Origin of the sequence: Dokdonia ponticola (assembly GCF_042653865.1) — a bacterium.
In the GTDB taxonomy this organism is placed as follows: Bacteria; Bacteroidota; Bacteroidia; order Flavobacteriales; family Flavobacteriaceae; genus Dokdonia; species Dokdonia ponticola.
Genome location: NZ_JBHSFV010000006.1, coordinates 230,687 through 288,357, shown reverse-complemented (window position 1 = coordinate 288,357; position 57,671 = coordinate 230,687). Strand labels below are relative to the sequence as shown.

The following is a 57,671-nucleotide window of genomic DNA, read 5'->3' as shown; positions in this document are numbered from 1 at the left end:
GCGATGGAAGCTCTTGAACAGTTTAAAGCAGTTGAGAACTGATGAATAAAAAAAATGAAAAACCATTAAAAAATACTAAGCCTCCAATGAAGGTGAACCCCTATTGGATATATATATTATTTCTATTTTTAATGCTCGCCCCTTACCTATCTGGATCTCTTTTTAAAACACAAGAAATAAGTTGGCTCACTTTAGAAACAACCATGCTGACGGCACAGGATGTTGAGAAAATTGTAATTATAAACAAAGAAATTGCCGAGATATACATAAAAGAAGATCGACTTTCTGATCCAAAATATCAGTCGGTTAATAAACCTGAACGTAGTATTTTGTCAAAACCTCATTATTCCTTAAAGATTGGATCTGTAGAGAGTTTTGAACGTAAAATGGAAAAAGCACAAGAAGGCTTTGACAAAGAAAAGCAGGTAGAAATATTTTATACAACTCGCACGAGTCTTTTCAATATACTTTCTTGGCTGTTTCCAATCTTCTTACTTCTACTCTTTTGGATGTTTATATTCCGAAGACAAGGTCAAGGGAGATTTAGTTCTGGTTCGATAATGAATTTCGGAAAATCTACAGCAAAATTAGCAAGTAAAGATGTACGGAGTAAAGTCACCTTTGATGATGTTGCAGGTCTTAAAGAAGCTAAAATTGAGATTATGGAGATTGTCGATTTTTTAAAACACCCAGAAACCTATACCAAACTAGGGGCAAAGATTCCCAAGGGTGTTATGCTTGTTGGTCCACCAGGTACGGGAAAGACACTCTTAGCTAAGGCCGTGGCAGGAGAAGCGCAAGTACCATTTTTCTCATTATCTGGCTCTGAATTTGTCGAAATGTTTGTTGGTGTAGGAGCGTCAAGAGTGAGAGACCTCTTTAAACAAGCAAAGGAAAAAGCGCCCAGTATTATTTTTATAGATGAAATAGATGCCATAGGTCGTGCACGTGGTAAAGTAAATGCACTACAAAGTAATGATGAACGTGAGAATACCTTAAATCAACTATTAACAGAACTAGATGGTTTTGGTACAAATACAGGAGTTATTGTACTTTCAGCCACAAATAGGGCAGATATATTGGACAAAGCATTGTTGCGTCCAGGTCGTTTTGATAGGCATATCTATCTAGAGCTTCCCACCAAACAAGAACGCGAAGCTATTTTCAAAGTTCACTTAAAACCAGTGATTAAAGGAAGTGATGTAGATATATCTCTTTTGGCATCTTTAACGCCTGGTTTCTCAGGTGCCGACATCGCAAATATGTGCAATGAAGCCGCTTTAATCGCTGCTCGAAAAGCGAGAAAACAAGTCGATCAAGAAGATTTTTTAGAGGCTAGGGATCGCATTGTGGGAGGACTAGAGCGAAAAGGCAAGCTTATTTCATCAAAAGAAAAAAAGATCGTAGCCTATCACGAAGCAGGACACGCTGTCGTGAGTTGGTTTCTTGAAAATGTAGAGTCATTGGTTAAAGTGTCTATCATACCAAGAGGTAAATCTCTAGGGGCTGCTTGGTATCTTCCGGAAGAACATCAGATTATCACCAAGCCGCAGTTTACAGATAGAATCTGTGCTGCGCTAGGAGGTCGTGCTGCCGAAGAGGTGGTATTTAATGAAATATCCTCTGGAGCCTTAGATGATCTTGAGAAAGTTACAAAGCAGGCGTATAGCATGGTAGCTTACTATGGGTTGGATAAGGAGATAGGTCCTTTGAGTTTTTACGATTCGACAGGTGAAAATGAACGCCTTCTTGGAAAACCGTATAGCGAATATCTGGGAAAACGCATTGATGAAGAGGTTATAAGACTCATCACTTCAGAATATGAACGGGCAAAAATATTACTAACAACCCATAGATCACAATTAGAAGAACTCGCACAATTACTTTTAAAACAAGAAGTCATTGATAAAAAAGATTTAGAGCAGATTTTAGGAAAACGAGATATTGTAAATAGTATCTAACTGTCAAAGGTATAAATACCTTGTATTTTTATAAATTATAATTTTTCAGGGTACGCTTTCGCGAAAGCGGAATACCAAAAAAATAATCAAGTAGTATACAAACGTATCAGGGCATAGAATGACTCTAAAAATATTCTTCTTAAAAGTGTGTTTTTAAATAGCCTTTTATTCAATCAATTAGAAGTCGTAAAGAATTCCTTTAAAATGCGTATTTGAAAATTCCTTACAACAGAGAGATTAGAATCTGCATTTAAGATAACCAATCCGTACCCTAAATGTGATAATTTGCAATCTTGAATGATGTCTTGTTTTGTACCACTAAACATGGGTTTAAAATGTTTACGCGTTTCAAGACCCGAAGAATTAGCTATTTTTATAGCTGTAACAACGGCTTCGTGTATCTGCTTAGGCGACATTCCTTTTTCTAGGAGATCGCTGGCCCAATAGCTCATACTTAAACTATAATAGAGCTCTAAAAATTCATCGATGGAAGGAGCTAAGCCGTAGGTCCTTTTTTGTAGTATAGTGATCATAATGATGCCTTTTTGAAGATTTATAACAATTTATTTTAAGTATCTGACAATTATTCGTTAATAGTGTTAGCACTTGATTCTATAACCCTGATCGTACTTGATATTTTACAAGACAGCTTTATGGTATTATATATAGTACCAAATTTCTCTATATTTTTTTTGAGTAAATTGACATTTAAACGAGAATCATCCGAATAAATAGTTAATTCATACACGATATCCGTCATTTTTGGTGGTGCATTTGTACGTGTGGCTTTCACCATAATATCAGCGCCAGCATATGTAAACTTCATTACATTGGAGAATCGTTCGATATTTTTGAGAATACAAGCAGCAAAAGATCCCAAGAATAATTCAGCTGGGTTTGGAAAAACAACCTCTGATTCTGAGGTAATCCCAAAACTAATATTCTTTTCTCCAATAGCTATAGAAGCTCCATTTTTTGATATCGAATTGGCTTTGATATTATACTCCATAAGTCGTGTTTTGTTCTTTTTCCTGTAGTTCCTTTAATTGCTTAAATAATGATTCTTCTTGCTTCGAAAGCTTTTTAGGTAATACGACGTTCAGTTTTACAAGTAAATCTCCAAAGGAAGATTGAGTACTGTATTTAGGCATTCCTTTGCCTTTAAGTCTCAATATTTTTCCTGTTTGACTCCCTTTAGGTACTGTGATTTTTAACTTTCCTGAAAGTGTTGGAACTTCTATTTTACCGCCCAAAATAGCTGTGTATATATCGATAGAGGCATTGTAAAGGAGATCATCATTACTTCTTTCAAATCTTGGATCTGGATGTACCTTTAAAACAATATATAAATCACCTCTGTTCCCTCCTCTCGCGCTTGGTTGTCCTTTCCCTTTTATCTTTAATTGTTGACCATCATAAGAGCCAGGCTTTATCGTAATTCTTAGGTTTTCATTATGAATCTTAAAAGTACGTTTACTTCCTTGATACGCTTCAAGTAGTGTAATAGGCATTTCTGCTTGAATATCACCACCAGAAAATGCAGCTCTCCCTTGTCTTCCTGCCTGTGCACCACCTCCAAAAAATGTCTCAAAGAAACTTGAAAAATCTGCATCACTAGCATCTCCATAAAACGTTGAAGAACCACCACGCCCATAGCGCTTTTGTTGCTTTTGCTGATTTACATAGTCTCTCCAATCATCTCCCGTATGTTGATATGCCTCCCAATTTGAACCTAAGGTATCGTACTTCTCTCGCTTTTCTTTATCACTCAATACCTCATTTGCCTCATTAATTTCTTTAAACTTTTCTTCAGCTTCTTTGTTGTCAGGGTTCTTGTCAGGATGGTAACGAGCTGCGAGTTTCCTATACGCTTTTTTAATATCCTTTAAGGATGCGTCCTTAGTAACACCTAATATTTTGTAATAATCTTTATAGTTCATTTATGTGATAGCTATTAATCAAGATCATATCTTTTGGAAAAACTGACTTTTAAACTTTTTCTAGCATCATGGAGAAGCTGTTGGACTTCTTCGATAGTAGTTTTCCTTATTTCTGCGATTTCAGAAAGTGTGAGATGCTGTTTTGTAAATAGCTCAAATACATTTTGCATAGGGAGAGGTAAATTGTGAAATACCATTTGTATATGCCTATCTACTTCCTCTTGATGTAAGGTTTTATCTATTTTTTGTACAAGCTCCTTTTCTGTATTTTCTATAAATACATCATCTAACTTATAGGTGTCTTTGTGGTACGAAATATCATTGAGTTCTTCTTTCATAATAAGATCGCCATCACTTTCAACAGTATATTTTTCTTGCATTTGATCCCATTCATTTTTAGAGTAATCATCTATATTTTGGAAGAATAAATTATCAAACTCTTCTTCTGTAATGACATCATCAATGAGCTCATTTGTCTTCTTGTATAACCATACGTAAAACTCATCCTCATTTGAAAAATCCTCAATATGGTCATAGACCTCAATAAATAACTGATCTATAAAATCATTTGCAGTGTGTTTATTCTTAGAAAAATGTCCTTTTTGAATCGCATTATGTACTTTTTTAATAATATACCGTCTTATTTCTGGAAGAATTTCTAAGAGCAATTGATTGAAGGCTATTCTATTTTTCTCCTTTTTAAGCTTTACAAGACTAGGTAATGCTTGCTTTATAGATATTTGAAGCTCTTTACGGCTTTTATAATAAGCGGTCTGGTTTGCCATAATTACGATCCTTTTATGTTTAATAATTGACATAAAGATGCAAATAGGAAACCTAAAATAAAATGACAAAGGTCATTAAATGCATTCATTTTGATTCAAAATAACTTTTTTAAAAATTTTATTAAAAACAGGCTAACTGATGTAGGTCATTTACAATAGGTGGTTATACTAATAATTTTATGCTATTAATCTTGTCCAATTAAATAAAAACGTAATTATGAAAACAGATGTAGAAATTAAAGATGATGTATTAGATGAACTAGCTTGGCAACCTAATATAGATGAAACTCAAATAGGAGTAATTGTAGAAGATGGAGTAGTCACTCTTAGTGGTGTAGTTAATAATTACTCTAAAAAACTGGCCGCAGAAAAGGCTGCAAAAAGTGTTGAAGGGGTAAAAGCTGTGGCTCTAGATATTGAGGTTAAGTATGGTACCGATTTTAAGAAAACCGACAAAGAGATTGCCAAGGCTATTGTAGATGCTTTTGAGTGGAACTCTTCGGTTCCTGAAGACGATATCACTGTAAAAGTTGAAAATGGCTGGGTCTATTTATCAGGCGAAGTACAATGGGAATACCAAAAGAATGCTGCAAAAAATGCTATCAAGGATTTGTTAGGGGTAAGAGGAGTAAGTAATACTATCTCATTAAAAAATAATATTCAGCCTAGAGAAGTGAAAGAAAATATCAAAAAAGCATTTCAAAGAATGGCAACTCTTGATGCAGATGGTATTACTCTTGAAACACATGGTCACACAGTCACCTTACGTGGTAAAGTACACTCCATTAAAGAAAAAGAAGATGCAGAAACCGCTGCATACAAAGCACCGGGAGTTTATCATGTAAAAAATGAACTCAAAGTAGAGCATTATTCAAAATATGCATAGGTATTATTTTTTGTATCATTTTTTAATAATAACCCTGATTTATATTTTTAAGTCAGGGTTACTATTTGATATAAAGACTCTTTTATTTAGAAAAGAAGTAAACTAAAAAGACCATGAAAGCTAACCTCTCCAAAATAAATATCACACATCGGAACAAAGTATTATTTCCAGAATCAGGAATCACAAAGAATGATTTAATTTTATATTATGACAGAATTGCAAATCATATACTTCCTTATTTAAAAAATCGCCCTCTAACAATGCAACGCTTTCCAGAAGGAATTCATAAAAAAGGCTTTTTTCAAAAACACATTCCTAATTATTTCCCTGATTGGATAACAACAACCCGTATCAAAAAAATTGGAGGTTGGGTAGAGCACGTAGTTTGTAATAGTAAAGAGACGCTATTATATCTTGTGGAGCAAGATGTTATCACATTTCATATTCCTCTAAGTACTGTTGACTATATTGAATTACCCGACAAGTTGGTTTTTGACCTAGACCCTCCTAAAGGAAATTTTAAATTGGCAATTAAAGCAGCTAGAACGTTACAAAATCTATTAGAAAACGAGCTAGATTTTAAAACTTTTGTAATGACATCTGGATCTAAAGGGTTACACGTTGTTGCCCCCTTATCACAAAAAGATAATTTTGATGAAGTTCATGATTTCGCTAAGAACATTGCCCAATATATTTGTGACAAATATCCTAATGACTTTACAACCGCTATTAGAAAAAATAAACGAGAAGGAAAATTATATATTGATTTTCTTAGAAATTCATATGCGCAGACAAGTGTTTCTCCTTTTTCTGTGAGAGCCATTGAAAATGCACCAGTGGCAACACCAATTTACTGGAGCGAACTGAATGATAAAAGTCTCAACCCACAATTACATACAATAAAAAATATCTTCAATAGATTGGAAATAACAGATAATCCCTGGAAAGGGTTTGATATAAATGCTATAAGCATTAATGATACTAAAGAGAAGCTAGTAGCGCTTATTGGTTAACCTTTGTTAATTATACAAAAAAGAAGAGATCCCCAAAAGACTGAAATCCCCCCAATTTCAGCTCTTTTAGGAATCCTCTTCACCCAAATGAATAACTATACAGTATCCATTATGCCAAAACACACTTTTGTATTTACACGGTATTCTGTTATTTGGTTGTTGTTTACAGTCACTTGCATATCCTTTACATACACAGATTTAATATTCTTCACTGTTTTTGATGCTTCACTAACAACATTTTTTACAGCATCTTCAAAACTCACAGTAGAATTTCCTAATACCTCAATTACTTTTAATACTGACATAACATATCTGTTTTATGGTAAATAATACGGCTAAAGTAATTTGAAAGCAACTGACACTAAATGACCTAGGTCAATTTTTCAAAAATAAAATTTGGGGAATTTATTTTTTCTATGATGACGATGGTCATTTAATCTAGCACACGTAATATCTAATTTTAAAAACTATAACTCGAATAGAAAAAAGGTATGAAGTCACGTGTAAAGAGATTTAGTGAAGTTGGTATAGAGGATGTAGAAATGGTAGGAGGTAAAAATGCTTCTTTGGGAGAAATGTATAATCAATTGATACCAAAAGGGGTTAATGTACCTAATGGTTTTGCCACTACAGCTGCTGCTTTTTGGGAATATTTAAAAGAGAATAAAATTCAGGCATCTCTAAAAAGTCTTCTATCACAGCTAGATAGAACAAATTATTCCAATCTAGAGCATATAGGTGACCAAGCACGTGCTATGATCCTCTCTGGAAAATTATCAAATTCCTTCATAGAAGAAATCAGGATGGCATATAACGAACTCTGTACCGGTGGTATATGTGCCGTAGCGGTTCGCAGTAGTGCTACAGCCGAAGATCTTCCAGATGCTAGTTTTGCAGGACAGCACGACACGTTTTTAAATATTAGAGGGGAAAAGTCATTACTGGAGGCTATTCAAAAATGCTTTGCTTCTTTATTTACAAATCGTGCGATTAAGTACAGAGAGGATAAAGGATTCTTACATCACACCATAGCTATTTCTGTAGGGGTGCAACTCATGGTGCGTGCAGACAAAGGGTGTTCTGGAGTAGGCTTTACTATAGAGCCTGAGTCAGGCTTTAACAATGTGATTTTGTTATCTGGCGTGTGGGGATTAGGTGAAAATATCGTACAAGGCACGGTAAACCCAGATGAATTCTATGTTTTTAAACCATCACTTTCTCAAAATAAATATCCCATTATTCAGAAAAAAATGGGAGATAAGAAATTGACTATGATCTATTCTGATACTTTAGAGAATCCTAGTACTGTAAACATAAAAACGCTTTCGCGAAAGCAAAAAAAATATATTCTCTCTGATGAAGAAATCATCATCCTAGCAAAGTGGACGCAACGCATTGAGGATCATTATCAAAAACCGATGGATATAGAATGGGCAAAAGATGGGATATCCAATGCATTATTCATTACACAAGCAAGACCAGAAACGGTACACCAGAAAAGAAATAAGAATATATATACCGAGTATAAACTATTAGAAAAGGGAAAAGTACTATGCAAAGGAAATGCTATAGGAACGAAAATTTGTGTCGGAAAAGCGCGCCTTTTAAAATCGTCAAAAAATATTGACAAACTAGATCCAAATACCATCATTGTAACCGATACGATTACACCAGATTGGGATCCTTTATTAAAGCAAGTACGCGGAATTATCACAAACAAAGGAGGACGTACAAGTCACGCTGCCATTGTCTCTCGAGAGCTTGGTGTCCCAGCTATTGTAGGATGCGAAAACGCTACACAAACCATAAAAGATGGGGATATCATCACGATCTCTTGTGGGCAAGGAAAAAAGGGATATGTATATCTAGGGGAATCAAAGTTTGAAATGAAGGAATTTGATTTCTCAACAATTAAAATGCCTATGACCGAGGCAAAAATGATTCTAGCAGATCCAGAAAATGCTTTTCAATTGTCATTCTACCCCAATAATGGGGTTGGACTATTGCGTATGGAGTTTATCATCACCCATATCGTCAAAGTGCATCCTATGGCATTGATCCACTTCAAAAAAATAGACGATGTTACGGTTAAAAAAGAGATTGAAAAGATCACATTCGCATACCCAGAGAAAGAGGACTATTTTATTGATAAACTCTCTCAAGGTATTGCAACCATTGCCGCAGCATTTTATCCTAAAGAAGTCATTTTAAGATTAAGTGATTTCAAAACCAATGAGTATGCAAATCTTATGGGAGGAAAGGATTTTGAACCTAAAGAAGGAAACCCCATGTTGGGTTTTAGAGGAGCTTCAAGGTATTATCATCCATTATATAAAGAAGGATTTGCATTGGAATGTAAAGCCATAAAACGAGTACGTGAGATCATGGGATTTACAAATATAAAGGTCATGGTTCCTTTTTGTCGTACCGTTGAAGAAGGTAAAAAAGTCATCGCTATTATGGAAGATAATGGTTTGAAACGCGGAGAGAATGCTCTTGAAATATATGTCATGATAGAGATTCCTAGCAATGTCATATTGGCTCAAGAGTTTGCTCAGATATTTGATGGGTTTTCTATTGGATCTAATGATCTCACCCAATTTACATTAGGGGTAGATCGAGACTCAGAGTTAATGGGAACCCTATTTGATGAAAATGATGAGGCCGTTATGAAAATGATTGAAATGGCGATAAAATCAGCTCAAAAAACAAACACCAAAATTGGCTTATGTGGTCAAGCTCCTAGTGACTTTCCAGAATTTGCTGCTTTTTTAATTAAAACAGGGATCAACAGTATTTCCTTCAATCCCGATGCTCTAATACAGGGGATATCAAATATGTATAAAGCAGAAAAAACACAAGATCAAAACATAATTGTCTCATAAGTTAATTCTAAAAAATACACTTAATCTGGGTTTAACTGATCTACATCATTTCTAGTGATAGTGTGGATGCGTTTCTTTACTAAGAATTACTAATTTATTGTATTATGCACTCTAAAACTAGTCGAACAACAATCAACATTCAATTAGAAGATGTTCTGCTTAAAGGTAATTTAACAATTCCAGAAAATGCGAAAGGTCTTATTATATTTTCTCATGGAAGTGGGAGTAGTCGCTTCAGCCCAAGAAATACCTATGTAGCAAGAATTCTTCAGGAACAAGGTCTGGTGACTCTTCTTTTTGATTTACTTACAAAAGAAGAGGATGCTATATACAAGAATCGATTTGATATAAAACTATTGACTCAAAGACTTATTGCTGTAACTAAATGGGTAAAGAAGCAGAAGGAATTGACTGACTTTCCTATAGGATATTTTGGAGCTAGCACAGGTGCAGCATCTGCCTTAAAAGCTGCGGCTATTTTAAAAGAAGATATTGTAGCCGTAGTATCCCGTGGTGGTAGACCAGACCTAGCAATGGAAGCTCTTGAAAAAGTAATAAGTCCGACATTACTCATTGTTGGTGGAGATGATATTGTTGTCATTGAACTAAATAAACAAGCATACCAAAAACTTACATGTGTACGTAATTTGGAGATTATACCCAATGCCACCCATTTATTTGAAGAAAAAGGAACTTTAGAAGCTGTGGCAATTAGAGCTGCCCAATGGTTTACAGAAAAGATAAAAGCTAATACCAACAATTATGTTTAAGGATAGAACAGATGCTGGAAAACAATTGACCCAAAAGCTAATAGAATATAAGGGTAAAGAGGTTGTTGTCGTTGCTATTCCGAGAGGTGGACTCCCACTTGGAGCTATTATAGCTACAGCGCTCAATGCGCCTTTAGATGTGGCGCTTACAAAGAAAATAGGACATCCACTCAATAAAGAATATGCCATTGGGGCCGTGAGTTTAAGCCATAAATTTATTACTGAATCGGTCGATACGACAATGCGTTATATTGAAGAAGAGACCCGACGCATTCGTGAGCTATTACGCCAACGTCAAGATCAATACTATAAGAACTCTAAACCAAAAAATCTTAAAAATAAGATAGTCATTATTGTTGATGATGGAGTGGCTACAGGAAACACAATGCTTACTACTATAGCACTGATTAAAGATCAGGAACCTTCAAAAATAATAGTTGCAATTCCTGTAGCAGCAGCATCTGCTATCAAGAAACTGAATAATTCACCTCTTGTCGATGACGTGGTTTGTTTACATGTTCCAAAACATTTTCAATCCGTTGGGCAATTTTATAATGAGTTTAATCCTGTAGTGGATAAAAGAGCCATACAAATTCTAGAAGAAACAAATAAACAGTTAAAATAATCAAACACGATATGCTATGTCACTAAATTTTAATCAATACGCGGTAGAAGGAAATAAATTTATCAAAGAGTATGCTAAGGAGATAGGCCTCTCTGATAATCCAGAAAGAGCTGGTCGAATACTGAGTGCGATTTTGCACGGTTTACGAACCATCATCTCCGTTGAGGAATCATTACAGTTTATGGCTCAACTTCCTATGTTTTTAAAAGCTGTCTACGTAAATGGTTGGAGCATCAAAGTAAAGAAGAGTAAAGTAAAAGATGTAGAGGGTTTTATAGACCTCATCCGGTCATTGGATGGTAAAACATCATTGTACGACTTCGAATCTGACGAGATCGCCGAGGATTATATATACACAACATTCTTACTACTAAGGAAATATGTTTCTAGTGGTGAGATGGAAGACATCAGAGACGGGCTACCAAAACGATTAAAAGGGCTTATTTTCAATCACATATTTATTTAGAAATAAGTAACTATTGCTGATTTAGGTCATTGATAAAATTAACTTTTACAAATTCCTTTGTAGTAAAATAATTTAAAAAAAGACATTAAATCCCAGAGCAAGCTTTGGATACTAAAAATCAACCCAATGGCTGAGGTAGTAGATCATAGATCTAACTGAAACAGCGAGATTAGTTCAACTAACTATTTTGTAAAGGTATTTCTGATATTACAAAACTGTGTTTCACTAATAAACTTTAAAGTTAAAAACAATGAGAACAATTACATTCATAAGCGTAATGATGATTCTAATCTTAACATCTTGCGTGAGTCAAAAGAAGTATGCTGACCTTCAAGATAAGGTAGAAAATTGCGAAAACGAACTTAAAACTGTCAATAGCGAGCGTCTTGTCCTAGAGAATAGTTTTGCTAATGAAAAAAACAAAACGAAGGCTCTTGAAAATCAAATAGACTATTTTAAAAGTACTAACACTAATCTTTTGGAACGTCTTTCTGATCTTTCTGTAGTTAGTAAATCTGGCGCAGAGAGTATTAAGAAATCCCTAGAGGCTCTTAATGAACAGAATGCATATATTAAGGATTTAACAAGTTCTATACAAAGAAAGGACTCTCTTAATCTAGCGTTGGTAATGAATCTAAAAAGATCTTTAGACAATTTTGATGATGAAGATATTAGTATAGAAGTAAAGAAAGGCGTGGTTTATGTCTCTATATCAGACAGAATGCTCTTTAGATCGGGAAGTTACACCATCAATGATTCGGCACAGGAAGTCATTGGAAAAATAGCAAAAATAGTAAATGACCACAAGGAATTGGATATTCTTGTAGAAGGTCATACAGATACTGTTCCCATTCGTACAGATTGTATGGAAGATAATTGGGATCTAAGCACTAAACGAGCAACGTCTATTGTGAGGTTGATGCAAAATAAATTTGATGTGCTTCCAGATAGAATGACCGCTGGTGGTCGCTCAGAATATATCCCTAAAACTACAAATGAAACTGCAGAAGGCAGAGCTTTGAATCGTAGAACAGAGATCATTATTCTTCCAAAATTAGATCAGTTTTTTAACCTACTAACACCTCCAGAGATAAAATCTGTAGACTAACAATTATTTTATGAAACAGATACTTTTCATGATCATTCTATTCATAACGTCTCTAGGGTTTTCTCAAAAAATAAGTAAATTATATGAACAATCTAGTGAAGCAGTGGTTTTGATCACAACCATGCAATCACAGGTGACTTTTAATAATGGCATTCCAGTTAAAAAATCTTTAAGCGCTTATGGTTCAGGTTTTGTTATTTCTAGTGAAGGCGACATATTAACTGCTTCACATCTCGTACAAACTGCAGAAATGATATGCGTGACATTTAGTGATGGGGAAGAGTTATTGGCAAAAGTTCTATATTCTTACCCATTGGCTGATGTTGCTTTAATTAAACTTACTTCTCCCAAAAGTACACCTCTAGTATCTGTTAAGATGGGTAATTCTGATCATACCAAGATTGGAGATCAAGTGTTTATTGTCAGTTCTCCTTTTGGTCTTAGGCATTCGCTTTCTGTAGGATATATAAGTAGAAAATATAAACGAGAACCCAGTTATAATGGTTTGGTAACAACAGAGTTTTTTCAGAGCGATGCCGCTATAAATGATGGAAGTTCCGGAGGTCCTATGTTTAATATGAAAGGAGAGGTTATAGGGATTGTTAGTTTCTTAGTAAGTCAAACGCATGGTTTTCAAGGATTGGGATTTGCTGCTAGTTCTAATATCGCTAAAAAATTACTGCTAGAAGAACACGCAATATGGACAGGTATAGACTCCAACTTTATTTATGGCCCTATTACAGAAGTACTCAATGTACCTCAAGAAGGAGGCTTGCTTATACAAAAAGTGGCACCTTTTTCTTTAGGAAGTATTATGGAACTACAAGGCGGAATCTATGAAATGAATATGGAAGGTGATCATTTGATACTAGGAGGCGATATCATATTAAAACTAGATAATATACCACTTATTGATAAAGAAAGTATTATAAAGGCTTGGTATGTCTTACAAGAGCTTGAACTAGGTGATTCTTTAAGTATTAGTATTCTTCGAAAAGGGAAAATTTTGGAAATTAAAAAAGAGATTCCTTACTTTTTTTTTGAGAAATTATAAAAAAAATGCGCTAACTGACCTAGATCAGTTTCTAAATAAAAAAGCTACCGTACATTAGTACTATAATTAAAACAATAAGTTCTTTGACACTATAAAAGTATAGATTCTAAAGGTAGCAATACCTTCTGAATCTTGGAGTTATCTAAAAATAATTTGAGTCTTGAGTTTTCTGTGTTTCTAGCAATGGGAATACTTAAAATTTCAAATAGTCTTAAATTACATTTGGTATCTTCAAGGAAACCGAGACATCTTGGTGCCTCGGTTTCCTTAAAAAAATTGATTTTCGTTTACTGTAAAGTGACGAAGTCATTATGGCGCGTTTGACGTTACGTTATTACCGATAAACTCATTGGATGGTTTTAGCAATAAAACAATATAAGAAGTTGAACTGTAGTACGTAATCATAGTCGCATCATAAGAAACTGGAAGTTTCGGCTTCCAGTTTCATTTTTTATAAATTAAATATCTCAATGAGCCACTTTGTAAGTGTGATATATAATAATCAAGCTCTTTGACAGTATAAAAGCATAGATTCTTAAAGTAGCAATACTCTTTGAATCTTGGAGTTATCTAAAAATAATTTGAGTCTTGAGTTTTCTGTGTTCTTAGCAATGGGAATACTTAAAATTTCAAATAGTCTTAAATTACATTTGGTATCTTCAAGGAAATCGAGACATCTTGGTGCCTCGGTTTCCTTAAAAAAATTGATTTTCGTTTACTGTAAAGTGACGAAGTCATTATGAAGTAATGTATGTTTTATTTTGTAATTTAAGCGAGGTAATTTTCTAGAAATAGGAGATTATAACGATTAGATTTGATAGAAAAAATATAATCACTTCATAGGAAGCGAGAGGTTAAAGCTTCTCGCTTCCATTTTTAAAATACACATGTGTAAAATAGAAATATAAGTATCACAATATCTAATTAATCGGGGGAGAGATTAGGTATTGCGTATTCGATATATAAATTAATTTTTATGTCAACCAAAGAACTGGGAAGTTAAACTCTCCCAGTTTTTTTTATCTTACTACAAAGACTGGGTCTTTTTTATCTACTGTAAAACAGTCCTAATAACTATCTATCTGTCTATTATCAACTATTTTTATATCACATTTTTAATAATGTTTTTCTTAAAAAAATTATCCCTAAGTATCATAGGATTCTTACTCTTTGGCAGCATTTTATGGAGTCCTCTTTATAAGCGATTTTCGAATCCATCATTCCCAAAAACTCACAAAATCAATAAGCTTTTGACAGACTCTACCATGCCTATACTTGTTAAGAAGGATGTACGTGTCAAGGGATATTTTAAATTTATAGACTCTCTAGTCATTCGTTACGATACGCTTACCAGCTACTCTCTCACAGAGCATCTTCTAGTTCGAGCAAATCCTTGGATTATTGATACGCTTCAAAATACAGATTATTACCGTATGAAGGCCAAAGATTCTTTGGTGTATGATCAGAAAGAAATGATCATTTTGAAAGCAGGAAGTATGCTTGAGGTTCCCGCTTTCGCGAAAGCGGAAAAATTAATTTCCTCATTAGAAAAAACATACATAGATATTAATATTCCAGAATATACGTTACGAATTTATGAAGACTCTTTATTGCAACATCAGTTTACAGTTCGTGTGGGACGAAATGAAAAAAAATATCTTAAAATGGCAGGGCGAGTAATGGACTTAAGAACAATAACAGGCAATGGTCTTATTGTTGGTCACGTTAAGAATCCTGATTATTATAATCCAGCAAACGGACATCAATATTTTAGTACGAGAAGAGATGATAACGAGATCACCAAACTACCCCAAATACCCTTTTTAGAAACCGAAGTAAATGGAGTTAGAAATGGGCAGTTAATCCACCCAACGACCAATCCTATTTCTTTAGGAAAAGCTTATTCTAATGGCTGTATAGGGACGCGTGAAGCAGATGCCTGGGTGATTTATTATCATGCCCCTATTGGGACTAAACTAACCATCCGATATACGACTACGATTACAAATGCGTTTGGAGAAACAAAACAGCTAGACGATATTTATGGATATGAGAAAACTAAAAAATAGAAAGGTGATTTTATAGTCGTATTTAATAATTTTACAATACTCTTTCTATGGTTGACAAATCTTCTGCATCACCTCTTATGAATAAAAGAAAATTTCCTTTTTGTAATTCTTTTAAGTAATCATCAATATGATCTAGTTTGACTCCGACGCCTCTGAGTATGCCATATAATCCAACGGGCAATGAGGCTAAGTTTTTTCCGTCTACTTTACTAAGGAATGTTTCTGTTAAATGGCCAGTAATAAAGAGTTTTCCAATTTGTGGATTAGTAAAATCACCAAATTGAATGTGCTTTCCTAACGTGTTACTTAGCTGCATTTTTATATCCAACATCTTTTTATACGATCCATTTTCCTTGTTAGAATAATGGGATGTTGATTTTCCTAAGATGGATAACTGAATATGCAAATCTTCATTTTTCACAATACTTCGGATCGCCTTTTTAATTTGTAATACGCTCGTATATATCCTTATAAGAAACTGCTTATCTTGTATCTTATCTTCTTGAGAAGTCATTGTAATCATTTTTAGTGTAGATAAAATCATCATATCCCTAAATTAGTTATGTGATTCCTCTTTTTCAATGATGTTGATCAATAGATCTCATTTCTATCCAAAAAGTACAATATCTTCTAAATCTCTCCTGCTCTCTATAATGATTCTTCTACGCTCAGCAATAGTAACGAGTCCTTCATCTTTAAAATCGGTGAGCATTCTAATAGCAGTTTCTGTGGCTGTACCTATAAGGCCTGCTAAATCCTCTCTTGAAATATCAATTCCTTTATGTTCTGAAGTATGAGATGTTTTATTATTATCTAGGTCTAAAAGTGCCTTTGCTAATCGTTGCCTAACTGTTGAAAAGGCCATACTTACTAATTGTTCCTGAATATGGACAAGATCATTGGAGATCATTGTCATAAATTTGTTAGAAATTAGCTTATCACCATAGACCAAGGTATTAAAATCTGCTTTAGGTATTTCGAAGACCTCTGCTTGTTCTAAAACAGTAGCAGTATCAACATAAGCGCCTGTATTATTAAGTAATGAGAGTTGGCCAACAAATTGCCCAGCACCTAATATACCTGTGACTAAGCACTTTCCCGATTCTGTAGTCTTATACGTTTTTACACTACCACTTTGTATAAAATATAAGGTATGGGCAGGGTCTCCTTCCATAAACAGTGTATCTCTTTTTTTATAGGTTTTTATACTACGATCTTTAGACATACGCTCCATACCTTCATGAGAAGAAGCTTCTTCTAAAAATTCATTAATTCCTTGAATGTTTTTTGAAAATTCTTTTTTTAAGAAGCTATGTTTCTTTAATCTTGTTGCAATAGCCTGCAATAAGTCACTTTCTTCAAAAGGTTTTGTGAGATAATCGTCAGCACCTAGATTCATGCCTTTTCTAACATCATTTCTTTCGGTTTTTGCTGTTAGGAAAATAAAAGGCATCATCACTGTTTTTTTTTCTTTGCTCAGCTGTTGTAATACCTCATATCCATTAAGTTCGGGCATCATAATATCGCATAAGATGATATCTGGATTACACTTCTTAGCAAGTTCTAAACCCACTTTCCCATTTTCTGCGGTGCAAACCTCATAATTTGCTAATTCTAAAATGTCGGCTGTATTCTCGCGGACATCTTGGTTATCTTCTATAATTAATACTTTCTTCATGGTTTTATTATTTAGTAGATTTTAACCACTTTATCCAAAAAGTAGTTCCTTTATTTTCTTCACTGGCAAAATCAATATGACCATCCATAAGTTCTACATATTGCTTTACGATATTGAGACCTAAACCAGTCCCTTCAATATTATGCGCATTCTTTGCTCTAAAAAAACGTTCAAATATTTTTTTTTGCTCCTCTTCTGGAACACCAATACCTTGATCACTTATAGATAAAACTACACATTGCTCATCTTCACTTATATTAAAATTAATAGTTGTGTTTTCTGGAGAATACTTGATGGCATTGGATAACAAATTCATTAAGATATGACGAAGTAGTTTGGGGTCAAGATTAAATGAGAGTTCTGTATTTGATGACGAAAATAGAATCCGTTGACCAACATTAGCTGTAATTGACACTTCTTCTATCACCGTTTTTCCAAAACTAATAAGGTCAAATACTTCTCTTTTTGCAATCACCTTCCCTTCTTCTAATTTACTAAGCGATAAAAAGTCATTCAAAATAATCACCAAGTTTTTCACATTATTCCTAATCTGTTTTACATACTTTTCTCTTTTTTCTTCTTTCCCTGGCTCGTTTTGTCTAGCGATAAGGATGGCAGAGGTTTGTATGGCTGCTAATGGAGTTCTAAACTCGTGAGATGCCATTGAGATAAATCGCGATTTCAATTCGTTGAGTTCTTGTTCTTTTTTAAGCGCATTTTGGGCGTCTAATTCTAATCTCTTTTGCTGAGAAATATCGCTATATACAAATAGAACACTAGATATTACACCATTCTCATCAATGAGTGGCGTGGTATTGACCGAGAAGTATTTACTCATGTAAGAAATCTCAAAGCTTAGATGCTCACCCTTCATCGTTTTTAAAATATCTTCCTTTAACTTAGCCTTTTGCTCTTTGGAGAAGATCTTGATGTCATCTATGGACATTCCATCAAAAATTACTTTGCTAAGTCCTAATTCATCAATGGCTTCTCCTTCTTTAAGTATCATTTCAAAATTAGCATCAAAAACAATGATAAATCCGTTAGGAAAATTCTTAGCAATTGCTAAGGATAATGACTTACTCGCATCGGCACTTTTTTCTGCTGCTTGCGCTACTTGTATTTGATCTTCTAGGTGTAAATTGGTGGTAACAAGTTGTTCTACTGTTGCGATGACCTCACTTGTGCGTTCTTCTACTTTTTCTTCAAGATCATGTGCATAAGCTTTCAGTTGTTCTTCCTTTTCTTTTAATTCAGCATTACTGTGATTCTTTTCAATAGCTACTGTTAGGAGTTTAATTAAACTAGTGATCGTTTCTTTAGTTTTTTGAGATAGTCTTTTTTCACCTGAATGATATATAGAAAGTACTCCTAGCGATTTTTTTTGTGTAGAAATTATGGGAAATGACCAACAAGATTTATGACCGAATACTTTAATTAAATCATGATAAGCTATCCATCTCTTATGATCAAATACATTTTTTGTGATGACAAGCCCATTAGTCGTAAAGGCTGGATGTAATAAAGCCAAGTCATTAGATTCTGTTTGGTATAATCTCTTTGACAAAGGTTGTATCTCTATAGATTCTGAGACTGGTTCTAGTACATCTGTTTTACGGTTTCGTACAGATAGTATCGTAGCACACGTTGGTATTTGATTCTCTATAGCTTCAATAATTTTATGTCCAATAACTGAGAGTTCTGCACTCTCAGTGATAAGCTTAAGAACATCTCGTGTATCATCTTTTAATAATTCTGCATTCTTTTGACGTGTAATATCATTTTGAATTCCAATAAAATGAGTCGTCTTACCTGTTTTATCTTTGATGGGGGTAATGGTCAGATCATTCCAGAACTGGGTGCCATCCTTGCGATAATTTCTTAGCGTAACACGACACGGCTCACTTTGTTGTATGGCCATACTCATCGTTTTAATTTGTGCTTGATCCCTATCGTTATTCTGTAAGAATCGACAATTCTTGTTAAGAATTTCCTCTTTTTCATATCCTGTTATTTTTGTAAAGGATTTATTGCAATAAACAATAGGTAGATCTGGATGCAGTGCATCTGCAATGATAATTCCGCTAGCAGCAGCCTCCAATGCTCGGTTTCTCAATTCAAGGATAGCTTGTGTTCTATGTTGTTCGGTCTCATCTGTAATAAATCCCTCTAGTGTTGTGTAAACACCCTCATCATTGTAAACCCCACATCCTATCTCTCTAACATATTTTATACTCCCCTTTTTACAAACTATTCTGTACTGGATATCAAAATGTTTTTTTTGTGATAATGCTTTTTCTACTTCACTCCAAGCATAAGATCGGTCTTCCTCTAAAATAATAGTCCCAAAATGTATTGATCCATCTAAAAACTCATCCTTAGTATACCCCGTAATGGCATAACAACCATCACTTATATAATTCATGGTATATTCTAGGTTAATCGCGCAAGAATACACAATACCGTTTAAGTTATTAATGAGTGTTTTATATTTTCTTTTACTTTCTAGAAGTGCTACTTGTTTGTTCTTTAGCAGTGTAATATCCCTCATTGTACCGCTCATAAACACTGGATTTCCTGCGGTATTATAATGAACTTTACCACGAGCAACTACATTTCGTACGGAACCATTAGGTTGTATAATTCTTTTTTCAACACTATAAGGTATATTCTTTTCAATAGCCTGGTTGATTACCTCCATAACCATTTTACGATCATCTGGATGGATAAATGTCAACGCTGTTTTAGTATTTAAACGATCATCTCCGGGTGGTAGTCCACAAATTCTATAAAACTCATCAGACCAGTATCGCTCGTCTGTATCAAAAACCCAATACCAATTCCCTAAAATACCTTCACTTTCAGTGTGTGATAGATCCTTTTGACTTCTTTCTAATGCCCATTGATATATCAAACCATCTGTAGTATCTTGAATAAATAGCACGGTATCAAAACCTTCTTCATCAGAAAGATTAGTTAATTGCACGTTTACTAGTGACTGTGATCCATCTTTTTTAAAAACCCACAAACCCTCTATAAACTGATTTGTTTTTGATATGTTCTCTTTAACTAATTCGGGAATTAGTATCCCTAAGGATGTATTCTCTAATTCTTTTTTGTGGTAACCAAATAGTTTTTGAGCCGCTAGATTTGAATTAGTAACGACTTTTTCAGTATTCAAAACAAGTGTAGCTTGAGAAGAAGACTCAAAAATATGATGAAGTATTTTGGTATTTAATGTAGCGCTAGGCATAGATATCAAATTTAGAGATTTACGACGCGCTCAACTATGAGATTTCTCATACTGTCTCACTTTAAAAAGCAGCAGAACACACATTTACACAAGAATATTATCATTTTAAAATCTATCATAAAATGACCTAAGTCATACCCATTTATATGAGAAATACTAGTTTTCAAGAAATCTGTATATTCTTTATACGCTTTCGCGGAAGCTTTAGACCACAAGAAAAATAAAGTAATCCGTTAGAAATCATAAACATACCTCTGTAAATAAAAGATAAGCTATAGGTGGAAAAACCATTTCTGTTATACGGGGGACTGACTATAATGTGTGAAATAATTCTCTGGGCGAGGGTACCGAGTATTCAAAAGATATTTTTAACTCCCACAACTCACTAAAAAGTAAGTATGTTCACTCAGAACTTTCTTTAAAATTCTGATAAAAATAAAAAAGCTGAACGATCTTGGATCGTTCAGCTTTATAAAAATAAGCCGTAAAACAGCTACTTAGAAAATTATACCTTTTTTAAAGAGATAAGCGTATTTACACTTGTGAGAATGTCTTCATCATCTGGATCTGGAACATTTTTTTGAGAAAAAGTAAGTATAAACGTTTTCCCCACTAAATCCTTGGTAGTAAGATCGTATGATTTTTTTATATCCTCTGAAATTTTCTCAAAGGTAATTTCATCTTCATCGCCGTCTTCATTTTTGAAAGAAAACGTATAAACATCATTTGCAAAACCTAGATATACAGCAGTTACTGTTGTAGGTACGCCATCTTGTTCAATACCTTCTTCAATGATTTCTTCATCATCTTCCTCTTCTTCTTGAGCAACAGCAGTAAAATTACTACATAAGAATGCGATTAAAAATAACGGTATTAATTGTAAAGTTTTCATAGTGTGTCAGTATTAATGTTGTTATTATTCTTCTCTCCAAAATCATCTATTCGGTTTGGATTGATATATGAGACACTTAAAATGATATGGGGTCACATTCTTTTTTTGCTTTCGCGAACCTGCCTCGCCGGCAGGCAGGAGCGGACACAACCCATTTCAAAAAATAGCGCGCATTTAAGAATTCAACACGCTTGTAAATTCAACTAAATTAGATATTTATTTTACAAACATTAAAGAAGCGTGTCTATGATAGGTAAACTCATTATGAAATTGTCAAAACACTCTCAAAACCATCTGTATATTTTAGATCTTCAAACCAGTACAACGAGGAAATAAATTTGATGATTAATGCCCCATCTGCTCCCCTATCTTTAGTGATTTGCCATATAATATCTTTGGCTTCAGAAAACGCTTTCCCGTTTAATTGATCTTCAAAAAGTCTATTTATTTTGGCGTTTTTTGGCAATCCTTGTGCAAGTAGTCTAATTAAATGGACTTCTAGATCTGTATCAAAAACAGATAAATCATTTGGATGTTGAGCCGTAATTTTTAAATGAAAAGAAACCGCTTCTGGATGAGGAAATCTCCCATCATAGGCTTGATATAATAACTGCCCAATAGTAAAAAAAGATTCGTGAAGCGATAAGTCGGCATATTCTTCCCACATTTTTTCTTCCCGCATCTCATGAGATACATTATTGATTTGCCCCCTTGTGAGTTTAGATCCAAAAACATACGTCATTACGAGTACCGCAGCATCTTCGGGCTCATAATCTGAAAGTGACATCAAACATAATACACTTGCATCTTCTATTGATAATTGGCTGGTATCACCATACTCCATGATGTCTAGAAGTGCTTTGTAATCTTCTAAATTCCACGCATTTTCTAGTTCTTTGATAGTTTTTGAGTTTATTTTTTGAATCGTAAAGACTTTTTTCATAGCATATATTTAATTTCAATAGTATATACCTATTGATACACTACTTTCTTCATAAAGTCACTCTGGTTATTTGATATTTTCTTTTCAGAAAGTATTCATTTAAAAAAGAATTGTATCAACCACACTACGATCATATAGGTAAACAAACTATCATTATACGATGTCTTTAGACATATGCACGATAGCATCACCTTGATTCACAATAGGATACTGATTAATACAAATCACATATCCCGAATACGTTGCTTTTACAGGTTTCTCAAAATCTCCAAAGGGATCAGAAATACTTCCTAAAACGTCTCCTTTAGTAATATGTGCTCCCAATTGTGTATGAGAATGAAACATCCCTGAGTATTTTGCCCGGATCCATGAAGAGTGTTGTATAAGATTAGGTCTTGTTGTGTGCGTATCCATACCATCCAATTCATTCGTAAAATCTCTCATGCCTAAATGTTGCATGACTCTTAATGCGCCAGAAACTCCTGCTTTTGTCACATCGTCATCTAAAAATAAGGTCTTGCCTCCTTCAAAGAGCACTACCTTTTTTCCTAGTTTACGCAAGGTTTGTCTAAACGACTTTTCTTTATTTTTAGATTGCAATATGAAAGGACATCCAAACACTTCGGCTAGTTTCATACTTTCGGTATCCCCTTCACTTACTCTTATTTGAGGAACATTAAAACGACTATCACCCCCTGTATGATAATCTATACAGTACTCGGCAAGTGGGGTTATTTCTTTAATGATATGATAGGCAAATCTACTCGCCAATGACCCCCGTAAACTTCCTGGAAAGACTCTGTTTAAATCACGACCATCTGGAAACTCACGTGATTTATTTAGGAAACCAAAAATATTAACAACTGGAATACAGATGACCATGCCCCGTTCAGGTTTATTATATCCTTTGGCAACCAATTGCCGAACGATTTCTATCCCATTTACCTCATTACCGTGAATTCCTCCTGTGATTAATAACGTAGGACCATCTACTTTTGCCCTTTCAACAATGATAGGAACTTCAATCTTAGTGCGTGTATGCAATTTTGCTATATCCAAATTTATCTGCATGCCTTTGCCATTGGATATAGCACGTCCTAATATCTCGATCTCTTTATTCAACATTCCGCTCAACATATTTAATGATTTGACTAGCAATATCTTTCCCTGTAGCTGCCTCGATTCCTTCTAATCCTGGTGATGAGTTCACCTCTAGAATCAACGGTCCGCGTTCTGATTGTAGCATATCTACCCCAGCGATACCAAGGCCTAGTACTCTTGCCGCTTTTAATGCCGCATTCTCTTCTTCATCAGTTAATTTTATAATATTTGCAGAGCCCCCACGGTGTAAATTTGACCTAAACTCTCCTTCTTTTCCTTGTCTTTTCATGGCTCCTACAACAACACCATCTACAACAAATACCCTTAGATCGGCTCCACCAGCTTCTTTGATAAACTCCTGTACAATTACACGAGCTTGTAAACCATTAAATGCTTCTAGCATAGACTCTGCTGCATTTTTATTATCAGCCAATACAACCCCAATGCCTTGAGTCCCTTCCAACAGCTTAATAACCAAAGGAGCACCCCCTACTTTTGCAACTACACTACCCACATCTTTTGAATAGTTACTAAAAACTGTTTTAGGTAAATCAAGACCTGCTCTTGACAAAATTTGTAAACTTCGTAATTTATCACGAGATCTCACCAAAGCTTGTGACTCAGTTGCACTAAAAATTTTCATCATCTCAAACTGTCTCACTACAGCGGTTCCAAAAAACGTAACAGAAGCTCCAATTCTAGGAATCACACCATCTATATCCTTGATTTCAGTCCCCCTATATATGATTCCTGGTTTCTTTTTTTCGATAACTAAATCACATTTGGTGTGATCTACAATCATCATTTCATGACCTTTCTTTTCACCAGCTTCCACCAACCTCTTGGTTGAATATAAATTTGGATTGGCAGACAGTATTACTAATTTCATATTTAAATTGTTTAATTATTAAAAAATCTTATAGAGATATATTACTAAAATCAAAAAACACTTCCCTAAAAATTATTTAGTATTGTTAAACACCATTAATGAAATAGGATTTCCTAATAAGGTTTGAAGTAATGTGTTGTGTTTAATTTTGACAATCTTAGTGATATAATTCGAGAAGATACATTTCTTAAGACACTTAAAAAAATAAAAAGCCACTCCTGTTTAGGAACTATGATAAAAATGTATATTATTCAGAATTAATTGTGACCCCACAACAAATGAAGGGTCTTAATCATTGAATTAAAAAAATTCATGAACAGATGAATAGGGAATTTTTATTTTACCGCTACTTTACACAATTAGTACTTACGGATCCTTATGGTGCCTTGAAATAAGAGGCTCACAATAATAGATTCACCCTTATCAACATAATTTATTCAGAAATTAACTCAAGTATAGTTTACAGACCTCTAATTATCTGTATATTCAGCATTTTTCAGTGTACATTCTTAATACTCTGGGGAAGACCTTATCTAATACTAATAAAATAAATAGTAAAAAGAATGAATCGAATTATGAAAAAACAGTACCTATTACTAATTGCTATATGCAGTTTTTTTATGGCCAATGCTCAAGACAAAGGAGAATTTGAGTATGGCTTTTTTGCAGGTGTTAATGTATCGAATATATCAACATTAGACAATGAAGATGCATCAAGCTCTAGAGTGGGTCTTAATGTAGGTGCTTATGGAGAATATTATTTTTCTGACCGTTGGAGTGTGCGTGCCAATCTAAACTACGACCAAAAAGGATGGAAAGATACATTCACTATTTTTGATGAAATGGATTCAGAAAGCTTCAAAACAAATTTTGCTTTGAATTACCTAACAGTTCCTGTACTTGCGAACTGGCATTTTGCAAAGAACCGTAACTGGTATCTAAATGTAGGTCCCTACGCTGGATTTTTATTGAATGCAGAAGTCACAGAAAATGGTCTTGACATTTCGGATGGTTTTAATGGTACCGATTTTGGATTGGCTTTTGGAATTGGCGTTAAGATTCCTATCAACAAAGAGAATCAAATTTTTATTGAATACGGAGCACAATCTGGATTTAGTGATATTTTTGAAGACAATCAAGGAGAAACCGTTAGAAATGGCCGTAGTAGTATAAACATAGGCTTTACATTCTAATCTCATATAAATTGATCATTTGATTGTTAAAAAAATTAAGGTCGTTCTAAAAAGTGTGATCCATTAAAAGAAGCCACAACAAGTGAATATATGGTAAAAATGCTTACATCTTGGATGTAAGCATTTTTGGTTTACCTATAATCCAAAAAAATAGCTTACTGCCGTACAGAGCTTAAATGTTTATCATTCCTTACTGGGTACGCTTTCGCGAAAGCTAAAGTTTTACAAAGCCTAGCCAAAGCACAAAAGTATATACTATAGAACCGGCATATAGAAAAAATTAAATAACTTTATATACCAATACTCGTATGTAAAAGCATCACTAAAGACTGATGGATATCATCTTTAAACATTCAAAAACGTACTATATTTGATCGTATAGTATGCTTAAATAACCGCACATGAAATTTACCGCAGAAGACCTTACAGAAGCAAAAACAAGAAAAGATCTTATTGCTATTGCCAAAAAAAAAGAAATCCCTATCTCAAAAGCACTAAAAAAAATTAAGTACGAAGCCGAGCTCCTAGAATTACAGGCCGAGTTAGTAAACCTTCAAAAATACATCGCAGAAAAAAAAATGCGCGTTGTTGTTATTTTTGAAGGTCGAGATGCCGCAGGAAAAGGAGGTGCTATCAAACGTTTTAAAGAACACCTCAATCCCCGTGCATCACGTGTGGTCGCACTTACAAAACCAACAGAAGTAGAAAAAGGACAATGGTATTTTAGACGCTACATTAAAGCCCTACCAAATCCTGGAGAAATTGTCTTTTTTGATCGTAGTTGGTACAACCGTGCTGTGGTAGAACCTGTCATGGATTTTTGTACGAAAGAGCAGTATGAGAAATTTATTTTACAAGCCCCCGAGTTTGAACATTTATTATATGAAGACAACCTGAAAATTATCAAATTTTGGTTTTCAATTTCAAAATCTGAACAAAAAAAACGTTTTGATTCTCGATTAAAAAATCCACTGAAACGCTGGAAATTTAGTCCTGTAGATATGCAAGGACAACAATTATGGGATCGATACACCCATTATAAAGAGCAAATGTTTAGTAAGACACACACAAACTTTAGCCCTTGGATCATTGTCAAAACCAATGATAAAAAACAAGCAAGATTAGAAAGTATGAGATATGTATTATCTCAATTTGATTATAAAGGTAAGGGAATCTCTCATATTTCTATCCTACCTGATCCCAATGTCATTATGCGATACCACCGTGGCGCCATCCAAATTGATATCTAAAAAACAAACTATGAGTACAATAGCAACTACACTATCCAAAGAAGATATCAGCCTTCTCAATTCCAAAATAGGACTAGAAATACTTTTAAAGAGTAAAAAGATAGACATTCCTAAAACCCTAGCAGAACTAAAATACATCAATACCCTACGTGAGAAGCAAGAAGAACTTGTTAAACTCCAAAACTGGGTCATTGAAAATGATAAAAAAGTAGTCATCATATTTGAGGGACGCGATGCGGCTGGAAAAGGAGGTGCGATACGAAGAATCACAGAATATATTAATCCGCGACAGTTTCGTATTGTAGCCCTTAATATTCCTACCGAAGACGAGCGGAAACAATGGTTTTTCCAACGCTATATCAATCAGCTCCCCAAACCAGGTGAAATTGTCTTTTTTGACCGAAGTTGGTATAATCGGGCGGTGGTAGAACCTGTAAACGGGTTTTGTACTGAGCATGAATATGAAATCTTTATGGACCAAGTAAACGAATTTGAAAAAATGCTGATACAATCAGATACCCTACTTATTAAATTCTACTTCTCTATCACAAAACAAGAACAGGCAAAACGATTTAAGCAAATCAAAAAAGATCCTAAAAAACAATGGAAAATGACCGCTGTAGACGAGAAAGCACAAGAGTTATGGGATCAGTACACCACCTATAAACAACGAATGTTTGCAGAAACGAATTCACAAATAGCTCCTTGGAAAATTATAGATGCCGATAAGAAATCACCCGCACGTCTAGAGGCGATTTGTCATGTTTTAGAAACCATTCCGTATACATAGATAGATATCAAATCATACGTTGTAAAACAGTTGTAAAACATAAGAATAAAAAAATGCTTACATCAATAAATAAAGTTGATGTAAGCATTTTTTAATCTAGTTGTTATGCTAATATTGTTCTAGGAGATAATTGATAAGATCTGTAGTGGTTACAATCCCCATTAAATCACCGTCATCAACGACAGGTAACGCATGAAATTCTTTTTTAGAAAGTATCTCTGCCACCTCTTTTATAGTCGTATCCGAGTGAACGCTTACTAAATTTTTAGCCATTACCTGCTCTATAGAAAACATATTATACACGGTGGTATCGACTTCTTGTTCATCATCAAACACGGCATCGGCAAAGCTAATACGTAATAAATCGGTATAACTCAACATCCCTATAATATGAGATCCACTAACCACGGGAATATGGCGTATGTTGTTTTCTTTGAAAAGCTTTTCAGCTACTTCGAGGGTATCATTAGTATTGAGTGTGACCACATTTTTGGTCATAATACTGGACACTGGCGTTCTTTTTTTCATAATAGGTACGTTTAATTTGTTATCTAAAAGTAGCCATAATGCCGCTTAAAAAAGATGATAAAAGTCAGTGTATGAAAAAGGTAATCGCTGTTTTTAAATGCTGTTTTTAAGGGTGAGTTCGCTTTCGCGAAAGGGTAGCAATTCATATAACCTAGAAATTCAATTTCTATAGAAAATCATAATTTCAAATAAAGTTATTTAAAGACAAGATTTAATATCTAATAATTTATTGTATTTATCCTTTTCTGAAAGCGAAGAATCTCTTTTAATTTTTAATACTTTAATAAGAATAGAATCTTTTTTAGGTGAATTGAGTATTTCTAAATCTTTGAAAATACTATCTATCAATTCATAGTGATTTTCAATTTCGCCTTCTTCTAATACATTTGAAATATCTTCTAATTGATCTTTTTGATAATCATAATGCATTCTGTTAAAAAAGTTTAAATCTTTAACTTCTGAAATTTTAAAAGTTTTAGTTATGGCCTTATCCTTATAAAAAAGAAAAATATAATTACTAGTACTACCCACATAAACAATATTATCTTCATATGAAGATATATTTTTTTTATTATAAGTAAACTCTATTACTTTAGTTGGATAAAATCTTATTTTGAAACCTGCATTTAGAGTAGCGCTTATGCCTGTTAAGTAGAATATAAATATTCCAAAAAACATAAGTTTAACTTTAATTATGGTTACGTTTGTCTTACTCAATGAAACATCTAGATAACTAGTAGACAACATGCTGATAATAAATCCAGATAGCAATAAAATTGTCAATATAAGTCTGAAAAACAAGGATGTAGAGTCATACAAAGATCTAGTACCATCAGCAGTAATTGAAAAAGGAAAAGCCCTAATTGTAATGAAAACATAAAATAAGATAAACATACCTAGGTTAGTAATTGTTAGCACTTTTAGCGGCCCACCTTTTTCACTAACTATCTCTTGATCTTTATCTACTTCTGTCTTAGTTTTATTATTGTTTAAAGCTTTAATAATTGTAACAAATACCCCAGCAGACCCTATAAAAACTGTAGTTAATAAGAATAGAACTATAAAGAAATATAATAGCCCTGGAAATAAATCTACAAAAAAAGTATATAAATCTGATATAGAGATAAATGTTGTTATATCTATGTTGAATGTATTATAATAAGCGTATTTATAAACAAGTGCTAAAGACACAAAGTATATAGCTATATATGAAAACTTAACATTTTTTAATTCTAAAAAAACTTTTATTATATCATGATTAATCTTTGATTTGGGATCCTTCATTATTAAATAATTACTTGAAAATATTAAACTAGTTAAGTAAAATCTAATCTAATAAGGAAAAACTCCAAAAGCTATTAAAAATCAAATACTTAAACTTAACAAAGCAATATATAAAATTGAAATCAATAATTACATGTAATCAAATTATAAAATATATGATAATTAGTTACACCCCCGGCAAATCAAAATCATCTTTTAACGGCAAGGTTGAACTTCCCATCAAAAAAGTATCTACGTGATACGCAGCCTGGCGACCTTCGGAGATGGCCCAAACAATCAACGACTGCCCACGACGGATATCACCTGCGGCAAAAACACCCGTTACATTGGTCGCATAGTCTTTTACCGAAGCCTCAATATTGGTTCTAAAATCCATAGCTACGCCAAATTGCTCCGCTAGGGTTTTCTCTGCGCCAGTAAATCCAAGTGCGAGAAGTGCAAGATCGCAATCCCATTGCTTTTCAGTTCCTTCTATCTCTTTTAATTCAGGACGTTCTCCTTCCTTAAAAATCCATTCCACCTCCACCGTTTTAAGACCTTTTAAGTTTCCTTTGGCATCGCCTATAAATTCTTTGGTCGAGATGCTAAAAAATCGTGCGACCCCTTCTTTGTGGGAAGACGACTCTTTTAATTTCATAGGCCAATACGGCCACGGTTGATGTGCAGGACGTCCTTCTGGGGGTTTACTCAATATCTCAAAATTCGTCACCAACTTTGCTCCGTGACGATTCGACGTTCCTACACAATCCGAACCTGTATCACCCCCACCGATCACAATCACATTTTTATTTTTGGCAGAAATGATCTCTTCAAAAGGGACCAATCCATCTACATACTGATTATTCAATTTTAGAAAATCCATCGCTTGGGTGACTCCTTTTAAGTTGGCACCGGGGATAGGAATACTTCTACGTACTGTCGCACCACCACATAACACCACCGCATCAAATTCTTCTTTGAGTTGGTTAGCATCGATGGTTACCCCCACATGAGCGTTGGTTTTAAAAACAATTCCTTCTTCCTCTAAAATCTTAATCCGCCTATCTATAATGTGTTTTTCTAATTTAAAATCAGGGATTCCGTAGCGTAACAATCCACCTACTTTTTGATCGCGTTCAAAAACAGTCACCAGATGTCCTGCTAGATTCAATTGCTGTGCAGCGGCAAGCCCGGCAGGACCTGATCCTATGACAGCGACGGTTTTTCCAGTTCTCACTTCAGGTGGGTTTGGGGTGATCCATGCTTTCGCGAAAGCGGTCTCTACAATATTCTTTTCTATATTTTCAATAGTCACCGGATCTTCATTGATCCCGAGTACACACGCCTCCTCACAAGGTGCGGGACATAAACGTCCCGTAAATTCTGGAAAATTATTGGTTTTATGCAAAATCGCCGCAGCTTCTTCCCATTTGCCTTTATAGACCTTATCATTAAAATCAGGAATAAAATTCCCTAACGGACAACCGCTATGACAAAATGGAATCCCGCAATCCATACAACGCGCTCCTTGGTCTTTAAGCGCAGCTTCATCTAAAGGAATCGTGAATTCTTTATAGTTTTTTATTCGCTTTTTTGGCGTTTGATACGCTTCATCTTGACGCTCAAATTCTAAAAATCCTGTAATCTTTCCCATCGTTACGCTGTTTCTAATTGTTCGTTTTCTAATCGGATTAAAGCTTGTCTGTATTCTTCTGGCACTACTATTTTGAATGTTGGCAAATACGTTTCCCAATTTTCTAAAATGCGTTTGGCAAGTGGACTTGACGTAGCTACATAATGATTTTCAATCAAGTCCCATAACTGTTGTATATCCTCTTTGGAGGTTACAGGGTCGATGTTCAAATCGGCTGCATTACAATGTTGGGTGAAGGTCTGATCTTGATCTAAAACAAAGGCAATCCCTCCACTCATTCCTGCCCCAAAATTACGACCGACTTTTCCTAGAATGACAGCCACGCCTCCTGTCATATACTCACAGCCATGATCACCAATCCCTTCGACTACCGCTTTGGCTCCTGAGTTCCGTACACAAAAACGCTCTCCTGCTTTTCCGTTGATATACACTTCCCCCGAAGTGGCGCCGTATAAAGTGACATTCCCCGTAATGATATTCTCTTCAGGAACAATGGTACAGGCTTTAGGTACTTTGATAATTAACTTGGCTCCAGACAAGCCTTTTCCAAGATAATCATTGGTATTTCCATGTACTCTAAAAGTCAATCCTTTGGTCGCAAAAGCCCCAAAACTCTGCCCTGCTGATCCGCTGAAATCAATATCGATCGTATCGTCTGGTAAGCCATCGGCACCATAAATTTTAGAGATTTCATTACTCAAAATAGCTCCTACCGCACGATCTATATTGGTAATTGGCATTGTTAAATGAGTCTTTTGCCTTCTAAATAAGGCTTGGTGTGCTTTCTTTATGATCAAGAAATCTAAGTGCTTATCTAGATGGTGATCTTGTTGCTCTGTATTATACAACTTCGTACCCTCTGGAACATCAATTGTATGGAGGATCGGAGTTAAATCAATACCTGATGCTTTATAATGCTCAATCGCTTTATTCCGATTGAGTTTATGGACTTGCCCTACCATTTCATTGACGGTTTTAAATCCGAGGGATGCCATAATTTCTCGTAATTCTTGCGCTACGAAATACATATAATTCACTACATGTTCTGGCTTTCCTTTGAACTTTTTACGGAGTTCTGGGTTTTGTGTAGCAATCCCAACGGGGCAGGTATTCAAATGACACACCCGCATCATAATACAGCCTGATGCCACTAAGGGCGCTGTCGCGAAACCAAACTCTTCGGCACCTAACAAACAGGCGATGGCAACATCACGACCCGTTTTTAATTGCCCATCACATTCTAACACAATCCGATTCCGTAAATCATTCATCACTAGCGTTTGTTGGGCTTCGGCAATTCCTAATTCCCAAGGTAGGCCTGCATGACGTAATGAAGTAAGTGGCGAAGCCCCTGTCCCTCCGTCAAATCCAGAAATTAAAACAACATCTGCTTTCGCTTTAGCTACACCCGCAGCCACCGTCCCAACGCCGATTTCTGAGACTAACTTCACATTGATACGTGCTTCTCGATTGGCAGATTTAACATCGTAAATTAATTGTGATAAATCTTCTATCGAGTATATATCGTGATGCGGTGGGGGTGAAATTAACCCTACGTAGGGCGTTGAATTTCGCGTCTTAGCAATCTCTCGATTAACTTTAGGTCCTGGTAATTGTCCGCCCTCACCAGGCTTTGCGCCTTGAGCTATTTTTATTTGAATTTCGTTGGCACTGGTTAGGTAATTGGACGTTACACCAAATCGGCCTGACGCTACTTGTTTAATCGCCGAATTTTTCCAATCGCCTTGAGCACTTTTGTAAAATCGCTCTTGATCTTCACCCCCTTCTCCAGAATTACTCTTACCTCCAATTCTATTCATGGCCACTGCCAAATTCTCATGCGCTTCTTTACTAATAGACCCATACGACATGGCACCCGTTTTAAAACGCTTTACTATTTCTGTCCACGGTTCTACGTCTTCCAAAGGAATAGGATCAAATTGATCAAATTCAAACAACCCCCGTATGGTCATTAAATGTTTAGACTGATTATTGATCAATTCGGAATACTCTTTAAAAGTAGATGCTTTATTGGTTCGTACAGACTCCTGTAGTTTGGCAACTGTCAACGGATTAAACATGTGTTTTTCTTGACCGCGTCTCCATCTGTAATCTCCTCCTACTTCAATATCAGGTGTGGTAGTATTGACCTGAAATGCTTTTTTATGCCGCTTTACAATTTCTTGCTCAATCTCTCGTAAACCAATCCCCTGAATCCGGGTGGGCGTATTTGGAAAATACTTGTGAACCGTTTGAGTATTAATTCCTATACATTCAAATAATTGGGAACCTCGATACGAGTTTAAAGTAGAGATTCCTATTTTATTCATCACCTTTAAAATCCCTTTCCCAATCGCTTTGTTATAGTTTTTGATGGCATTTAGATATTCCATATCGGTGACTTCCTTAGCATCAACTTGTTGCTGCACAATTTCATTGACGATATACGGATTGACCGCACTGGCTCCAAAACCAAAAAGTAAGGCAAAGTGATGTACTTCTCTAGGCTCGGCAGATTCTATAATCAAACTTACTTTGGAACGTTTTCCTAACTTATGCAAGGCATGATTCACATAGGAACAGGCCAAAAGCGCTGGAATGGGCGCATGATTTTCATCTACATATCTGTCTGATAAAATAATGATATTGGCGCCTTCATCTATCGCTTTGGAAGCTTTAGACATAAGGTTTTCTAGAGCAACTTCGAGTTCGTTTAACCCTCGATTCACTTCATATAACATAGAGATAGACGCTATTTTGAAATTAGGATTGGTATCATAATTTCTAATTTTATCTAAATCATGTTTTGAAATAACTGGATTTTGAATTTTTAATTTTTTACAATGTGCCGCACTAATATCAAATAAATTGACATCACATCCCAAGGTGAGGCTAATATCTGTAATCAACTCTTCCCGAATCCCATCCAATGGCGGATTGGTGACTTGCGCAAATAATTGCTTAAAGTAATTGTAGATGAGTTGTGGCTTTTCAGAAAGTACAGCAATTGGTGTATCACTTCCCATGGACCCAATAGGCTCTTTCCCAAGCTGTGCCATCGGTCTAATAATGGTATTCAAATCTTCTTCGGTATACCCAAAAGCCACCATTCGTTTGGCGAGTGCTATTTCGTCATATTTAATCGGTCCCTTCTTTGCTGAAATGTCTTTGAGGTGCACTAAGTTTTCATTCAGCCATTTTCTGTAGGGATGTCGTGAGGCAATCTCTTCTTTGATTTCTTCATCATTCACAATGCGGCCTTCGCTCATGTTGACTAAAAACATTTTCCCAGGTTCCAAGCGACCGTGAAAACTCACATTTTCAGGCTTGATATCCACAACACCTGTTTCTGAAGACATAATCACATTACCGCTTTTGGTCACCGTATATCTAGAAGGGCGAAGTCCGTTTCTGTCTAGTACAGCTCCGATAAAGTTACCATCTGTAAAGGGAATAGATGCCGGACCATCCCACGGTTCCATGAGGCATGAATTGTATTCATAGAAAGCTTTTTTAGAATCCGACATGTTGGGGTTCTTCTCCCATGCTTCTGGCACAAGCATCATCATGGCTTCTGGTAAGGAGCGTCCTGTCATGAGTAATAACTCTACCACCATATCAAGGGTCGCCGAATCTGACTTTCCTTTTAAAATCGTCGGGATGATCTTTTTAATATCATCTCCAAATAATGCACTCTCCATGATCTCTTCTCGTGAATACATACGAGATACATTTCCCCGCAAGGTATTAATCTCGCCATTGTGACAGATATATCTAAACGGCTGTGCAAGATCCCAGGTAGGAAACGTATTGGTTGAAAAACGCTGATGTACCAACGCTAACCGTGTATCTAAAGTCGTATTATATAAGTCTAAATAATACTCATTAATATGTTCGGGCTTTAAAAGACCTTTAAAGATGATGATTTTAGTAGAAAGACTCGGTACATAAAAGAATTGAGATTCTGATAGCTTTGAATCGTAAATCGTATGTTCAGCGATTTTACGAGCAGCAAATAATTTTAAATTAAAATCCCTGTCAGACTGATCTTTTTGAGACTTTCCTATAAATACTTGTTTTACAAAAGGTTCTGTTGTCTTGGCAATTTCACCCAAAACATCGCTATTAACAGGAACATCTCTCCACCCAATAAGCTGAAGTCCTTGATTGGCAATTTCAGCTTCAAAAACATTCATACAATACGCTCGCTGGTTTAGCTTTCGCGGAAGGAAAACATTACTCACAGCATAGGCTCCTGGACTAGGTAGTGTAAACTCGCAAAATTTTTCAAAAAAAGCATGCGGAATATCAATTAAAATACCCGCACCATCCCCTGTAACACCATCAGAACTTACTGCCCCTCGATGCTCTAATTTTACTAGAATCTCTAACGCCTTGTGAATAATGTCATTTGAACGTTTTCCAGTCAAACTACATATAAATCCAGCACCACAATTATCGTGTTCAAATTCTGGTAAATAGAGGCCTTGTTTTTGTAACATAATGAGGTTATTTTTTCGCTATTAATACTTCTACGAATAGACTAATATATACGCTGTCATTTGATATAAAAAAAACAGAAAACACTTTTCCCATATCCACAGTTAAAGGAGTTCTAAATGAATATTTACTAATTTTTAGCACAAATACTGCAAAAAACTCAATAAATAAATTTCACAATATTTTACTAATTGTTGCGAAAACGTTTGCGAAAAATTGATTTTATTAAAAATACTTCATCAATAATACCCTAAAATCAATAATTATTGAATTTTACAATTATCAAATTGTTATATTTTAAATAAAAAACACATACACCCCTAAAATTTTAGGGTTTAAAATAAAATATTCGTAAAAATTATACTTTAACCCCTATTTTTTTACCCACTCTGCTCAAAAAAAAATAGATTTACACCTCAACTAACCAAATTATAAACTATTTATTATGAGAAAACTTTACATGCTAGCGCTTATTTTGGTATCCATATCTTTAACAGCTCAGGAAGGTGATGACACCCCCAAAAAGAAATTATCAATATCTGGCAGCATCGATGTGTATTACAGGGCTAATTTTACAGCTCCAAATGACGAAAATGCCATTGCCCCTGGATCCTCATTTGCTAACTTACCTGGCTTTGCGCTAGGAATGGCCAATGTGATAGTAAGCTATGAAGGGAAAAAAGTAGGGTTTGTCGCAGATCTCGTGTATGGTCCCAGAGGGACGGATGCTATTTTTGCTTCTCCTTTGTATTCTGCCACAGGTAATATCGTAAATCAATTATATGCCTATTGGAATGTAAATGAAAAAATAACCCTAACCATGGGGAATTTTAACACCTTCTTAGGCTATGAAGTAATTTCTCCAGTTCCCAATTTTAACTACAGTACTTCTTATTTATTTTCTTATGGCCCATTTAGTCATACAGGTCTGAAAGCTGATATAGCCTTATCTGATGATGTGAGTTTAATGTTGGGGGTATTTAATGATACAGACGTAACCGAGTTTAACCCAACGGGTGATTATGCGGTGGGTGCACAACTAGGATACGCAGATCAATACCTAAATGTTTTATACGATCCATCTTTCTTTGAGATTGATTTTACCGGAGGTATTGATCTCTCAGAAGACTTCTTCTTAGGTATTAATGCCGCCTACTTATCCCTTGAGGATGATGCTGGCGGATTCATGGGAGCTGCTCTATATCCACAATATACCATTTCAGAAACATTTGCTGTCGGACTACGAGGAGAGTTTTTTGCCGAGGACGGTAATTTTGGAGCCATCGGATCTGGAGTGGAAGATACCAGTGTCATCGCAGCAACACTTACAGGAAGTATCACCATAGATGATTTAATTATCAAACCAGAAATTAGACTCGATAGTGCCTCGGATGATGCATTTATTGATAATGACTTAGCCGCTACCAAAAGCTTAGGATCTTTTGTATTGGCCGCTATATATAAATTCTAACTAATAGTAAAAAAATGAAAAAAGTTGAAGCAATTATTAGAAAATCTAAATTTTCTGCAGTAAAAAAAGCACTACACGAAGTCGGTGTCAACTTCTTCTCGTATTGGGATGTTACAGGACTTGGAAATGAAAAGGAAGGTCACGTTTACAGAGGAGTTTCCTATAGCACCAGCGATATACAAAGACGCTATTTATCTATCGTTGTCAACGATGATTTTGAAGAAGTCACTATCAATGCCATTCTTGAAGCTGGCGCAACGGGTGATGTAGGTGATGGTAAAATATTTGTCTCAAACATAGAAGAAGTTTATAGAATACGCACAGGAGAAAAAGGCGGAAACACTTTAAAATAAAACACATGGAATTACTTACTACCAATAATGTATGGATGATGCTCTGTACAGCACTCGTTTTCTTTATGCACCTCGGATTTGCATTTTTAGAAATCGGACTAACGCGTCAAAAAAACACCATTAATATTTTATTTAAAAACATATTTATCATCACCGTAGGCTTACTCCTTTACGCCTTAGTAGGATTTAATTTGATGTATCCAGGAGATTTCAATGGATTTATAGGATTTGCAGGTATCGGATTGGACTCTCCTTTGACAGATGCAGGCACATTAGATCTAGCGTATAATGAAGGCTATACCTACTGGACAGACTTCTTATTTCAAGGGATGTTTGCGGCTACCGCAGCAACGATTGTATCTGGCGCTGTAGCAGAACGTATGAAAATCGGTCCTTTTATGATATTCACAGTGCTCTATGTTGGCTTTATTTATCCCATTGCAGGTTCTTGGAAATGGGGTGGCGGATTCCTAGATGAATTAGGGTTTTATGATTTCGCAGGTTCTACCTTAGTGCATTCTGTCGGGGGCTGGGCAGCTTTAGTCGCTGTTTGGTTATTAGGGTCTAGAATCGGAAAATATAAAGAAGGCAAACCACAAGCAATCCCTGGACATAACATTCCGCTAGCAACCGCAGGTGTTCTCATCTTATGGTTAGGATGGTTTGGCTTTAACGGAGGTTCTGTCTTATCGGCAGATCCAGGGTTGACTTCATTAACCTTAGTAACGACGTGCTTAGCTGCTGCAGCTGGTGGCGTGGTGGCAGCTATAGGATCTACACTTATGTATAAAAACCTAGACCTTACCATGTTCTTAAACGGAATCCTTGGTGGACTGGTGGGAATCACAGCTGGTGCCGATGTCATGTCGCCAACAAGTGCTATTATTATTGGAGCTATAGCAGGAATATTGATCGTTTTTGCGGTAAGCTTTATAGATAAAATGAGATTAGACGACCCAGTAGGTGCCATTGCCGTTCACTTGGTGTGCGGTATTTGGGGAACCTTAGCCGTTGGTATCTTTGGCTTTAGCGCTTCTACTAATGATGCAGGAGAGTTTTTAAATGCTAGTGGAGCGGTAGTCGCGACAGTTTCTGAAGCGGCTAATACCTTAGCCTTTTTACCACAACTCTACGGTGTCCTTGCTTATGCTGGCTTTTGTGTAGTATCTGCATTCTTAATTATCTTCGTTCTGAAGAAGACAGTCGGTATCAGAGTTTCTGAGCGTGAAGAATTAGAAGGACTTGATGCACACGAACATGGAATGGATGCATATCCTGATTTTAGATTAAATGAACATTAAAACAATGTAACACATTAATTTACCTGAATACAACCTACTAAAAAGAAAAACCTCAAAGTGTATGCTTTGAGGTTTTTTCTTTGTACGCTTTCGTACTTCGACTCCGCTCAGCATAAACCTCTGCCTCGCTACGCTTTCGCGAAAGCGTATAAAAAAAATAAATTCTATTGATTATGCCGAATTACGACTCGCATTGATATTACCAAATAACGAACGCGTCACTATTTTTTCAAACACAGCAATCTGTGCTTCATCTCTTACTTCAGCTTTTTCAAGCTCCTGAATCTTTTTTAAAGCGTATTGCTGGATTGTTAATAAAGGTAATACAATAGACTCTCTGACCGCAATGGAAGCCCTACCTGCAGGTTCTTCTTCCATGAGTTCTTTATAGCCTGTTAGCTTCAAGATAAGACGTTTTGTGGTTTCATATTCTGTATAAATAATCGTCCAAAAAGGACCATATTCTGGATCTTCTGACATGTATTTTGTCAAATCAAAAAAGGATTTAGACAAGGACATCATGCTGTTTTCTATCAATGTCTTAAAGAAACTTGAGGTTTTATAAAGATGTTGTGCCTTCTCAAATTCACCAATATCTTCATAATGTTTTAAAGCAGTGCCTACCCCAAAAAAACCAGGTACGTTTTGTTTCAACTGACTCCAAGATCCTACAAACGGAATCGCTCTTAGATCCGAAAAAACTAAGCCTTTTGCATTTCCGCGTTTGGAAGGACGACTTCCTATGTTCGTTTTAGCATAGTATTTAAGCGTGCTCATATGCTCTAGATAGGGGATGAACTTTGGATGCGCTTTAAAGGCCGCATACGTCTCATAGCTTCGTTTTGCAAGATCATTCATCACTTCCCTGTTTTCTGGAGACATACTCAGATTTACTTCATTAAGGCTATTATAAATCCCCGAACTAATCAGCTGTTCTAAGTTGTATTGGGATGAATCTAATGTTCCAAAATTAGAACTAATCGTTTGCCCTTGGATGGTGAGTTGTACTTCTTTGTCTTCGATGGTAGGCCCAAGTGAAGCATAAAAGTTATGCGTCTTCCCTCCTCCTCTCGCTGGTGGCCCTCCGCGTCCATCAAAAAAGATCACCGTAATATCATACTTTCTAGAAATTGCGGTTAAATTTTCTTTGGCTCTGTAAATCGCCCAATTGGCCATTAAATATCCACCATCTTTGGTCCCATCACTAAAACCTAACATAATGGTTTGCTTATTCCCTCTGGATTTTAAATGAGCAGCATATTCAGGGTTTGTATATAAATCCTCCATCACGGTAGGGGCATTCTCTAAATCTGTAATGGTCTCAAACAAAGGTCCAATATCTACAGTCAGTTGATCTTGGAATGCGACTAATTTCAACATCGCAAACAACTGCATCACATTGAGTGTTGTTTGATTATTACTAATGATATATCTATTAGCTGCCTGCTCACCATTAGTTTCCTGAATGGTTTTTATGGCTTCTATGGTTTGTAATGCTTTAAGGGTTTCTTCATCTTTTATCCAAGACAAATCTACTTTCCCTTGTACTTTGGAGAGTAAGGTGACTTGCTCTTTTTCGGTTAACTCATGATAGTTTTTTGGAAATAGATCACTTCCGCTCTCTATTGTTGCATTGACCATATCATTAAAAAACTGATCATGCTTTCGGCTATCCTGACGGATATCTAAAGCAGAGAAATGAAAACCAAAGAGATGCACTTTATTTAAGAAGCTGTTGACCTCATCTACATAAAGGGATTGATGCTTAGTAATCACAAGATTTTTTATCTCTTTAAGCTCCCTTTCAAAAGTGGCTAGTGTAAGATCTGATTTTTGATTGGTAATGATTTTATAAAGCTCGGTTTCTAAAGCAACAATCCTATCTTCTACGCCATCAAATGTAAGTTTACGTCTTAGACGCTTCGCATCACGATAGTAATTTTTAATAATCGTTGCCCGCAATCGTTGTGCTACTTTTAAGGTGATTTCTGGGGTTACAAAAGGGTTTCCATCTCTATCACCTCCTGGCCAAAATCCAACATTAATGATATCATTATCGATGTGTTTTCCATCAAAAATATTTTGTTGGATGTAATCGTAAATCATTCCAAAAGATTTGTAAAACACATTTTCCAAGTACCATATTAAACTCACCGCTTCATCATAAGGGGTTGGTTTTTTGTGTTTGAAAAAAGGTGTTTTTCCTAACTGTGCTAATAAATCATTAATGAGTAATAAGTCATTTTGTTTAATTGCTTCCGTAAGATCTGTGATGATTCCTAGCACAGCCCCTGGATAAAATTGCGTAGGATGTGCCGTCAACACAATACGCACTTTAAACTCTTCTAGATATTTTTGAAGTATCTCCAATTTATTATCAGCCGCAGCCGATTCTTTTAGACTTCGCAAGGTACCGATACCGTCCATGTTATGGACTTTCGCGAAAGCGGCATCTTCAATAGCATCAAATAAAACCACCTGACGTTCTATATATTGAATAAATCGAAACAACAAATTAATCTGACTTTGTGGAGATCGTCTTGCTTGATACTTCTTAAAAAACGTTTCAACAATGGTAGTAGGATCTTCTTGGTGTGCAAATCCTTTTTTGCAGGTCTCATGAAACAGTGGTAAAAGAGCACCCGTTTTTGTGACTTCATAAAAAGGCAATGTCATAAATATACTATTGTAAATCTGATATTTAGCGACTACATTTTGATTAAAGCGGGTAATTTTAGGTTGGGTTGACATACGATTTTCTTTTTTTTAACCTGGATTACGTAATAGAACTTCGTAATGAGACTAGAAAACACAATAAAATCAAGTGTTTTATTAATTTCAGCATAGCATCGCTATGGTTAGATTAAAAAATACAGTGAAACGTTTGATTTTGAAGTGATTTCAAGACATAATAGATTTTCTATTGCATAAAGCGAGTTTAAGCAACTTTAAAAATAAGGAAGGAATCTTAATTTATAGGTATGCTTTCCTGTTTTTATGAATATGAAACTTTATCAGGATGATATTGGTAATCATTCAAAAAAAATAGCAATAAATTTAGTATTCTGTATCTCACCCACCTACATCGAGCAATGCCTGTCGTAAAATACTCACAGGATGCAAAGCCGTGCGTTGGGTTCCATCTTTTATTTGATGTCTACAGCTCGTTCCATTGGCGGCGATAATGACATCTGCATCCGCCTTACGTATCGCAGGAAATAAGGTTTGTTCTCCCATCTGCATACTGATTTCATAATGCTCTTTTTCGTAGCCAAAACTCCCAGCCATCCCGCAACATCCTGACGGAATGATGGTGGGTGTATAATTTTTAGGGAGGTTTAAAATAGCAAAGGTGTGTGACACTGATGAGAGCGCTTTTTGATGACAATGTGCGTGAATTTTTATTTTTTTCGCTTTCGCGGAAAACTGCTCAGAACGGATATTTCCTAGTTGCATTTCATTATCTAAAAACTCTTCTAGTAAATAGGAATGTTTCGCTAGACGTTTTGCCCCTTCTACATCATCTGCCAATCGAAGGTATTCATCTCTAAAGGTGAGTATCGCTGAAGGCTCAATACCTAGAATCGGAACCTCATCTGCCGAGAGATCACTAAAATCTGCCACGTTTGCATTAGCGAGTGCTTTGGCTTCTTCTAAAAATCCTTTGGATATATAGGACCGACCGCTTTCCAACCCTTGTAAACACGCTACTTCATATCCTAATCCTGTGAGTAACTCGTAGGCGTCTTTTCCTATTCCTCCATCTAGGTAGTGTGTAAACTCATCTATGTATAAAACTACTTTTTTTATTGTTTTTTCCGCTTTCGCGAAAGCGGACACTTTCTTAAAAATATTTAATTTAGGTAAGCTACGTTTCTTTGCTATTCCAAGCGTTGGCTTAGCTAGACCACCCGTTACTTTAAGTAAGCCATTATACAACCAAGGGGTCTTTGCTCCTATACGATTTACACGGGTATTATGCGCAAATAGTTTGGTTCGTAACGAACTCCCATGTGTTTTTTGATACTGGTAGTCAAACTCGGCTTTTAGCGTAGCGACATCTACATTACTAGGACATTCACTGGCACAGGCTTTACAACTCACACACAAATCAAATACGTCTTTGAGTGCTGGATGATCAAAGGGGTTTGGTTTTTCTGAGATGGTTAAAAACTCCCGCAAGGCATTGGCTCTGGCTCTTGTGGTATCTTTTTCATTGCGCGTCGCTCTATAACTCGGGCACATCGTTCCTCCTGCGTTCGGAAGCTTCCGACAGTCGCCACTTCCATTACATTTTTCTGCTGATTTTAAAATACCTTCTTGATCAGAGAAATTAAGGAGGGTTTCTATCACAGGTTCTTCTCGATCTACTTCGTATCGCAATGCTTGATCCATAGGTAGCGGATCAATGATCTTACCTTTATTAAAAACGGATTTCGGATCAAAGGTGTGTTTTATTTTTCGTAAGAGTTCGTAATTAGAAGTACCAATCATCATTTCGATAAATTCAGATCGCACAATCCCATCACCATGCTCACCACTCATGGAGCCTTGGTAAGATTTTACGAGCTTCGCCACATCGGTAGTGATTTTTCTAAAAAGTGTTACATCTTTTGCTTCTTTAAGATTAAGAATAGGGCGTAGATGCAATTCACCAGCACCTGCATGGGCATAATAGACGGCTTCTTGTTGATAATCATCCATGATGGCCGTAAATGCGTCAATATAGGAGGCTAAATCTTCTAAAGCAACAGCCGTATCTTCTATACAAGCGACTGCTTTACGATCACCGATCATATTTCCTAATAGCCCTAAACCTGCTTTACGTAATTCCATCGCCTGATCAATCTGTTTTCCTTCTAAAATAGGATAGGCATAGGAAAATCCTGAGGCTTTGATGGCATCTACAAGGGCTGTAGCTTGTGCACGTGCTTTTTCTAGTGTGGTGTCGCGAACTTCTAATGTGAGAATGGCTGCGGGGTCGCCTTCTATAAAAAATCGATTTTTGGCTTGGGTACGGTTATTTTTGGTGCAATCAAGAATCACTTTGTCCATCATCTCACAAGTATAAAGATCATGTTTCATGACCAATGTGACGGACTTTAAACACTCTTCTAAGGTCTTAAAATGAGCGGCCACAAGGACGCCGTGTGTGGGTGGTAATTCGTCGAGTTGTAATGTGATTTCTGTGGTGAACGCGAGTGTTCCTTCGCTTCCTGTTAATAAAGCGCATATATTTAAGGGAGCTCCTTCAGCAGTAAATGGATGCTGGTGAATCAGTGCGTCTATAGCATATCCCGTATTCCGTCTATGAATTTCGCGTTTGGGGAATTCGGAGGTTATCTGGCGCTGTGTTTCTCCCGATGATAACGTCTCTTCGAGTGTTTTATAAATGTTCCCTTCTAGATTGGACAATTGGCATTTTTCGCGAAAGCGGGATTCTGATAAGGGTTCAAAAACCACTTCACTACCATCACTGAGTACGGTTTTTAAGCGAACGACTTTATCACGGGTGACACCATATTTGATAGAGGTGGTCCCAGAAGAATTATTGCCAACCATCCCTCCCATCATACATCGGTTGGCAGTGGAGGTATTAGGTCCAAAAAAGAGTCCGTGTGGTTTTAGGTATGTATTTAACTCATCTCTAATCACCCCTGGCTGCACAGTAACCTGACGTTTTTCTATATCTAAATCAATAATTTTTGTGAAATGCTTTGAAACATCTACCACAATCCCATCGCCTACGCACTGCCCTGCAAGGGAAGTTCCAGCGGTACGCGGAATTAAGGTGGTGTTATTTTTGGATGCAAAATGAACCAAATATTGTATATCCCTCGTATCTTTGGGGAACGCAACCGCTTGGGGAACTTTTCTGTACACAGAAGCGTCTGTTGCATAGATATGCTTGTGAAGCGTATCGGTATGGAGTTCTCCAGAAAGTTGACTAGATAATTGTTTTAACTGCGTATGCATATCATCAAAAATACATTAAAATTTAATGGTATATCCTGCGTTATAAAACATACTAATGAATATCAATTTAAAAAACACTTTATGAAAAAAACGATTTTTTGTTTCGTACTCTTTTTAGGAATTGCTGCCTCGATGCAGGCGCAAGAAATTTCAAAAAACGCCATCGGAATTCGCATAGGCGACAATGATGGTTTTGGCACAGAAGTCAATTATCAACGTGGTCTAGGAGATAACAATCGATTGGAATTAGGACTTGGATGGCGAAGTGCTGACAACTTTGATGCCATCCGATTTACAGGTTTATACCAATGGGTATGGAATCTGGACGGTGGTTTTAATTGGTATGCCGGTGTTGGTGCTGCCGTTGGCTCATTTGACTTTGATGATCGGTTTGTGATTGGTAGAGATATTGAAGAGTTTTTTCTAAACGCCGCAGGAACCGTTGGTATTGAATACAATTTTGATATTCCGTTATTATTATCACTGGATTTTAGACCTGAAATTGGGATTCTAAATGATATCGATGATGATTTAGAATTTGATGTCGCTTTGAGTATTCGCTATCAGTTTTAACAAATAAGACGTAAGACCGCTTCGCTGTTAGATGTTAGATCGCTTCGCTCTTAGATGCAGTAGACACTATAGAAGCATTTTAGTTAGACCCTAAAGAATGCATATATTCAAAAAAAAACCGAGACGATTGTCTCGGTTTTTTTTGTGGATCCTTACTTACACTTTACAACAAATTATTGATAATTTACACCTTATAAATTAATTAGCATATCTTAGTTATTCATTTTTTACCAGACATATAAAAGATGAATAACTGAAGTAGTCACTTATACATATTGAATATAATACCTTACATGAGAATCGGAACTAAACTATTAATTCTAATCCTGACAGTAAGTTTGCTTTCATGCAAAGGTTCAACTCAGGAAACCGAAAAGAAAGAACCCGCTACTGAATTTGACTTTTCGGGAATAAAAAAAAAGACTTTTCCAGAATCCATTGGAATCATAAATGACTATGCACAAATACTTACTGAATCACAACGGAAGGAACTGACCAAAACCCTCTATGATTATAATATTGAGACTACTAGACAAATTGTAGTGGTCACAGTTGATAGGATAAAACCATACCAAAATATTCAACAATACGCAGTTGATTTAGGGAATGAATGGGCCGTTGGAGATGCTGAAAAAAATAATGGGTTAACGATTGTTGTCTGTAGTCAATGTCAACAAATTGGAATCGCCACTGGACTTGGAACTGAACTCATTTTGACTGATTCAATTTGTAAAGAAGTGATTGACAAAACCATGATACCCGAGTTTAAAAATGGAAAGTTTTATAATGGAATTAAAAAAGGGGTGACTGAATTCATAACGAAATGGGAATAAAACATCTGTTATCATTGAGTAAACAACTCCACCCACTGCAAAAAACGACCTGTACCCCTACTAGAGAATAACTAAATTACTAATCAAACTCAAATTAAAAAACCGAGCCTAACTAAATGAATCCATCGAGACATTGCGATCTATGTGATCACCAAAAAAAGGATCTGAAAATAGGCACAACTTGCGGATTAACTGACCGTAAACCTGAATTCAATGGTACCTGTGCTAAAATTAAGCTGAATGAAAAGTTTGAGAATAAACTAAAAATGGTAAATATTGAATACCATAATATCAAGCGAAAAAAAGCACTAACGTACGCATACTTTATCGTTTTCTTGGCAGTAGGAATCACCGTAATTATTGGTGGATATTTGTTAGGAACGTACGCATTAGACAGCGGAGTCATTTCAACGGTTCCACTAATTATTATGGGAGTTGGACTTGCACCTCTCGGAATGGCATTTGGAACTTTAAATAAATACCGACAAGAAATCGAGGTTGCGAAAATCAAAAAAAACAACATAGATGAAGTCCTGAACAAATACCGAATTGAATATGAAATTGATATAAGCTTCGGAAAAGAAATTCATGGTACTCAAGAAGTGCACACTGACCTAAAAACGAAAGGGATACGATAACAACAACACAACCGAATAAAGAGCCCACTCCTAGGTAAGAAAACGGGTTGCCTATAAAATCTCATAATTACTCAGCATAGTAAAAGGACTCATTATGCGCTGTCAAGTTTAGGACAAAGCAATAAAACCAATATATATTTCTGATTAATTAATAAATGGATCACTAAATCGATGATCGTTTTCTATAGTTGTATCGACAAGGGTTTCTATAAAAGCTGCAAGTGCATTTTTTTCTTGATCTGTAAGATTTAATTGTATAGGAGTGTTGTTAGGAGTAATCAAACGGTTGTCTAATGCAGGGCCCATTTGTATTCCGCTATTATAATGTTCTATTACTTCTGCTAAGCTTTCAAAACGACCATCATGCATAAAATGTGTAGAACGACTAGCACTTTTTAAAGATGGAGATTTAAAAATAGTAGTTTCCCCAAGGTCAAGCCCATTACTTCTTGAGTTTGGACCTAATACAAATGTTGGTACTTGATGACAAGAAGCACAACCTACTCCTCCTTGTGGCGGTGAATTTATAAATAGTCTTTTTCCTAAATTTTCCTCTTCGGTATAATTAGGAAAATCCTGTGTTACACCCAAATCAGGAGCATTTGAATTGTATACTTGTGCAAAACCATCGTCAAATGCACTATTTGAAGAAACCATCGCTCTTATAAATTGAGCTAATGCAAATTGAATTCTTTCTTCAGTAATAACCGCATCACCATATACTATTGTAAATAATTCAGGATAATACTCACCGCTGTTTAATTTTGTGATAACAGCTTCAAATCCTCCGTGAGTTACGTCAAATCCCATTTCCACACTATTTTGAATAGGTTGTGTTGTTTGTGCCTCTAAAGTCTCTGCTCGACGATCCCAAAAAAAGTTTTCACCAAGATAATATTGTGCATTTAATAAACGCATAGCATGAGCATCTGTTTCGCCCCCTTCAAAGCCAGTACTAAATCTATTTGGGTCATCAAAGCCTCGTGATTGATTATGACAACTAGCACAAGAAACCGTATTGTTGAAACTTAAACTCTTATCATAAAATAACACACGTCCTAAAGCTGCACCTTCATTTGTTATGGGATTGTTAGCTGGTGTATTTGTTAGGTTGAGTGCAACATCAAAATGTTCTGGTAGGTCTAAAGGCGTATAGGAAATTAAGTTATCAAAATCTAATGCAATAAAATCTTGGTAGGTAGTTTCCGTTTCTACATCGGGAGTTACATCTTCAGATATGTCTGAATTAGTATCATCTGAGCAAGAAAAAAGAAGGAATGTTACAAAAATCAATAGGAGGTTTTTCATAAAGGTGTGTTTAGTCATACCCCTAAGACTAAAAAGAACAACAAAAGTTTAATAGACTCTAAAAAAAATCACACCTTATTCACCAACACCTTTTCATACAACTCTTCATACAAGGGTACAATGTTATGGATGTCAAACTTGGCGGCTTCGCGTCTTGCGTTGTCTTTAAACGTGCGTAATGTTTTATCATCGTGCAAGATTCGGATGGCATTCTGTGCCATATCTGCGATGTTTCCTACATTAGAGAGGTAGCCTGTCACACCGTCAATATTTACCTCTGGAATTCCCCCAGCATTACTAGAAATTACAGGAACTTCATTGACCATGGCTTCTAATGCGGCGAGTCCAAAACTCTCTGCTTCTGAGGGTAACAAGAAGAGGTCTGAAAAGCATAAAATCTTATCGATCTCATTACTATTTCCTAAAAAGCGAACTTTGTCTTCAATGCCTAATTCTTTGACGCGTTGTTCTGCGTCTTCTCGTTCGGGACCTTCTCCAACCATTAGTAATTTTGCAGGCAATTCAAGTTGCACTCGATAGAATACTTCGATGACATCTTGAATGCGCTTTACTTTTCTAAAATTACTAATATGGGTGATGATACGTTCATTTTCATGCGCCATTAAATCACGCTGACAATCGGTGAACTCATGATTGGTTGCCTCCATATCAATAAAATTAGGGACAACATCTATGTGTCGGCTAATATCAAAAAGGCGTAAGGTATCTGTTTTGAGACTTTCTGATACTGAGGTTACGACATCACTTTTATTAATACTAAAGCTTACCGCTGGACGATAAAAAGGATGACTTCCCACAAGGGTAATGTCTGTCCCGTGAAGGGTGGTTACCATAGGTACATGGATTCCTTCTTCCTTAAGCATTTCTTTTGCCATATAGCCTGCATAGGCATGCGGTATCGCATAATGTACATGCAAGATATCAATCTTGTGTTTCTTTATAATACGCACTAGTTTACTCGACAACGCCAACTCATACGGCTGGTAATGGAATAATGGATAGTCCGGTACGTTTACTTCGTGAAAGTGAATACGCTCATTGAGCAATGCCAATCGTACGGGTTGTTTGTACGTAACAAAATGGACCTCATGTCCTCGTTTAGAGAGCGCTATTCCTAGCTCTGTCGCGACAACACCACTTCCTCCAAAGGTCGGATAACAAACTATAGCAATTTTCATGTATTTCTTTTTTTGCTTTCGTACTTCGGCTATGCTCAGCATAAACTTCAGCTTTGCTGAAAGCGAACTAATCAATAATAGATTCGTAGATCGCTTCTTGAATATCTGTGCGCAATCCCGACGTGACTAATTTACGATTTTCCATCGTAGGAAAGGTGCGATTGGATAAAAATACATAGACCAAATCCTCTTCTGGATCTGCCCATGTATAAGTACCTGTAAAACCGCTATGCCCAAAACTCGTCATAGAGACACAGCCACAAGTTGGACCACTTCCTTCTAATTGAGGTTTGTCAAAACCAACCCCTCTTCGCACATTTTTATCACAATAGGTACAAGTATTGAACTCCTCTAGCGTTTCTTTAGAGATATACCGTTTGCCTCCATAATAGCCATTTTGGAGATACATCTGCATCATCTTTGCCACATCATTGGCATTGCTAAATAACCCAGCATGTCCTCCTATATTGCTTTGCATGGCTGCGCCCATATCATGCACATAGCCTTGTACTTTTTGATTACGCCAATAGGTGTCATTTTCTGACGGTACAATGGATTTTTTTGAGAATCGATCCAATGGTTTATAGCCTGTTCTGTTTGCCCCCATAGAACTATAAAATCGTTCTGAGGTCAGTTTATTGAGATCTTTACCATAATAATCTTCTAGAAATTTCTTTATCAAATAATACGGTAAGTCACTATATTTATAGGAAAGCCTGTCTCTCAAATCACTCTCTCCGATACGTCGTATGATCGTATCTGAATAGTCACTTCGGAGATACATCTCATCGGCTATTTTAATGTTAAATTCTTTGGAGTAGGCAGCACGATAGTAGTCTTTAGATGGCTTTTTGGTCACCGAATCCATTGTTGCCAGATAAAAAGGAATCCACGCTTTAAAACGTGCATAATGTGATAAGGCTTTACGTAAGGTAATGTTTGATTTATTGGTCCCTTTAAGCTCAGGTATTAATTCGCCTAAGGTATCATCTAGCGAAATAGAGCCTTGGCTTCGCAATTCCATGATCAAAGGTAAAGAGGCCAATATTTTGGTCATAGAAGCCACGTCATAGACATCATCTGAGGTTACTCGACGTTTTTTTGTATAGGTATGATATCCAAAGTTTTTGTTGTAAATCACCTTCCCTCTTCGTGCAATAAGTACCTGTGCTCCTGGCATCATAGCCTGTGTAAGCCCTGAGCGAACAAGCGCATCTACTTTCTTGTGTAAACTATCAGAACTCATACCTACTTCTTCTGGAATCCCATAAGATAATCGGCGTAACGTTCCTGATTCAAAACCTGTGCCTGCAGGTGCATTTGTCAAAGAAACAGGAAGCTTTCCTTTACTGGGAATCGCACCAAAAATAAGTTGGGCGCTTTTCTCCTGCGCAATTTCACTATTCTGATAACTATGAATAATACCCTCTATATCTTCTGTTGTTGACAAATCTAACATCGCATACGGACGTACAAATAGATCTAACACCACATCATGGGCACCTGCGATTTTATAAAGCCACGTTTTTTCTTTATCTGTAAAAGCATACGATTTCCATGGGTTATCATTGGATCTATGAAAACCAACAATGACGTAGTTATACTTTTTCAGTTTGGTCATCATTTCGTCAAGAGTCGCTGCTTTTACATGAGTCACTTGATCGTACTTACGCATTTCTTCTAAAAAATGACTTCCTGAATCATCACCAAGAGAGACATAGGCAATTTTCTTTTCGTCCAAATTCTTTACAGGAAGGATGTCATTTTTATTTTTTGTGATGGTCAATGCATTTTCAATTGCAGCACTATACACCACATCATCTAGGGTCGTATTCAAATCTGCCACTAGATTTTTAGTCGATACAGGCGTATACTTTGATAAACCCACTTTATATTTTGCATAGAGGATTTTTTTTACTGAATGCGCCAAACGTTCTTCTGTAATTTCATTTTTTTCTAATGCAATTTTAATTTTTAAAGCCGCAGCAGGCACGTCGCTACTAATCAATAGGATATCATTTCCTGCTTTGAAAGCAGCGAGATCAATTTCGCCTGCTTCTTTAAAATTAGAAGCACCTTTCATATTGAGTGCATCGGTAAAGATCAAGCCATGAAAACTCAGGCTATCTTTGAGGATGTTGGTCACTACCGTAGGTGAAATAGAGGTAGGATACCCTTTTTCAGGAACTAGATTGGGTACGTTTAGATGAGCCACCATCACACTAGCCACTCCTGCTTCTATAATAGGCTTATACGGATACATCTCTATATTCTTAAGACGCTCTAAGGTAAAATCTAGTGTTGGTAGTGTTTTATGACTATCCTGATCAGTATCCCCATGACCGGGGAAATGCTTAGCACTTCCTAGTACGCCTGTACTTTGCATCCCTTCTAAAAAGGCAACGGCTTTTTCGGTAACGTTTATCTTATCTTCTCCAAATGAACGATTTCCAATGATAGGATTGGCAGGGTTGACATTAATATCAACCACAGGACCAAAATTAATGTGTACACCTAGACGTTTGCAGTGTTCTCCCACACGTTCGCCTACTTGTTTAACAATACGATTATCTTGAATGGCTCCTAAAGTCATATTCCACGGAAATGCATAGGTACTATCTAATCGCATAGAAAGTCCCCACTCAGCATCCATTCCTATTAACAAAGGAGTCTTCGCTAATGCTTGGAATTCATTATTTAGCTTCGCTTGTCGCAAAGGTCCCCCTTTAGAAAAAATAATCCCTCCTATATGCTGCTCTTTAATAAGCGTACGTATCTTATCGACTTTTGCTTTGGGGTCACTTGAAAAAACATCCACCATAAACAGCTGTCCGATACGCTGATCTACGGTCATATTGGTGTATACGCTATCCACCCATTTACGTTGTGACTCTATATCATTTGTATAAAGCGGGTAAGACTGCTGCGCAAGCGCAAAAAATGGGAGGCAACTAAAACTAAGAAAAAGTAGGTATTTCCTAAACTGCATATATCAATAATTATGTGTAACAAATCGCTATGTTACTCGCTTCTTTACATACATATCTATAGCTATAAAGAAGTAAGTCGGGTATAACGAATTTACTAAGAATGGTTCCGCTTTCGCGAAAGCGTATAAAAAGTTAACAAAATATTATTAACCATGTTTATACCCATTTGAACATCAAATGTAGTATTATATAGCGTCAGAAAAAGTAAAAACGTATATATAAGTCAAGAAAAAGAACAAAAAAAGTTACTTTCTTAAAAAACGACTATGCCAACTTTCGATGGCGGGAACTTCCCAGTGATTTTTGTATTCTTCTAGATTGGTCACTAGATTATTGAACACAATGGTTTTTTTACCGACAGCACCGTCTTTAGCCATCTTTTTAAAATCGATAAGGTTCTTGTAATGAATTCGATCGTTTTGATAGTAAGTCACATTCATTTTATCCAAAAGATCAACCCCTAAATTCTCTTGCATGGCCTGTATAAAGCGTACTTGGCTGTCTATAGAACACCCACTTGCCGTCGCTTCTGATTGATCTAAAGCAATAATAATAAAGCGCTTATATTTCACCTCAAAGCCCGCTTTGAGCGCTGCTCCATGTGCTGTCCACGATGTAAGAAAGGTAGATAGGTCTTTTTCAAGCTGTCCCACTTGTTCTTCCGTAAAAGCTTTATCGCTTTGATAAATCCAAACGCGCGATTGATCAGAAAGGGTGCTAAAATCTACTAGCATATGGTTTTTTATTTATTTAGAATAAACTAAAAGAATCGTATTTAATGTACCGATACAAAAGTCGGATCATTACAATCAAGATAATTAAACCTCCAGGATAGGAAATAAAATCAATGAGGGAGAACGTTGTCTTTTTCTTGCTATTGGACTTCATCTCGTGTTGTTAAAGTTCATCTGCGGCAGCAATCATTTCTGCTACGTCCATCACTTCAATGCTGTCTTCCTTTTCTTTGTTTTTAATCCCATCAGTCATCATGGTGTTACAAAATGGGCATCCCGCAGCGATGATATCTGGTTTTACTTCTAGCGCTTGTTCGGTACGTTCTATATTGACGTCTTTATTTCCAGGCTCTGGTTCTTTAAACATTTGTGCGCCACCAGCACCACAACAGAGACCGTTGGTTTTACATTTGCGCATTTCTACCAATTCTACTTCGAGTTTACGTAAAAGGTCACGTGGTGCCTCATACACATTATTGGCACGTCCTAAATAGCAGGGATCATGAAACGTAATTCGTTTCCCTTTAAACTTTCCTCCTTCTACTGTCAAACGTCCATCTTCGAGCAAGGATTTCAAAAACTGTGTATGGTGCACGACTTCATAGTTACCACCTAGAGACGGATATTCATTCTTAAGGGTATTAAAGCAATGCGGACAAGCGGTTACAATTTTTTTAATTTCATATCCGTTCAGCACTTCAATGTTAGTGACTGCTTGCATTTGGAATAGAAACTCATTTCCCGCTCTTTTTGCGGGATCTCCTGTACAACTTTCTTCAGCTCCTAATACGGCAAAATCAACATTTGCTTTGTTTAAGATACGAGCAAAAGCTTTGGTTATTTTTTTTGCTCTATCGTCAAAACTACCGGCACAACCTACCCAAAATAATACTTCAGGTTGCTTGCCTTGTGCCATATATTCGGCCATGGTAGGTACTCTTAGTGGTTCACTCATAGTATATGTTTCTGCTTTCGCGCCTGCCTGCTGGTAGGCAGGAAAGCCAAATTATTATGATCTAATCTTTAAAAACCTGAATGGTTACTTCTTTATCTACTAACTCTGTAAATTTACCTTTGTAACGCGTCGCCTTTACAAGGTGGTTATCTATCCAATGATAGTTCCCTCCTCTTGGTTTTCCCATTAATAAGCTATGATACTTAAATCCATGTTTTTTTAGCCATGTTTCTGTGTAGCCTCTATGCTCTTCGGTACGCGAAGTAAAGAAACAAATGATGTGACCTTGATCATACCAATTATTTAGGGTCTTTAATGCATCTGGATATACTTCTGCTGTGAGCATACGTTCTGGCTCTTCATTTGGAATATCGTCACAGATAGTCCCATCAATATCAATTAGGTAATTTTTAATACCGTCAGGAAGTACTGGGCTTATATGTTCCCCATTTTCTAATTTCTCGCTCAATAACTTGTCTACGTCTTCCTTTTTCATTTCTTGTTTTGCTTATGATTTATGGATTTAAAATCTTCTTTACTTATTCGTATAAAATGAGCCTGTACGTGGACTCCTTCTTTTTTTAGGTTCGGATCATTAAGATCCATTCTTGCTCTGCGTAAGGCTTCTTCTGATAATGCTAATACTTGTTTTTGGGAACAATAATCGCAGGTGATCTTTTGAACTTTTACAGAATCTATTTGTTTTTGTTCGCTAAAAAATATTCGGGTATACACTTTAAATTGCAAGCTATCTTTTCTCCAGCTATGTTGTGCGCTTACTACAAAGGGAACGCATAGAAAGGATAGTATGAACCAGTGTTTAGCTTTCATTTACCCAATTTGCTCTATCCATTTGATTAAATGGCCACGGTGCTCCATTGTTTTCAATATTGGTCATGGCATTATTCAGATCGCTTGGTGCTGAACTTTCTTCCATCACCATATAGCGACGCATATCCATAATAATACTCAATGGATCTATTCCTATAGGACATGCTTCTGTACATGCATTACAGGTGGTACATGCCCATAATTCTTCTTTACTGATATAATCGTCTAGTAATTGCTTTCCATCAGGCTGGAAAGAGCCATTTTCATCTATGTTTTTGCCTACCTCTTCTAAACGATCACGGGTATCCATCATAATTTTACGAGGTGATAATTTTTTCCCTGTCTGATTGGCTGGACACTCACTTGTACAACGACCACATTCTGTACAACTATATGCATTCATCAATTGTACCCAGTTTAAGTCGATCACATCACTCGCTCCAAATTTTTCTGGATCACCTTCCTCTTCGGCAGGTGCAGCAAATGGGTCGGCGTTGGGATCCATCATGAGCATTACTTCTTTGGTCACTGCATCCAGATTATCAAGTTCTCCTTTAGGTTTTAACTTCGCATACCATGTATTTGGGAAGGCTAGTAAAATATGTAAATGCTTAGAGTAGTATAAATAATTTAGGAATATTAAGATTCCTACGATGTGTAACCACCAAGCGCTTCGCTCTAAAACAATAAGCGAAGATTCTGACATCCCTTCAAATAAAGGTGCTATGTATTGGCTTATTGGAAAAGAACCTACGATGCCTGCATCAGACGCATAATGAGCTGCTCCGATGGTTTGCAATTGCAAATCTGCGGCATTCATGACTAAGAATAGTGTCATCAATACCATTTCAAAATAGAGAATGAGGTTTCCGTCCATTTTAGGCCACCCTTTCATCTCTGGACTTAAGAAACGTTTTAATCGTATCACATTACGTCGCGCCCAGAATATGATTACTGCTACAAATACGAGGAACGCTAAAATCTCAAAACTTCCGATTAAGAAATCATACAACCCACCTAAGAATCCGAAGATGCGGTGTGTTCCAAAAAGACCATCAATGATAATCTCTAATACTTCTATATTGATAATGATAAACCCTACATACACAATAACGTGTAAGATTCCTGAGATAGGACGTTTGACCATTTTGTATTGCCCTAAAGCAATCTTAGCCATATTACGCCAGCGTAAAGACTTATTATCCGATCTATCTACCTCTTTTCCGAGTTTGATATTGCGGAATAATTTTCTACTATTTTTTGTAAAAAAACCAATCCCTAGAACAAGGATGATCAAAAATATAATGTTAGGTATGTATTGCATAATCGTTCGTTAGTATCCCCCTAACGTAACGAGTCTTTAGGTGGATTATACTCCTTTGCTTTTTTACCAAAAAGTGAGAAATGTACATATCGCTTCGGATTTAATCTCATATCCTGTAGCAACAATTCCATCTGCTTTGTGGTACGTTCCAAATTTACGTAAACTTGGTCATCCTGCAAAAGCTTTCCTGCCGTTCCTTGACCAGTTTTTAAATTATTTGCGATTACTTCAAAATCTGAGGTTAATTTTTCAATATTTGCTACCATCGTTCCTATCTCTACTTGAGAAAGTGAATCTGATATCTTGACAAAATTGGTGGAGATCTCCTCAAAATTTGCCATGGTACCATTAATCTTTTCTTTATTATCGGCCAATAGCCCATTCATAGACTGTGATGTTGTTTTTAACTCTCTTGAAATGTATGAGAAGTTTGCAATGGCTTCTTTTAAATTATTTTGCGTTTTTACATCCATCACTCTATTAAAGGACTTTACCAAAGAATCGGTATCATTAATAGCAGATTCAATAACGGCTTGAAGGGGTTCTAGGCGATCAGTAACTAACTCCATAATCCCCGTATCGATCTCTGAGGTAAGGGTATCTCCGTCTTTTGCGAGTTCGCCTTCATAACTCGGGATAATCGCAAGGTTTTTCCCACTTATAAAACCAATACCATACACTCTTGCAATGCTTTTATTTGAGAACTCAAAATCATTTACAACATCAAAATGCACTATCAATTTTCCAGTTTTGTCTGCAAATTTAATCGAGATTACTTTTCCAACAGTAAGACCATTGATGGTCACACTAGCCCCTGGAGCAAGCCCTTCTACATTGTCATACAAGGCGTAAAAGTTTCTATTCTTATCAAGTAAATTTTTCCCTTTAAGGTAATTGTAACCACCTATAAGAATCACAAGTGCTACAATGGCGAGTATTCCTGTTCTGACTTCTCTTGAAATTTTAAACATATAGTATTTTAAACAAACAACAAATGTAGGAATTTAAAAAGCATCTTCCCTTTAAGGAATCATTAATTTAACACTTGTTTTAATGGGACTTGGATATTATTTTTCTCGAAAGAAACAATAAAAGCCGTGCTGTAGCCTTTTGCTTTTGCCTCTTCTAGTTTTCTTTGAATCTCCGTGTAGTTGGAGGTCTCTCCATAATAATATTTGTACAAGCGATCTTTTTTAGTACGAGTTATTTCTTTAAGCCCTTTAAAATTGTAAGGTTGGGTATCTAACTTCGTTTTACTTGCTGCCAATTGCACCTTAAATGTAACCCCTTCTACAATTTTATCAGGCACCGTACTTTTTACTTCTTCTATTTTCTCTTCTTTTTCTTGGTTTGCAATCGCTTCATTATCTAAATAACTAAATACTCTGCTTTTATATTCTGTAACTGCAGAGGCGATAGCATTTGCCAATGCTTGCTGTCCCTTTGAAGAATTTAAATATTTTCTTTCTTGGGTATTTGTAATAAACCCTGTCTCTATAAGTACGCTGGGCATTACGGTTTGATGTAATACAATAAAACCTGCCTGTTTTACGCTACGATCTTTGCGCTTTAATTTTTTTCTGAAGTTGTCTTGTACTAAAGAGGCTAGAAATACACTTTGATCTAAAAATTCTTCTTGCATCAATTCCAATCCTATCGCAGATTCTGGAGAGTTCAAGTCATATTGCG

Annotated in this window: 48 protein-coding genes (2 of these 48 running past the window's edge); 20 read left to right on the top strand and 28 right to left on the bottom strand. The window is 36.0% G+C overall.

Annotated features, from left to right (window positions below; translation table 11 throughout):
* A protein-coding gene (locus ACFO3O_RS11875) for a carboxymuconolactone decarboxylase family protein (protein ID WP_379979034.1) crosses the window boundary here: on the top strand, positions 1 to 42 show its 3' portion. The gene continues 306 nt to the left of window position 1, outside the view; 42 of the gene's 348 nt are visible here — the last part of the coding sequence; its start codon lies off the left edge, out of view; its stop codon occupies positions 40 to 42.
* Positions 42 to 1,961 (top strand): ATP-dependent zinc metalloprotease FtsH, encoded by a 1,920-nt coding sequence (gene ftsH / locus ACFO3O_RS11870; protein ID WP_379979032.1) that lies wholly within the window; start codon positions 42 to 44, stop codon positions 1,959 to 1,961. Before ACFO3O_RS11875 ends, ftsH begins: the two co-directional genes overlap by 1 nt.
* Positions 1,962 to 2,134: 173 nt before the next feature.
* On the opposite strand, the gene ACFO3O_RS11865 is transcribed toward ftsH, so the two are convergent.
* The 4 genes from ACFO3O_RS11865 to ACFO3O_RS11850 are packed head-to-tail and all read right to left on the bottom strand — an operon-like array spanning position 2,135 to position 4,686.
* The gene (locus ACFO3O_RS11865; protein ID WP_379979030.1) at positions 2,135 to 2,494 is read right to left on the bottom strand and encodes a hypothetical protein; all 360 of its coding nucleotides are present in this window, start codon (positions 2,492 to 2,494) and stop codon (positions 2,135 to 2,137) included.
* Positions 2,495 to 2,544: 50 nt separating this feature from the next.
* The gene (locus tag ACFO3O_RS11860) at positions 2,545 to 2,970 is read right to left on the bottom strand and encodes an OsmC family protein (protein WP_379979028.1); all 426 of its coding nucleotides are present in this window, start codon (positions 2,968 to 2,970) and stop codon (positions 2,545 to 2,547) included.
* On the bottom strand, positions 2,960 to 3,901 hold the full coding sequence (locus ACFO3O_RS11855) for a DnaJ C-terminal domain-containing protein (RefSeq protein ID WP_379979026.1): 942 nt from the start codon (positions 3,899 to 3,901) through the stop codon (positions 2,960 to 2,962). Before ACFO3O_RS11855 ends, ACFO3O_RS11860 begins: the two co-directional genes overlap by 11 nt.
* A 14-nt stretch (positions 3,902 to 3,915) precedes the next feature.
* Positions 3,916 to 4,686 (bottom strand): RNA polymerase sigma factor, encoded by a 771-nt coding sequence (locus tag ACFO3O_RS11850; RefSeq protein ID WP_379979024.1) that lies wholly within the window; start codon positions 4,684 to 4,686, stop codon positions 3,916 to 3,918.
* Positions 4,687 to 4,903: 217 nt separating this feature from the next.
* Between ACFO3O_RS11850 and ACFO3O_RS11845 the strand changes: the two genes are divergently transcribed.
* Positions 4,904 to 5,572: a BON domain-containing protein gene (locus ACFO3O_RS11845; protein WP_379979022.1), complete on the top strand. Its 669-nt coding sequence runs from the start codon at positions 4,904 to 4,906 to the stop codon at positions 5,570 to 5,572.
* 113 nt (positions 5,573 to 5,685) lie between these two features.
* On the top strand, positions 5,686 to 6,585 hold the full coding sequence (ligD, locus tag ACFO3O_RS11840; RefSeq protein ID WP_379979020.1) for a non-homologous end-joining DNA ligase: 900 nt from the start codon (positions 5,686 to 5,688) through the stop codon (positions 6,583 to 6,585).
* Between the two features lie 95 nt (positions 6,586 to 6,680).
* Here ligD and ACFO3O_RS11835 read toward each other — a convergent pair whose 3' ends face one another.
* The gene (locus ACFO3O_RS11835; RefSeq protein WP_379979018.1) at positions 6,681 to 6,890 is read right to left on the bottom strand and encodes a dodecin family protein; all 210 of its coding nucleotides are present in this window, start codon (positions 6,888 to 6,890) and stop codon (positions 6,681 to 6,683) included.
* A 186-nt stretch (positions 6,891 to 7,076) separates the two neighbouring features.
* Here ACFO3O_RS11835 and ppsA point away from each other — a divergent pair, with 186 nt between their 5' ends.
* The 7 genes from ppsA (at position 7,077) to ACFO3O_RS11800 (ending at position 15,562) form a co-directional block, all read left to right on the top strand.
* Positions 7,077 to 9,470, top strand: coding sequence for a phosphoenolpyruvate synthase (gene ppsA / locus ACFO3O_RS11830; protein ID WP_379979016.1), 2,394 nt, complete (start codon positions 7,077 to 7,079; stop codon positions 9,468 to 9,470).
* Between the two features lie 104 nt (positions 9,471 to 9,574).
* A complete protein-coding gene (locus ACFO3O_RS11825; protein ID WP_379979014.1) occupies positions 9,575 to 10,240 on the top strand; it encodes a dienelactone hydrolase family protein in 666 nt (221 codons plus the stop codon).
* On the top strand, positions 10,233 to 10,865 hold the full coding sequence (locus tag ACFO3O_RS11820) for a phosphoribosyltransferase (RefSeq protein ID WP_379979012.1): 633 nt from the start codon (positions 10,233 to 10,235) through the stop codon (positions 10,863 to 10,865). Before ACFO3O_RS11825 ends, ACFO3O_RS11820 begins: the two co-directional genes overlap by 8 nt.
* A 16-nt stretch (positions 10,866 to 10,881) precedes the next feature.
* On the top strand, positions 10,882 to 11,331 hold the full coding sequence (locus tag ACFO3O_RS11815; protein ID WP_379979010.1) for a DUF2267 domain-containing protein: 450 nt from the start codon (positions 10,882 to 10,884) through the stop codon (positions 11,329 to 11,331).
* A gap of 250 nt (positions 11,332 to 11,581) precedes the next feature.
* Positions 11,582 to 12,439 (top strand): OmpA/MotB family protein, encoded by an 858-nt coding sequence (locus ACFO3O_RS11810; protein WP_379979008.1) that lies wholly within the window; start codon positions 11,582 to 11,584, stop codon positions 12,437 to 12,439.
* A 10-nt stretch (positions 12,440 to 12,449) separates the two neighbouring features.
* The gene (locus tag ACFO3O_RS11805; protein WP_379979006.1) at positions 12,450 to 13,493 is read left to right on the top strand and encodes a S1C family serine protease; all 1,044 of its coding nucleotides are present in this window, start codon (positions 12,450 to 12,452) and stop codon (positions 13,491 to 13,493) included.
* A gap of 1,250 nt (positions 13,494 to 14,743) precedes the next feature.
* Positions 14,744 to 15,562 carry a L,D-transpeptidase gene (locus ACFO3O_RS11800; protein ID WP_379979004.1) on the top strand — a complete coding sequence of 273 codons (819 nt, stop codon included), beginning with the start codon at positions 14,744 to 14,746 and terminating at the stop codon, positions 15,560 to 15,562.
* A 31-nt stretch (positions 15,563 to 15,593) separates the two neighbouring features.
* Here the strand turns inward: ACFO3O_RS11800 and ACFO3O_RS11795 are convergent, their stop codons facing one another.
* The 7 genes from ACFO3O_RS11795 to rimK form a co-directional block, all read right to left on the bottom strand.
* Complete coding sequence (locus tag ACFO3O_RS11795) at positions 15,594 to 16,109, bottom strand: hypothetical protein (protein ID WP_379979002.1); 516 nt, start codon at positions 16,107 to 16,109, stop codon at positions 15,594 to 15,596.
* A 60-nt stretch (positions 16,110 to 16,169) separates the two neighbouring features.
* On the bottom strand, positions 16,170 to 17,240 hold the full coding sequence (locus ACFO3O_RS11790; protein ID WP_379979000.1) for a response regulator: 1,071 nt from the start codon (positions 17,238 to 17,240) through the stop codon (positions 16,170 to 16,172).
* A 7-nt stretch (positions 17,241 to 17,247) separates the two neighbouring features.
* Positions 17,248 to 20,493: a PAS domain-containing protein gene (locus ACFO3O_RS11785; RefSeq protein WP_379978998.1), complete on the bottom strand. Its 3,246-nt coding sequence runs from the start codon at positions 20,491 to 20,493 to the stop codon at positions 17,248 to 17,250.
* Positions 20,494 to 20,998: 505 nt separating this feature from the next.
* Complete coding sequence (locus tag ACFO3O_RS11780; RefSeq protein ID WP_379978996.1) at positions 20,999 to 21,385, bottom strand: hypothetical protein; 387 nt, start codon at positions 21,383 to 21,385, stop codon at positions 20,999 to 21,001.
* A 262-nt stretch (positions 21,386 to 21,647) separates the two neighbouring features.
* Entirely contained in the window at positions 21,648 to 22,328 is a 681-nt protein-coding gene (locus tag ACFO3O_RS11775; RefSeq protein ID WP_379978994.1) for a hypothetical protein, read from the bottom strand.
* Between the two features lie 153 nt (positions 22,329 to 22,481).
* Positions 22,482 to 23,465, bottom strand: coding sequence for a succinylglutamate desuccinylase/aspartoacylase family protein (locus ACFO3O_RS11770; protein ID WP_379978992.1), 984 nt, complete (start codon positions 23,463 to 23,465; stop codon positions 22,482 to 22,484).
* Positions 23,443 to 24,318, bottom strand: coding sequence for a 30S ribosomal protein S6--L-glutamate ligase (gene rimK, locus ACFO3O_RS11765; RefSeq protein ID WP_379978990.1), 876 nt, complete (start codon positions 24,316 to 24,318; stop codon positions 23,443 to 23,445). Before rimK ends, ACFO3O_RS11770 begins: the two co-directional genes overlap by 23 nt.
* A 575-nt stretch (positions 24,319 to 24,893) precedes the next feature.
* Between rimK and ACFO3O_RS11760 the strand changes: the two genes are divergently transcribed.
* The 3 genes from ACFO3O_RS11760 to ppk2 (ACFO3O_RS11750) all read left to right on the top strand — a co-directional run bounded on the left by ACFO3O_RS11760 (position 24,894) and on the right by ppk2 (ACFO3O_RS11750) (position 27,551).
* Complete coding sequence (locus ACFO3O_RS11760; RefSeq protein WP_379978988.1) at positions 24,894 to 25,511, top strand: porin family protein; 618 nt, start codon at positions 24,894 to 24,896, stop codon at positions 25,509 to 25,511.
* 401 nt (positions 25,512 to 25,912) lie between these two features.
* Positions 25,913 to 26,761: a polyphosphate kinase 2 gene (gene ppk2, locus ACFO3O_RS11755; protein WP_379978986.1), complete on the top strand. Its 849-nt coding sequence runs from the start codon at positions 25,913 to 25,915 to the stop codon at positions 26,759 to 26,761.
* A gap of 10 nt (positions 26,762 to 26,771) precedes the next feature.
* A complete protein-coding gene (gene ppk2 / locus ACFO3O_RS11750; RefSeq protein WP_379978984.1) occupies positions 26,772 to 27,551 on the top strand; it encodes a polyphosphate kinase 2 in 780 nt (259 codons plus the stop codon).
* Positions 27,552 to 27,659: 108 nt separating this feature from the next.
* On the opposite strand, the gene ACFO3O_RS11745 is transcribed toward ppk2 (ACFO3O_RS11750), so the two are convergent.
* The 4 genes from ACFO3O_RS11745 to gltB form a co-directional block, all read right to left on the bottom strand.
* Positions 27,660 to 28,079, bottom strand: a complete 420-nt coding sequence (locus tag ACFO3O_RS11745; RefSeq protein ID WP_379978982.1) for a CBS domain-containing protein — start codon at positions 28,077 to 28,079, stop codon at positions 27,660 to 27,662.
* A 198-nt stretch (positions 28,080 to 28,277) separates the two neighbouring features.
* The gene (locus ACFO3O_RS11740) at positions 28,278 to 29,363 is read right to left on the bottom strand and encodes a hypothetical protein (RefSeq protein WP_379978980.1); all 1,086 of its coding nucleotides are present in this window, start codon (positions 29,361 to 29,363) and stop codon (positions 28,278 to 28,280) included.
* 166 nt (positions 29,364 to 29,529) lie between these two features.
* The gene (locus ACFO3O_RS11735) at positions 29,530 to 30,996 is read right to left on the bottom strand and encodes a glutamate synthase subunit beta (RefSeq protein ID WP_379978978.1); all 1,467 of its coding nucleotides are present in this window, start codon (positions 30,994 to 30,996) and stop codon (positions 29,530 to 29,532) included.
* Positions 30,997 to 30,998: 2 nt separating this feature from the next.
* A complete protein-coding gene (gene gltB / locus ACFO3O_RS11730; RefSeq protein WP_379978976.1) occupies positions 30,999 to 35,498 on the bottom strand; it encodes a glutamate synthase large subunit in 4,500 nt (1,499 codons plus the stop codon).
* A gap of 443 nt (positions 35,499 to 35,941) precedes the next feature.
* Here gltB and ACFO3O_RS11725 point away from each other — a divergent pair, with 443 nt between their 5' ends.
* Genes ACFO3O_RS11725 through ACFO3O_RS11715 form a run of 3 tightly spaced genes read left to right on the top strand, consistent with a single transcriptional unit; the run spans position 35,942 to position 38,621 of the window.
* Positions 35,942 to 36,967: a porin gene (locus tag ACFO3O_RS11725; RefSeq protein WP_379978974.1), complete on the top strand. Its 1,026-nt coding sequence runs from the start codon at positions 35,942 to 35,944 to the stop codon at positions 36,965 to 36,967.
* A 14-nt stretch (positions 36,968 to 36,981) separates the two neighbouring features.
* Entirely contained in the window at positions 36,982 to 37,320 is a 339-nt protein-coding gene (locus ACFO3O_RS11720; RefSeq protein WP_379978972.1) for a P-II family nitrogen regulator, read from the top strand.
* 5 nt (positions 37,321 to 37,325) lie between these two features.
* Entirely contained in the window at positions 37,326 to 38,621 is a 1,296-nt protein-coding gene (locus tag ACFO3O_RS11715; RefSeq protein ID WP_379978970.1) for an ammonium transporter, read from the top strand.
* 171 nt (positions 38,622 to 38,792) lie between these two features.
* On the opposite strand, the gene ACFO3O_RS11710 is transcribed toward ACFO3O_RS11715, so the two are convergent.
* Both ACFO3O_RS11710 and ACFO3O_RS11705 read right to left on the bottom strand, forming a co-directional pair.
* Complete coding sequence (locus ACFO3O_RS11710) at positions 38,793 to 41,372, bottom strand: phosphoenolpyruvate carboxylase (RefSeq protein WP_379978968.1); 2,580 nt, start codon at positions 41,370 to 41,372, stop codon at positions 38,793 to 38,795.
* 321 nt (positions 41,373 to 41,693) lie between these two features.
* Positions 41,694 to 44,597 (bottom strand): FAD-binding and (Fe-S)-binding domain-containing protein, encoded by a 2,904-nt coding sequence (locus tag ACFO3O_RS11705; RefSeq protein WP_379978966.1) that lies wholly within the window; start codon positions 44,595 to 44,597, stop codon positions 41,694 to 41,696.
* Between the two features lie 81 nt (positions 44,598 to 44,678).
* Between ACFO3O_RS11705 and ACFO3O_RS11700 the strand changes: the two genes are divergently transcribed.
* The 3 genes from ACFO3O_RS11700 (at position 44,679) to ACFO3O_RS11690 (ending at position 46,641) form a co-directional block, all read left to right on the top strand.
* On the top strand, positions 44,679 to 45,170 hold the full coding sequence (locus tag ACFO3O_RS11700) for a hypothetical protein (protein WP_379978964.1): 492 nt from the start codon (positions 44,679 to 44,681) through the stop codon (positions 45,168 to 45,170).
* Between the two features lie 293 nt (positions 45,171 to 45,463).
* Entirely contained in the window at positions 45,464 to 46,003 is a 540-nt protein-coding gene (locus ACFO3O_RS11695; RefSeq protein WP_379978962.1) for a TPM domain-containing protein, read from the top strand.
* Between the two features lie 116 nt (positions 46,004 to 46,119).
* On the top strand, positions 46,120 to 46,641 hold the full coding sequence (locus ACFO3O_RS11690) for a hypothetical protein (protein WP_379978960.1): 522 nt from the start codon (positions 46,120 to 46,122) through the stop codon (positions 46,639 to 46,641).
* Between the two features lie 144 nt (positions 46,642 to 46,785).
* On the opposite strand, the gene ACFO3O_RS11685 is transcribed toward ACFO3O_RS11690, so the two are convergent.
* From ACFO3O_RS11685 to ACFO3O_RS11640, 10 genes are all read right to left on the bottom strand, one after another.
* Positions 46,786 to 47,949, bottom strand: coding sequence for a cytochrome-c peroxidase (locus ACFO3O_RS11685; RefSeq protein ID WP_379978958.1), 1,164 nt, complete (start codon positions 47,947 to 47,949; stop codon positions 46,786 to 46,788).
* A 68-nt stretch (positions 47,950 to 48,017) separates the two neighbouring features.
* Positions 48,018 to 49,148 carry an N-acetyl-alpha-D-glucosaminyl L-malate synthase BshA gene (gene bshA, locus ACFO3O_RS11680; RefSeq protein ID WP_379978956.1) on the bottom strand — a complete coding sequence of 377 codons (1,131 nt, stop codon included), beginning with the start codon at positions 49,146 to 49,148 and terminating at the stop codon, positions 48,018 to 48,020.
* Between the two features lie 67 nt (positions 49,149 to 49,215).
* Positions 49,216 to 52,137, bottom strand: coding sequence for a glycoside hydrolase family 3 N-terminal domain-containing protein (locus tag ACFO3O_RS11675; RefSeq protein ID WP_379978954.1), 2,922 nt, complete (start codon positions 52,135 to 52,137; stop codon positions 49,216 to 49,218).
* Between the two features lie 246 nt (positions 52,138 to 52,383).
* Positions 52,384 to 52,872, bottom strand: a complete 489-nt coding sequence (locus ACFO3O_RS11670; RefSeq protein WP_379978952.1) for an ABC transporter ATPase — start codon at positions 52,870 to 52,872, stop codon at positions 52,384 to 52,386.
* A gap of 163 nt (positions 52,873 to 53,035) precedes the next feature.
* Entirely contained in the window at positions 53,036 to 53,827 is a 792-nt protein-coding gene (locus tag ACFO3O_RS11665) for a (Fe-S)-binding protein (RefSeq protein WP_379978950.1), read from the bottom strand.
* Positions 53,828 to 53,888: 61 nt separating this feature from the next.
* The gene (locus ACFO3O_RS11660) at positions 53,889 to 54,323 is read right to left on the bottom strand and encodes an LNS2 domain-containing protein (RefSeq protein ID WP_379978948.1); all 435 of its coding nucleotides are present in this window, start codon (positions 54,321 to 54,323) and stop codon (positions 53,889 to 53,891) included.
* Complete coding sequence (locus tag ACFO3O_RS11655; RefSeq protein WP_379978946.1) at positions 54,320 to 54,658, bottom strand: hypothetical protein; 339 nt, start codon at positions 54,656 to 54,658, stop codon at positions 54,320 to 54,322. The genes ACFO3O_RS11660 and ACFO3O_RS11655 overlap by 4 nt, the downstream gene beginning before the upstream one ends.
* The gene (locus tag ACFO3O_RS11650) at positions 54,648 to 55,982 is read right to left on the bottom strand and encodes a 4Fe-4S dicluster domain-containing protein (protein WP_379978944.1); all 1,335 of its coding nucleotides are present in this window, start codon (positions 55,980 to 55,982) and stop codon (positions 54,648 to 54,650) included. The genes ACFO3O_RS11655 and ACFO3O_RS11650 overlap by 11 nt, the downstream gene beginning before the upstream one ends.
* Before the next feature lie 20 nt (positions 55,983 to 56,002).
* Complete coding sequence (locus tag ACFO3O_RS11645) at positions 56,003 to 56,953, bottom strand: MlaD family protein (RefSeq protein WP_379978942.1); 951 nt, start codon at positions 56,951 to 56,953, stop codon at positions 56,003 to 56,005.
* Positions 56,954 to 57,015: 62 nt separating this feature from the next.
* Positions 57,016 to 57,671: the 3' portion of an N-acetylmuramoyl-L-alanine amidase family protein gene (locus ACFO3O_RS11640; RefSeq protein WP_379979078.1), read on the bottom strand. It continues 478 nt past the right edge of the window; the window shows 656 of its 1,134 coding nt (coding positions 479–1,134); its start codon lies beyond the right edge, outside the window; the stop codon is at positions 57,016 to 57,018.

Coding starts and splice junctions, on each gene's coding strand:
- ftsH (WP_379979032.1), top strand. CDS start 42: ATGAATAAAAAAAATGAAAAACCATTAAAAAATACTAAGCCTCCAATG.
- ACFO3O_RS11865 (WP_379979030.1), bottom strand. CDS start 2,494: ATGATCACTATACTACAAAAAAGGACCTACGGCTTAGCTCCTTCCATC.
- ACFO3O_RS11860 (WP_379979028.1), bottom strand. CDS start 2,970: ATGGAGTATAATATCAAAGCCAATTCGATATCAAAAAATGGAGCTTCT.
- ACFO3O_RS11855 (WP_379979026.1), bottom strand. CDS start 3,901: ATGAACTATAAAGATTATTACAAAATATTAGGTGTTACTAAGGACGCA.
- ACFO3O_RS11850 (WP_379979024.1), bottom strand. CDS start 4,686: ATGGCAAACCAGACCGCTTATTATAAAAGCCGTAAAGAGCTTCAAATA.
- ACFO3O_RS11845 (WP_379979022.1), top strand. CDS start 4,904: ATGAAAACAGATGTAGAAATTAAAGATGATGTATTAGATGAACTAGCT.
- ligD (WP_379979020.1), top strand. CDS start 5,686: ATGAAAGCTAACCTCTCCAAAATAAATATCACACATCGGAACAAAGTA.
- ACFO3O_RS11835 (WP_379979018.1), bottom strand. CDS start 6,890: ATGTCAGTATTAAAAGTAATTGAGGTATTAGGAAATTCTACTGTGAGT.
- ppsA (WP_379979016.1), top strand. CDS start 7,077: ATGAAGTCACGTGTAAAGAGATTTAGTGAAGTTGGTATAGAGGATGTA.
- ACFO3O_RS11825 (WP_379979014.1), top strand. CDS start 9,575: ATGCACTCTAAAACTAGTCGAACAACAATCAACATTCAATTAGAAGAT.
- ACFO3O_RS11820 (WP_379979012.1), top strand. CDS start 10,233: ATGTTTAAGGATAGAACAGATGCTGGAAAACAATTGACCCAAAAGCTA.
- ACFO3O_RS11815 (WP_379979010.1), top strand. CDS start 10,882: ATGTCACTAAATTTTAATCAATACGCGGTAGAAGGAAATAAATTTATC.
- ACFO3O_RS11810 (WP_379979008.1), top strand. CDS start 11,582: ATGAGAACAATTACATTCATAAGCGTAATGATGATTCTAATCTTAACA.
- ACFO3O_RS11805 (WP_379979006.1), top strand. CDS start 12,450: ATGAAACAGATACTTTTCATGATCATTCTATTCATAACGTCTCTAGGG.
- ACFO3O_RS11795 (WP_379979002.1), bottom strand. CDS start 16,109: ATGATGATTTTATCTACACTAAAAATGATTACAATGACTTCTCAAGAA.
- ACFO3O_RS11790 (WP_379979000.1), bottom strand. CDS start 17,240: ATGAAGAAAGTATTAATTATAGAAGATAACCAAGATGTCCGCGAGAAT.
- ACFO3O_RS11785 (WP_379978998.1), bottom strand. CDS start 20,493: ATGCCTAGCGCTACATTAAATACCAAAATACTTCATCATATTTTTGAG.
- ACFO3O_RS11780 (WP_379978996.1), bottom strand. CDS start 21,385: ATGAAAACTTTACAATTAATACCGTTATTTTTAATCGCATTCTTATGT.
- ACFO3O_RS11775 (WP_379978994.1), bottom strand. CDS start 22,328: ATGAAAAAAGTCTTTACGATTCAAAAAATAAACTCAAAAACTATCAAA.
- ACFO3O_RS11770 (WP_379978992.1), bottom strand. CDS start 23,465: ATGTTGAGCGGAATGTTGAATAAAGAGATCGAGATATTAGGACGTGCT.
- rimK (WP_379978990.1), bottom strand. CDS start 24,318: ATGAAATTAGTAATACTGTCTGCCAATCCAAATTTATATTCAACCAAG.
- ACFO3O_RS11760 (WP_379978988.1), top strand. CDS start 24,894: ATGAAAAAACAGTACCTATTACTAATTGCTATATGCAGTTTTTTTATG.
- ppk2 (WP_379978986.1), top strand. CDS start 25,913: ATGAAATTTACCGCAGAAGACCTTACAGAAGCAAAAACAAGAAAAGAT.
- ppk2 (WP_379978984.1), top strand. CDS start 26,772: ATGAGTACAATAGCAACTACACTATCCAAAGAAGATATCAGCCTTCTC.
- ACFO3O_RS11745 (WP_379978982.1), bottom strand. CDS start 28,079: ATGAAAAAAAGAACGCCAGTGTCCAGTATTATGACCAAAAATGTGGTC.
- ACFO3O_RS11740 (WP_379978980.1), bottom strand. CDS start 29,363: ATGAAGGATCCCAAATCAAAGATTAATCATGATATAATAAAAGTTTTT.
- ACFO3O_RS11735 (WP_379978978.1), bottom strand. CDS start 30,996: ATGGGAAAGATTACAGGATTTTTAGAATTTGAGCGTCAAGATGAAGCG.
- gltB (WP_379978976.1), bottom strand. CDS start 35,498: ATGTTACAAAAACAAGGCCTCTATTTACCAGAATTTGAACACGATAAT.
- ACFO3O_RS11725 (WP_379978974.1), top strand. CDS start 35,942: ATGAGAAAACTTTACATGCTAGCGCTTATTTTGGTATCCATATCTTTA.
- ACFO3O_RS11720 (WP_379978972.1), top strand. CDS start 36,982: ATGAAAAAAGTTGAAGCAATTATTAGAAAATCTAAATTTTCTGCAGTA.
- ACFO3O_RS11715 (WP_379978970.1), top strand. CDS start 37,326: ATGGAATTACTTACTACCAATAATGTATGGATGATGCTCTGTACAGCA.
- ACFO3O_RS11710 (WP_379978968.1), bottom strand. CDS start 41,372: ATGTCAACCCAACCTAAAATTACCCGCTTTAATCAAAATGTAGTCGCT.
- ACFO3O_RS11705 (WP_379978966.1), bottom strand. CDS start 44,597: ATGCATACGCAGTTAAAACAATTATCTAGTCAACTTTCTGGAGAACTC.
- ACFO3O_RS11700 (WP_379978964.1), top strand. CDS start 44,679: ATGAAAAAAACGATTTTTTGTTTCGTACTCTTTTTAGGAATTGCTGCC.
- ACFO3O_RS11695 (WP_379978962.1), top strand. CDS start 45,464: ATGAGAATCGGAACTAAACTATTAATTCTAATCCTGACAGTAAGTTTG.
- ACFO3O_RS11690 (WP_379978960.1), top strand. CDS start 46,120: ATGAATCCATCGAGACATTGCGATCTATGTGATCACCAAAAAAAGGAT.
- ACFO3O_RS11685 (WP_379978958.1), bottom strand. CDS start 47,949: ATGAAAAACCTCCTATTGATTTTTGTAACATTCCTTCTTTTTTCTTGC.
- bshA (WP_379978956.1), bottom strand. CDS start 49,148: ATGAAAATTGCTATAGTTTGTTATCCGACCTTTGGAGGAAGTGGTGTT.
- ACFO3O_RS11675 (WP_379978954.1), bottom strand. CDS start 52,137: ATGCAGTTTAGGAAATACCTACTTTTTCTTAGTTTTAGTTGCCTCCCA.
- ACFO3O_RS11670 (WP_379978952.1), bottom strand. CDS start 52,872: ATGCTAGTAGATTTTAGCACCCTTTCTGATCAATCGCGCGTTTGGATT.
- ACFO3O_RS11665 (WP_379978950.1), bottom strand. CDS start 53,827: ATGAGTGAACCACTAAGAGTACCTACCATGGCCGAATATATGGCACAA.
- ACFO3O_RS11660 (WP_379978948.1), bottom strand. CDS start 54,323: ATGAAAAAGGAAGACGTAGACAAGTTATTGAGCGAGAAATTAGAAAAT.
- ACFO3O_RS11655 (WP_379978946.1), bottom strand. CDS start 54,658: ATGAAAGCTAAACACTGGTTCATACTATCCTTTCTATGCGTTCCCTTT.
- ACFO3O_RS11650 (WP_379978944.1), bottom strand. CDS start 55,982: ATGCAATACATACCTAACATTATATTTTTGATCATCCTTGTTCTAGGG.
- ACFO3O_RS11645 (WP_379978942.1), bottom strand. CDS start 56,953: ATGTTTAAAATTTCAAGAGAAGTCAGAACAGGAATACTCGCCATTGTA.